This is a genomic window from Bacillus sp. cl95 (assembly GCF_900115925.1).
Lineage (GTDB): Bacteria > Bacillota > Bacilli > Bacillales > Cytobacillaceae > Neobacillus_A.
The window spans coordinates 114862-172532 of sequence record NZ_FOYF01000007.1 but is presented as its reverse complement, the minus strand read 5'-3'; the positions used below and the strand labels follow the sequence as shown (position 1 = coordinate 172532).

Sequence of the window (57671 nt, the reverse complement as noted above, 5' to 3'; positions counted from 1 at the left end):
AAGGATTGAAATTCCACAACTTTACATTAACAAAGTCTTTAATACAATAAAGTTCAAATAGTATAGGGACTATTTATTCAATAACAAATTAACGGCTTTTTCTGTGGATTTTCCATCGAAGCCTGCGTTGTATTCTTTTGCAAATGCGATTACTTGATCGTGATGTTGGGCGTAAAGTTGGTCGTAATTTTGCAATTGTGCGGTCAGTTGCTCTTGAGTATAAACGATTGGGCCTGGTACAAAGCCTTTATACTCAAAATAGAAACCTCTTTCATATTCTTCTAAGTCATAAGAATAGAAAAGCATCGGTTTTCCTGTAAGAGCATAATCGAAAATGACAGAAGAATAGTCTGTGATTAAGACATCTGCGATCAACAAAAGATCTTGAATGTCATCGATAGCTGATAAGTTAAAGACAAACTTTTCGCCATCCTCTTTTGTTTCAAACTGATACTTTGCCAAAAACGGGTGAAGCTTCAGTACAAATACATATTCTTCGCCTAAATCCTTCTGTAAACGCGAGAAATCAAGATTCAAAGGATTATCGTTATTCATATCCCTGTAAGTTGGAGCATAAAGGATGATTTTCTTATTGGGATTGATGTTATAGGTTTTATAAAACTCTTCTTTTCTTTTCAGAGTATCCTTTGTTTGGAAGAATACATCATTTCTAGGCAGACCAGTAGGATGAATGATGGTTTTATCAATCCCACATGCACTAGAATAGATATCAATGATACTTTCTGAACTTGAAAGCATTTTTGTCCAATGTGAAGTATCTTTTTTCCAGCTTTGCTTTTCTTTTTCACGACTGTCTGGTAGATCCAGACCAAACTTCTTGAAAGCACCAGCGCCGTGCCAAGTCTGCAGGTATTCTGTTCCCTTTTTTGGCTTAAGATATGGATTCAGGTTTGTATTAACAACCCAGTACTTAGATGTAGCAAGTTCAATTAGAAATGCAACGGAATAATAGCTTACATACTTTACGTTTTCTTCTGCATGATTGTGTCCTTGTTGGTTTAGCACAACGATATTTTTGTACTCTGGATAGTTCTCCACCACATACTCAAACATACTTTTAGGGTTACAACCGAAACGGTTCCCATAATGCGAAATGTAGATGATTTTCTTTTGATCGGTCGGAAAAAGCTTAAATATCGAGAACAACACCTTATAAAAAAGGAACTGATACAAGCTCACAATTGTTTTTCTCATAAAATCCTGCCTTCTTTGATTAAGTCTTTGCTTTTAAGAAAAATTTCTGTCCAACGTAAAAAGCAAAAGCGATATTGAATAGTGGTCATATCGCTTTTAATTGTTTGTATAAGTTCGTTGTCAGGTTAAGCATTTATTAAGTTTCTTTTCCCTTTATTAAAAGGGAAAAAACAGACGTATCTTAATAATGATATACAATAAAATTACAAATTTCAACAAGAAAGCGCCTATTTGTCAAAGCGTTCCTCAATGATATAACAGAAAAAGAGTCTGACATAAAGAATGAGTTTCTTTATGTCAGACTCTTCATTTTAATTATGGACTACTGAGTGACGAAGCAATGTCAATTTTATAGCATAGCTCCATCTTTACCAAGTCTGTAACCATTGATCGTTGTACTCTTAGCCATTTTTCCATCGCTATAGAAGTAATACCATTTATTACTGATCTTCTTCCAACCGATCGCCATAGTACCGTCCGTGTTCAGATAATACCACTGTCCACCATCTGATAACCAACCAGTTTTCATGGCACCATTAGATTTCAAGTAATACCATTTACCGCTCACTTTTACCCAGCCAGTTTTCATGACGCCTGATGCATCAAGATAGTACCAGTCCTTGCCTGATTTTAACCAGCCAGTTTTTGCTACCCCATAATTATCAAAGAAGTACCACTTACCAGAAATTTGTTTCCAACCTTTAACAAGTGCACCATTGTCACCAAAGTAGTATTTCTTACCGGAAATAGTCAAGAACCCCTTAACCATCGCTCCGTTTTTAAGATCAAAGTAATATTTATTTGAGCCAATTGTTTGCCAGCCTGTCAGCATGACACCCTTTGAATCAAATAAATAGGATTTCTTATTGATAACAGCCAAACCTGTTTTAAAGGCGCCTTTTTCAAGGTAATACCATTTATTTTGGTCTTGAATCCAACCTGTTTTTAGCTTTTTAGCAGCTGCATCATAATAATACTTATAGCCATCTAAAGCAAAGAAACCTTTTAAGTCTGCTTTTTCAGTCGTGTTTGCGGAAGCATACTCACTTGCGATAATTTCATCATCTTTAACAGCTTCAACCCAGATAGCATATTCTTTATTAGGCTCTAATCCTGTGAATACATAATGTGTTTGATTTTTCGAAACAACGATAGGTTCATAACCATAATCCTCATCGTCATATTCTTCTTCTGTATACTCTTCTTCAGTGTATTCTTCTTCATCATAATATTGTTCTTCGATGAAAACATGGAACTCATCCGCATTCACGGCAGCGGAATCCCAGTCTATTGCCACAACACGATCACCAGCCATGATTTTCTTAATTTCTAAAAGCGTAATCGTATATGTGAAATTTTCGTTGTGTTCTTCCAAGTAAGAAAGAACTTGGCGAGCAACCGAACCTTCACTTAAATCAAGTGGATTCTTATCCAAGCTTACATAAACTAGTTTACTTAAATACTTTAAAGGTAAAATATTCTTCACTTGGTTCTCTGATAACCAAACTGTTTCTAATTCACTCAAAGAAGCAAGTGACGTAATGTCCACGACTGAGTTAAAATCCAAATCGAGATACATTAGTTTCGTCAAGTACTTTAAAGGAGTAATATCTTCAAGTCCATTGTTCATTAAGGAAAGTGCAGTTAAGTTCTTTAAATCTTTTAGAGGTGTCAAATCCTCAATCATGTTTCCATTTAGATAAAGACTTGTAAGGTTCACTAATTTGCTAAGTGGTTCAAGATCAGTGATTCCATTCTCGGACACATCTAGATCAACTAATTTTGTTAGTCCTGCAAGTGGTGAGAAATCGCTAATCGCGTTAACTGGAGCGCTGAGATATTGTAAATTTGTCGCAGCTTCCAAACCTTTTAGGGAAGTAATTCCTTTTTCTGCTAATTCTAAATGTACCAATTTGACCATGTCACTTTCTCTGATATCACGGTTTTCAACAAGCAAACTTTCTTTTATTGCTTCTTCTAACATGACATCATCGAAATTCACAACTTCTCCAGAAGGAGCTAAGTCTGTTTTGATTACTTTAGTTGTCGGTTTCTCATCAACGAGAACACCATTTTCAAAAGCTTTTAATTCAAACGTATATTCCGTATCAGGCTGAAGATCTCTAATAACAAATCGTGGTTCCTCTTCATAAAGGTTTACAAATTGCTTTACTTCTCCATCTACAGAGATTTGCACCTTTATGTTCTCAGACCTAGCCTTGCCTAAGTACACATAATTAATCGAAATGGCACTTTCAGATGAAATGACTTCATAGAATGCGAAAGGTAAATAGTATACAGTAATCCCTTTTTCGGCGAGCGTTTTGACAACCGCTATCGCTGACGCATCATGATCCCAGTCAATATCCAAACCAACACATACTGCTTCCGTTAAAAGCGGTAGGTTCAGTAGGGTTGAAAGATCACTTACCTTTGTATAGCTGAATCCAATTGACACAAGAGATGTTAAGTTTGCAACACCATCTAGGCTGTCAACATGATTGTAGGAAAAATCCACGTACTGAAGATTCTTCAATTGTGAAATTGGAGTTAAATCTTGGATGTTATTTGATGTAACAATCAAGAACTGAAGGTTGATTGCATACTCCAAACCTGTAAGATCACTAATATTTGCTTCGTATGCCCATATTTCAGTCAGGCTTTCCATATTAGCCACAGTAATAGGAGTGCCTTCCTCGAACCCCAATTGCGAAGTAATTGCATTTTCCAGGTTAACATCATCAAATTGAACGATTGTATCTGCGGCAGTAGCCGATACGCTCTTATCCGCTGTTAATCTAGGAACTTTTTTCTCTTCTAAATAACCCTTTGGTGCCAAAGCCATGATCGCTGATTTCGTGCGCTCATTTTTCACTCCTGCTAGTTTAGCTGCAAATGCTTTTTTAGCAGCTTTCACACTTGCTTCACTTTCATTCGAAAGCTCATTGCTTTTGATAGTAGTGACTGCCGCTTGTGGTGCCAATGGTTGTAAAACAGATAATACAAGAGCAACCAACATTAAGATTTTGAGACTTTTTCTCATGTGAAACTTCGAACTCCCTCCGCAGATGATTGAATCATCCAAATAATCAATACTAGCCAATTATACTAGAATAAAAATCTATTTCATACATATTTTGTAAATGTTTTGAACGAAATTTACTAGCAAAATTCGACTTCTACCAATCTAATAAAATTCAAAAAAGAGGCAGAAAAATCTGCCTCTTACGTTTGATTTATTTAAAAACGGGTACATCATAAAATAATGTGTAGGATGTCAATGATTGATACAACTTGCTGATTGTGTTGCACTGTTTGACAGCCCAACCAACATCCGTTGCATATTGATGATTTCCAGTTGCACCTGGATTCCATCTCATTTTATAAAGTGTATTTTGGTTATACGTTCCATTATTAATATATTGGGTGTAGATCCACTCGGCTCCACCAATAATCGCTTTTTCTGGTGTCGTCCAACCCATGTCATACGCATACTGTGCGCCACACTCTAACGGACAATCGTCAAAAGCATGGATGCCGTACATATTGTATACTTTCACTCCATTTACAAGTACACCTGCTGCAAGTGGTGAAGTACCATGTCCTGTTTCCAAGAAAGCGTGTGAAATCAGGTAGATTTCATTCACATTGTACTTCAAGCTTGCTTCGATAAAAGCTGCGCCCATTCCAGAAAGCGTTCCTTTACCTACCAATACTTTTTCATTCAACTCTTTTGCATCAGAGCCGCTATTCTGTGATAGATTTAAGAATTGAAAATATTCGTTGCTGCTTGGCGCGAAATTAGTTGGATTTACATAATACTGCACATCTTCTGTTTTTGCATTTCTCCAAACACCATACTTAATTTGATACCAGCCATTGCTCACACTCACAATTTCAACCTTTGCGTCGAGTTTCAATGTTCCAAAAACATGCGTTGAAGCGTCTGAATTTGGCAAAGCACGAACATTCAGAGTCGTTGCCGTAACCACACCCGCCTTTGGATTTGTTGGATCGACTTTGATGAATTCAGCACTTACATAAGCTGGATCGTTACGATATTTATCAGTTTGCGGTTTATCTCGTAAACTCATTTGCTTCGTTACTAGATCCGTAAACGAATAGGTATAGGAAGTATAAGTAACCGCAGGTCCTGTGTTTAATTCACCACTACTAAAGAAGAAATACGTTTTATTATCGATTACTTTTGTACCGGTAACCATTTTTCCGTTACTTTCAAGATAATACGTTTTTCCATTGAGAGAGAGCCAACCCGTGTGCATGGCTCCACTTTCCTTAAGGTAATACCATGCATCTGATTCGTATAACCAGCCAACCTTCATCTTGCCGTCTTCTTGCAAGTAATACCATTCGTTCTTGTATTGAATCCAGCCGGTCGCCATGCTTCCGTCTGCGGAGAAATAATACCAAATTGAATCTAACTTAAGCCAACCGCTTACTCTCTTGCCCTCTGCATTCAAGTAATACTTAGTGCTGCCATCGGTCAGCCAACCCGTAACCATTGTGCCATCTGCACCTAAGTAATACCAACTATTTTGATAGGACACCCAACCTGTTACAGACAGACCGTTTGTATCAAAGTAATATTTCTTACCTGAAATGGTTTGCCAGCCAACAGCCATTGAACCATCACTGATAAAATAATACTTTTGCCCAGAAATCGTCTGCCAGCCAATCACCATTTTGCCCGTTGTTTCGTTCAGAAAGAATTTACGTCCATCTTCCGTGATCCAACCGGTTCGCATGACTCCATCAGCATCCAGATAATATCGGCTACCTGCATCAGTAATCCAACCCGTTGCCATTGCCCCATCTACGCCAAAATAGTAACGCTTGTCTGAATCATTGAACCAACCCTTTGTTGCGGATCCATCCTGATTCAAATAATACTTCTTGCCGTTTTCTGTTAACCAGCCACTTTGAGCAACACCATCTGTTCCAAGGTAGTACAACTTACCATCAGCCGTTACCCAACCAGTCGCAAGTGTTCCATCCGCATTGAAATAATAGCGTAAGTCTCCTTCTTGCAGCCAGCCTATCTTCATCGTTCCATCACTATTAAAATAGTACTTCTTATCCCCAATCATCTGCCAACCGAAAGTCATGTTACCATCTTGTCCAAAAAGATAAGAGCTGGTTCCCACCTTCACTAAGCCTGTTGCCATTGATCCATCTTTATTCAAATAATATTTGGTTCCTAATTCTTCAAACCATCCTGTCTGCAACTTTCCATCAGCATCAAAATGATATTTTTTCCCCTCATACTCAAGCCAGCCCTTCGTCATTATTTCTCCAGGTTGGAAAAAATAACGATTGGTGCCGTCTTGAAACCAGCCCGTAATCGGAGCAGTATTTCTCAACCCGTTGCTTGCAAAGATATACGGTTTGCCATCAATGAGTTTCGAACCTGTTACCATACTGCCGTTTGGATTCAAGTAGTACTGTTTATTAAGCACCCAGCCCGTTAACATGATTCCATCTTTATTCATGTAATACCATTGGTTTTTATAGAGTACCCATCCGGTCGCCATTACTCCATCTGATTTAAGGAAGTACCATTGGTTTTTATAAAGGATCCAGCCTGTTTGCATCACTCCGGATTTATCCATGTAGTACCACTTATTTTTATAAAGAACCCACCCAGTCTTCATGACACCGATACTTCCAAGGTAATACCATTCATTTTTGTACAGTACCCAGCCTGTTACCGCTTTGCCTGAAGAATTAATGTAATACCATTGGCTATTGCTGTATTTCCAATAAGGTGAAGTAGCAGCTTCTGCTTGCTCATTCGAATGCCCGGCAAAAAAGACGAGCGCTAAGGCCAAAAACAACGGATAAATAATTAATTTTTTCAATCCATATCCCCCTTGTTTCGATCTCTCTTAATCTCCTAAAAACCAATAAAAATACCATAAATCTACAAATATTTCATTATATTCTATGATTATACTAAAAGTTTCAAAGTACGAAAATGGTAATTTGTGAGTATTTTCACTGAAAAGACACATATTTAGGAAAATAACGACAGATTAAATAGGTATTTTCATGTTGTATTTTCCGTAATTAGACAAATCCCAACATTACTTTACTAATATAATGACATATTTTTAAAAAACTGTAATTACACATAGGCATAAAGTATGTACTTGCAGGAAAACCAAGGGGTTTTTAACCCCTGGCTCCTATATTTTTCTCGAACCCTTCCAAACTCCATTACTATCAAAATAATGAATCACTCGACCAATCGTTACGGATTGATTGGCAAACATATTTCCATTTGCATCGAAATAGTACCAACTTTTGCCTTCTTTAAGCCAACCGTATTGTTCCTGACCATTGCTCTTATAATAATGCCATGTAGACTTACCGGTTGTACGGTTTTCTATTTTCACCCATCCGGTCTTCATGGCACCACTTTTATCAAAGAAATAATAGACATTATTAATCTTGTTTCTGCCAGTAACTGAATTTCCATATTGGTCAAAGTAGTACCATTTCCCACCGTATAGTAACCATGCCTTGGCATACAGAGCACCATCTTTTTTAGCATAATGCCAATAGGTACCATCAAAGTACCAACCATTCGCTTTCATGACTCCGTTACGATCAAAGAAATAAGGAATTCCCTTTATGATCAAAACGCCTGTTGCCATCGCTCCGTTGTTTGCCGGATCTAGGTAATACCATTTCCCACCATAAGGTAGCCAGCCAATTGCTATTTTTCCTGTGGTAGCAAGATAGAACCTTTCTCCATCGACTTGTATCCAAAGGTTTTTCTGCATGGCACCCGTTTTATCAAAATAGTAGGAAGCACCATTGATTTCCCAAAGACCAACAGCCATTTCACCCACTTCATCAAGGTAATACCATTTTCCACTACTGCTAACCCAACTGTTTAAAGCCATGTTGCCGTCAGGGTAAAAGTAGTGCCAATAGCCGTCCAGATTGACCCAACCTGTTTGCATACGGCCACCTTCATCAAAATAGTAGGTATCATCCCCAACCTGATAAAGTCCTTTAGCCATTGCCCCGTAATTGCCATATTCATCTGCTTCAAAATAGAACCATCTTGTCCCAATCTTGTACCAACCGATAACCATATTTCCTTCGCTATCGTAAAAATACATGTCACCATATTCGTCTTTATACCAGCCCACCCGTGTTTCATCAGCATCGTAGTCAACCGTCACATTGCGATCAAGTAGACCCTTAATGATACCTATTGCTTGTGAACCTTCACTTAAATCGAGTGGCAAGTCCTTAAGACTTACGTATTGCAAATGAACAAGATTTTCAATTGGCGAGATATCCTCAACCGGATTTGAGCTCAAATACAACGACTGTAATTGAGTTAATGGATGTAGAGGTGTCAAATCGCTGACTTGATTTTCATCTAAATCAAGCGTTGTCAGATTGGTTAAATGCTGAACCGGTGTAATTTCGCTGATTTGATTGTTCCACAGCGATAAGTCTGTCAGAGAAGTTAGACCTTGTATGGCAGAAAGATTGGTAATTTTGTTATACGCCAAATGAAGTCGCGTCAGGTTTGTGAGGCCACTAATCGGCGTCAAATCACTGATTTCGTTCTCTCCTAAGTAAAGGGTTGTCAGATTTACGGCAAACTCCAATCCAGTTAAGTTGGTAATCCCTAATCCAGAACCATCAAACTCGTTAAGACTAGCCATTTCTTCTTCGGTAATACTTTCGTCGTTTTGAAGCCCCAGCACCAACCGCACTTTTTGTTCTAGCACAGCGTCGGTGAAGACTACCTCATTTTCAAAGTTTTCAGCAGAAACAACCGCTGATAACTGCTCTTCCGCTTGTACATTCAAAGGTGCCATAGAAGAGAAAAGCAACGCACAACTCAATAGCCATTGACTTCCTTTTTTCATTCTTGTCGCCTCCTTTTGGTAATGAGTTCTTTACGAAAGGCTCTTTTCTAAAAGATTGTTGTTTTTTTAATAAGTTTTGTGAAAGAAAACCATATTTAAAGAAGTTGATTGGAGCGGAAGGTGCGAGACTCCTCGAAAATGCTATCGCATTTCCTTCGTGCGTGGGTCCATTCATGGGAGCCATTCAATGTCCTGCGGGAGCAGTGGGACAGGTGAGACCCCGCAGGCGCAATTGCGCCGAGGAGGCTCACCGCCCACCCCGCGGAAAGCGAGCATCCTGGAGTGGAAATCAACCACTACTTTTTATTTCTTAAATAGCAACAACGTTTACGAAAACAGCCAATAAAAATTACGTAGACTGAAATAATATATTTTCTTTTCTATTAATATATCGGTAAGAATAGTGAGACTTGAAGTTTCAAATGTATAAAAAAACAATTACCGACAAGGTTTTTCCTCTTTCAACAGCAAATGAGTAACATGAGTAGAATGAGAAATTTGGACTAGTTGGTTTGCTATGAATGCATAGAAAAACGGAGTCTATGATTGCTCATAAACTCCGTTTAGATGGGATGTTTCCTTGAATTACCTTACTGCTTTTTCCGAATAGAATGATGGCCAGAACGATTCCGATTGCATCAAAACCAATATCGAAGAGGCGCCCGTCTCGATAGAAAAAGAGCTGCAGAATCTCGGTGGCCCCTGCATATATAAGACTGATTCCGAATGCGTGCACAGATGGATATTTCGTCAGCAATAGGATGGCCAAAATAAAAAAGCAAAACGCATGACCGATTTTGCGCGTCCAAAAACTAATTTCTGCATTTGGTGGCAAACTTTGAAGTAATTCGGACAAGTCAGGCTGGGCGTCAAAACGGAACTGCAGAACACCAGATGTAACAAGCTCTTCGATACGAAGGGAGCAGGTAAACAAGAAAAGGATTCCCATCCAACAGGAAATTAGTAGGATTCTAATCATCCGATTCTCCCTCCTTCCCTCACAGTGTGGTCAGTTTTTAAAGATATATTCAAAAGGGTTAGCAAAGTTTTTGTTAGATGATGGCGATAAATACCTTTTTCACGTTGTTCTTTTTCAACAAATATCCTCGACTTTCTCCCTTAAAATGGTTTTTAAGATAGAAAAAGGGGGATGGTTTACGAATATGCAAAGATTTCATTTGAAAAAGATAGCATCTCTATTAACTCTTACCGGAACTCTACTATTTCCAACAGGGGTACTCGGTGCAGAAAAAACAGACAATAGGGTGGCTGAAGTTCCTGCCATGAAACCACTAGAAGGTTCACCTGCCAAATGGCATCTTACTCAAGGGGATGCGGTATCAAATTGTCTTAGTCTAACCACCAATTGTGGTGAAGATCCTGAGACTTTCAATTTCTATGGCAGTGACGTCTTTGAAAACGAGATAGAAGTTTATTGGGGTTATCCTTATTCAAGCGAATATGAGAACGTAGCATTCAAAATTTTCCTGAACGGGAAAGAAGTCGATGAGGTCCAACACCAGTACTTCTATTCTTTTACCAACCTTCAGCCCGATACCGAATATGAAATTGTCGTTAAGGCCTATTTAAATGGAAAGCCGCCAAACGAAGAAATCTCAACTACATTGCGAACATACGGAGCGCCTACTGGAAATATAGTCAAGCTTGAAGATTCTAAACTAGAGAAGGCCATTCGGACCCAACTTCGAATTAAAACAAATCGCGCCCTGGTAGAAAGCGATTTGTCCCATTTGCAAGCACTTGAATTATATGATTTGAACATTAGCTCCCTTAAAGGCCTAGAGAACGCCATTAACCTAAAAAGCCTTTACCTGATTTCGCACAAAGTTTCAGACCTTCAACCAATCAGTAAACTTGAGAACCTTGAACAATTATATATTTCTTACGGCCCAGTCAGTAATCTATCCCCATTATCTTCATTAAATAATCTAAAATACCTTAATATCGATCACAACAAGGTGTCCGACATTTCACCATTAGCAACTTTAGAAAATTTAAGTGACCTGTCAATGGACAACAATCAAATTGTAAGTCTTGCTCCCATTTCAGGATTAGCAAACTTACGATATTTAGGAGTGAACAGCAACAAGGTCACTTTCCTTCCTTCTTTAGAAAAATTAGCGAATTTAGAAATCCTATATTTAGACAATAATCTCATTACAGATTTATCACCATTACAAGGACTCAGCAAGCTTACCGACCTTTATGTCATGAATAATCGGATCAAGGATTGGACTCCGCTTATTCAAGTTCCTTCTATTATATATTTAAGTCTTGATGGAAATCCCGCAAAGGATATCGCACCACTGGTCAAACTAGCTAATCTAGAAGTATTAACGTATAACGATATTTATTACGTAACAAAATCGCCGAATAAGGATTACCTGGAAAAATTAAGAGCGGCAAACGTACACGTCTGGGTACAGCCGCGGGGTTGGTATAAGTATCAGCATTATTGGTTTTACAATGAACTTGAAAGAGGTCGGCAAACGACTGGCTGGATAAAGGATGCTGGCAAATGGTATTATCTCAGCCCAACTTTCGGCTACATGTTAGATGAATGGCAAGAGATTGATGGAAAGTCCTATTATTTAGGGCTTGATGGAGCGATGCGTACAGACTGGCAAAAAATCCAGGGATACTGGTACTATTTTAATTCGAACGGAGCCATGCAGCTCGGATGGCTAAAAAGCAACAACAACTGGTATTACTTAAGTGCCAAAGGGCCGATGCAGATAGGCTGGAAATCAATCCAAAACAAGTGGTATTACTTTAAGGCTAACGGCGTGATGCACACAGGCTGGTACAAAGAAGGACAAACCTGGTATTACTTGAAAAATTCAGGTGACATGCAGACGAGCTGGCTCAATAAGAACGGTAAGTGGTACTACTTCGATTCTTCTGGAGCGATGAAAACAGGTTGGCAGAAGATTGGACAAAAATGGTACTACTTCTATTCAAACGGCGCCATGGCATCTAATACTACGATTGATGGCTACCCAATATCCAAAGACGGCTATTGGGTGCGTTAACTTTTAATCGACACCATCCATTTATGTGGATGGTGTCGCTCTTTTTGGAAAGCCTGAGGGGCTTAGTGTCTGCATTTTTACTGTTCACAAATAAAAACCGGAATCTCACCAATAGAATCACGATTTACACAAATAAACCGTACAGTCACACCAATAAACCATACAGTTACACAAATAAAACTTATTGACGAACGAACGATGATAGAGAAAAAGAGAATAATTACACTTTTCGGATATTAACACACATCAGATAATCAAATCCGTATTATTTTATGAAAAATAACAATCAGAAACATCTCAAAATTCATAGAAAAACGGACAGAGCTAACCGCCCTGTCCGCTTTCACTTAATATTACTTGATCCAAGCTCCGTCCTTGCCAAGCTTGTAGCCATCAACTGTAGTGTTGTAAGCCATTTTGCCTGATTTAGGGTAGAAGTAGTACCATTTTTTGTTGATGTACTTCCAGCCTGTATCCATAGCACCGCTGGTGTTTAAGTGATACCACTCGTTTTTCCACTTCACCCAGCCAGTTTGCATAACAGCTGAAGCATTGAAGTAGTACCATTTGCCCTTAATTTCAACCCAGCCATTTTCAGCTGCACCTGATACAGATAGGTAATACCATTTGCCTTTTTCTTGGTACCAGCCAGTTACTTCTGCACCCGATGAAGCTAAGAAATGCCATTTACCTTCAACCTTAACCCAACCAGTTTTCATTGCACCATTTTGGTCAAGGAAGTAACGCTTGCCTTTATCAGTGATCCATCCAGTAGACTTTTCACCATTTACATAGAAGAACCAAACATTATTTTCTTTAACCCATCCTGATTTTACAACAGGAGCTGGTGTTTCTGGCTTTTCAGCACGGAAAATACTGATTTCTTTCTTTGTTTCATTGCCGCCAAGGTCAACAAGGCGAACCGTTACTTTGTTCTCACCATGCTTCACAGGTACTGTGAACTCGTATGGAGCCGCAGCAGGATTCACAATTGTGAATGGATCTTTAAATGGCTGAACGAAATCATTGTTGTCTTCAACATATAGTGATAGGTAGTTGAAGTTATCTTTAAGTGTTAACTTCACATTTGCTTCTGTCACATTGTAGCCAACCTTTTCAGGTGCAACTACTTCAATGACAGGAGCAGTTGTATCGATAAACACTTCACGAGCGATAGAGAATTCTTTTCCTGACACGTCATAAACAGATACAGGAATTTTGTATTTCCCATCTTTCTCGAACTTTACAGTAGTAGAGAAGTTGTAACGCTTCTTTTCTGCGTCATAAGTAAACTCTACTTTTTTACCGTCAACCGTAACTGTTTCTACACCATAGTCATCTGTTACATAACCAGCAACAGGAACTTCTAATGAATCATAAACACCGAATGGTTCTGGTGTTGCGTCACCTAAGAAGATAAGTGGAAGCTCAGTGTCTCCCGCAACAGTCTTAGATTCACCGACGTTGGATGCGTAGTCGATTGCCGCAACTTTCACAACTGCATATTCAGGCAGGTCTGATAACTGGTAGCTTGTCGTTTTCGCATCTGTCGTTCCTACTAATTTTCCGTCAACGAATACACCGTATAAAGCAATTCCTGATCCATCTTCTACTGATGACCAGTTTAAAGTAGAAGTAGCTTCATCAAAGCTTGCATTCACTTCTGGAGCTTTTGTATCTACGTAAACAGGGATTTTCTTAGATTGCCATTGTGCACCTTCATAGCCTACGATTGACTTGATTTCGTAGTAGTACAAGCCATCTTCAACTTTTTGAGACTTGACTGTTCCATCCCATGCACGATCTGGGTTAAAGGAATAAGTAGATCCGTTTCCAGCGTCGTAGAAGTTTTTGCTAACGTCTTTTTCCATTTTGACACGACGTAGGAAATTGCCATCCTTATCAAGGATGTTGTATTGAACTTCAGCTGCATTTCTTAAGAATGCTGGTAATGGATAGATGTCATCATTGTATCCGTCAGCATTCGGTGATACAGGATATATGCCTTTTTCAGCATTGAAGCCTGTGAATTCACCTTCTGGACCGTATAACATTTCGTTCCAGCCTTTACCTACAGCATAGAAACGCTTTTCTCCTAACTCTTGGAATCCATCAACGATTTGTGGACGATCCCACTTGCCGTAGAAGCCAAGATATGGAACGTTAAGAGTTGGCTCAAGTGCATTGTTTGCGTCTGTTAAAGAAACGAATCCTTCAACAAAGATGTCTTCTTTTAAATCAAATTTTACTGGTTGACCAGCAGCATCGATTCCAGGAATTTTCCCAGCAGAGAAGTCAACACTTACTGTGAAATCTACTGATTCGCCAGCAGGTACTGTTACTGTTTCAGGAGCATCAACTACCGCACCTTCCAAGTCACCAGCTACTAAAGCATTCGTATCTGGCTTTCCTGTAGCTTGCTTGATTGTGTCAGTTAGAACGCTTGTATCCACTTTATAAGTCATATCTTTATCAGATACGTTTGTTGCTGTGAATTCCATGCTGAAATTCTTTTCTTGGAAATCCTTTAACTCTACCTTACCTTCGTTAAGGGCTTTGTTCACTACATAAACTGGTGTTGATACAGCATTGAATGTTTGCATCATTCCAGCACCTTGTCGGCGAGGAGAGAAAGGTTGACCTGATAAATCATCAATGTTTTTTGCAGTGTTCATTAATAGAACCTTTGCTAAATGAGTGCGTTCGCTTGCTGAAAGACCTGCATAGCGCTCATCTGTTTGAAGATACTGCTGAACTAAAGCTGATCCTCCGGCAACATGTGGAGCCGCCATGGATGTACCGCTCATTTGTCCGTACTTGTTATTGTTAAGCGTAGAATAGATTTTTCCACCTGGTGCAGTAATTTCAGGCTTCAGCTCTAGGCTTGGAGTTGTTCCCCAAGAAGTGAAATCTGTCATGCGGCCCACTTCAGCATCGTAAGCTTTCTTCGTTTGTGATACTTGAAGCTTCGTTTGGCCAGCTGCGATTGCTGCTTCCAAATCAAGACCTTGTTGTCTTGAGATTTTCATGAATGGGATATTCCATCCGCCTTGGTTTTCATAGAATACTGGGCTTGTACTGTTGTACACGATAATCCCAGCTGCGCCGGCTGCTGCAGCATTCTTTGTTTTATCAAAGAAAGTCAGCTCACCACGTGGCATGACAACGACCTTACCTGTTACATCAAGGCCAGCATAATCTTCTGGCTTTCCAAGCTTTCCGCCTAAGCTAACAAGTTCTAACGTTCCAGCTTCAGCTAACTTCGTCCAATCGTCAATACCGTATCCAACGCCTGAGAAACTTGAATTGCCTTCAACAGTAATCGTGTGTTGATATAGGTAAGCAATGTTTCCAGAAGCTGCTACTTGGATTGTGTCAGTGTTCAAACCAGGTGAGCCTACAACACCGATATCCGGGTTGGCTGCCCAAGGGTTGCTGCTATATCCATATGCGATATTACCAGAGTTACCAGCTGAAACAGAACATACAATTCCATTATTTACTGCTCTCGTAATCGCTAAATCTTCTGCACTATTAGGCTCGTAGAATGCTGCAGTCGAACCAAGACTCATATTCAAAACGTCAGCACCCAGTTTAATAGAATCATCGATTGCTGCAAGGTAAATATCTGACCAAGTCGATGGATAGTTAGGGTCATTACTGAATACCTTCATGCCAAGAACCTGCGCTTCAGGAGCAACACCTTTAATGCCGCCGTTTGCTTCATCACCGTTCGCTGCTACAGTACCAGCAACGTGCATACCGTGCATGGATGCATCTGGCCCAAGGTCTAGAATGGTATTGTTTTCATCATAGTAGTTGTAACCATAAGGAACTTTTTCAGTGTAAAATTTACCTTTAAGCCCTTCGTGTTGAACAACTTCACTTACATCATTTGAAGTCAAAGCACCAGTGCTCTTATCTGTTAATACGAAGTCTCTATGTGAAGGATCCACACCAGTATCAATGACAGATACAATCATGCCTTCACCTTTCAGTTTCGCGTCAGCCCAAGTTTGATTGGATTGAATGAACGAATGGCTCGTTTTCATATCTGGAGTTTCCGCCGGACGATTATACTCGTTTGCTAGATAGATATTTTTTACTCCAGAGATATTTTCAACTTTTGCTAGTTCAGCATATTCAATCTCACCGCTGAATCCGTTAAAAGCTGTAGAGTAATTCTTTTTGAACTCCATTTTGATGCCTTTAGCTTTTATGGCAGCTTTAACTGTTTTTTGTTTAGCAACTACTTTTGAAGCTAAAGAAGATTTAGTATCTTCTGACAATTCTTTGTACAATTTGCCTTGTTTTGTCGCATACTCAACTGGCGTTTCGCCTTCTAGTTCAACGATTACGCGAACCTTATCATTTGCTTTTAAATCCGATTTTACTTTTAGATTTTTATCTTCAACTTTGGATTTATTTTTTGCAACCTCATCTTTTAGTTGCTTCGCGATTGAATCATAATAGTTTTGTTGCTTCGTAGTGCTAGTTGTAGTCGCTTGTGCCGTATACCCAAAGTTAGAGAGTACAATGGCAGATGCTAATGCATATGTAGCAACTTTTTTTGTCTTTTTGTATCCCATTTGAATGCTTTCCCCCCATTTGTATAATTACATATCCTTTTTTAACAATTAATTCATCTATAACCAATTGCCTACTTAATTGTTAGAAAAATCTAAATATGTAAGTCTAATATTATATTTCGACAAATTTTTTTTCAATACTATTTTTCGAATATCGAAATTATTTTTTTCGACAATTCTAAAATTTTTGATTTTTATACCATTTTGAATGATAGATTTACTTTTTACTAGATAATCATTCTAAAAAATGTTGGAGTCGGTTATTCCCTTGATATTGAAGTTTTTTCCCGTTCTTGAAAAAATATCGCCCACGATTTCAAATTTATTTCCGTAGATTTCGGATTTATTTCCGTTTACAGAGATTTGTTCCCTTTTGCTAATCTTGCCTGTTGATTTCCGCTCCAGTCGCTTGCTTTCCGGTACGAATTTTTGAAAAAGCCCTAATGCCTGCTTTTTCAAGAGCAAATTCGTCTTGGGGGCGTTCGCCGAGCCTCCTCGTCGCTATCGCTCCTGCGGGGTCAAGCCCCTCCGCTTCAATCAACAAAGTGCAAAAATCAACAATGTACTTTTACATAGCCAAAATTAAAAAAGGCCTTTTCGAGTCGAAAAGGCCTTTTCCAATGTTAACATTATTTAATTCTAGCTCCATTTGCTCCAAGCTTGTAACCTTGGATCGTTGTATTGGCAGCCATTTTACCATTTGCGTAGAAGTAGTACCATTTTCCTCCAATGTAGAACCAGCCAGTTTTCATGACACCTTTACTGTCCATGTAGTACCAGCTGCCTCCGTTGAATAACCATGAAGAAGTCATCATCTCGCCTTTAGCGTTCATGAAGTACCACTTTCCACCGGAGTAAACCCAATTAGAAACGACCATTTCACCTTTGCTTCCAAGGTAGAACCATTTACCTTTGCTTGAAACCCAAGCATTCGTTAGCATTTTACCATCGCTTCCAAGGTAGAACCACTTGCCTTTGCTTAATTGCCAAGCATTGGTTAACATCTTACCGTCGCTTCCGAAGTAATACCATTTACCTTTACTTGAAACCCATGCATCGACTGTCATTTTACCGTCAGTTCCGAAGTAATACCATTTGCCAGAAGATTGTACCCATTCATTGGTAACCATTTCTCCCTTGGCATTTACGTAATACCAAGTTCCCTTACCTTGAATCCAAGTATTCTCTTTCATAGCACCATCTTGATCTAAGTAATACCACTTAGCTCCGTCTTGTAACCAGCCAGTTTTACGCTGACCTTTTTCGTCATAGAAGAACCATTTCCCATCTTCTTTTACCCATCCATGTTTAAGGATGACTTTTGCTGTGACTGTTACTTGCGTTGAGCTACTTACATTTTCAGAAGCATCTTCTGCTGTTACAGAAATCTTCGCGCCTGCTGCTTGCTTCGCAATGTCCATTGTGAACTTGCCTTCTGGATCAGCTGTTACGCTGCCAATTTCTGTGCCATTTACAGTTGCTACTACTGTTGAACCTGCTTCTGCTGTTCCTGTAAGAACTACATCTGCGTCAGTTACTGCATTGACTGTTGGGGCTGCTGGGGCTGTCGCATCAGTTACGACAACTTCCCTCACGCCACTTACATTTTCAGAAGTATCTTCTGCTGTTACAGAAATCTTCGCGCCTGCTACTTGCTTCGCAATGTCCATTGTGAACTTGCCTTCTGCATCAGCTGTTGTACGGCCGATTTCAGTACCATTTACAGATGCTACTACTATTGAACCTGCTTCTGAAGTTCCTGTAAGAACTACATCTGCATCCGTAACTACATTGACTGTTGGTGCTACAGGTGCTGTCGCATCAGTTACGACAACTTCCGTTACGCCACTTACATTTTTAGTCGTATCTTCTGCTGTTACAGAAATCTTTGTGCCTGCTACTTGCTTCGCAATGTCCATTGTGAACTTGCCTTCTGCATCAGCTGTTGCACGGCCGATTTCAGTACCATTTACAGTTGCTACTACAGTTGAACCTGCTTCCGCTGTTCCTGTAAGAACTACATCTGCGTCAGTTACTGCATTGACTGTTGGGGCTGCTGGGGCTGTCGCATCAGTTACGACAACTTCCGTCACGCCACTTACATTTTCAGAAGTATCTTCTGCTGTTACAGAAATCTTCGCGCCTGCTACTTGCTTCGCAATGTCCATTATGAACTTGCCTTCTGCATCAGCTGTTGTACGGCCGATTTCAGTACCATTTACAGATGCTACTACTGTTGAACCTGCTTCTGCTGTTCCTGTAAGAACTACATCTGCGTCCGTAACTGCATTGACTGTTGGTGCTGCTGGTGCTGTCGCATCAGTTACGACAACTTCCGTTACGCCACTTACATTTTTAGTTGTATCTTCTGCTGTTACAGAAATCTTTGTGCCTGCTGCTTGCTTCGCAATGTCCATTGTGAACTTGCCTTCTGCATCAGCTGTTGCACGGCCGATTTCAGTACCATTTACAGTTGCTACTACAGTTGATCCTGCTTCCGCTGTTCCTGTAAGAACTCCATCTGCATCCGTAACTGCATTTACCGATGGTGCTGTTGGTGCTGTCGCATCAGCTACAACTACCTCCGTTGCTTCACCCACATGTTCAAGAGCATCTGTTGCAGTAACAACAATTTTCACTCCTACTGCTTGCTTTGCGATGTCCATTGTGAATTTGCCTTCTGCATCAGCTGTTGTACGGCCGATTTCAGTGCCATTCACAGTTGCTATTACTGTTGAACCTGCTTCCGCTGTTCCCGTAATAACCATATCATTTTCACTTATTGCATTTACCGTTGGTGCATCTGGAGCAGAAGTATCTGTTCCAATTAATTCTTTTGTATCTCTTACACGAATACGTTCACCTTGAGCAAATGAACCGGATAATCCAACTGCTTCTAAAGTGTCGCCTTTTTTCAATACTGGAACTGGTCCGCTTTGATTCACGATGTAACCATCAGTGAACACAAGTGTATCACCAGATCCGTCATTGATGACATAAGAGTTGTCGTCGAATTTAGATACGACCTTACCTTTTACTTTTACAAGCAATCCTTGGTTTTCTGTTGATGTTGCTTGACCTGTTTCAACTAGTTTAGGCTGAATCGGGTCACCATTTTTGCTAAGGATGATGACATCATTTTCAAACTTTCCAAATTCAATCTCTTTGTTGTTGTCGAAAGAAATGATGTGACCATATACACGTACTTTGTCACCTGGTTTGATTGAACCAGCAGGAACTTCTTGGAATGCCATGATTCCGCCAGTTTCATCTTGCAAGTAGAATGCGTCAAAGAAGACGCCTGCTCCAGTTGTAACTGTTCCTTCAATTACCGTTTCAGTTTCTTCTGCAAGTTTACGAGCATCACCGATTGAAGTGATTTTCGTTTCACGATGTGCCAACCAGTTGATGGCATTTAATGAGAACTCGTCATTGCCTTTCGGCTCATATGACTCATCGATTTGCTTATCGTTGAAGATGTTCATTCCAGATACGATGATACGGCCTTTTTCACCAATTTCTTCAGATGCGATCATCGGAATTTGAGATCCGCCTGTTGTATCGGAAACTGCATCATAAGTGTATCCGCCAGTTTTGATATTACCTTGGTAAGTCGTCTCATTACCTTTTGCAAGGATGACAACCTTTCCACTTTCAGTAAGTGGCTGATTGTTTGCTCCAGATAAACTTGTTCCACTGTAATAATCAATGAAAGATACACGGTCTGTAATATAGTTGGAAACTAATCCAGGGTGTAGTCTTACTGCGAAAGGACTTACTTTAGGATCGCTCCAGAAGTTCCCTTCCTTGCTATCATCGAATACGCCGTCATTACCCATTCGAATCGCTGTTCCAATATCACTTAGCATGTCGTTATTTACGGTAGGATCAGTACTGTTATTGCTCTTACCTGCCATTAATAATGAACCGCCATTTTTCACAAACTTAGCAATCGCAGCTTTTTCTTCTGCAGTAAAGACTGCTTTTGGATGTGTGATAACTAAAACTTGAATTGCACTTAAAACGGCATCCGTAATAACTTCTTTGTTTTCAGATACTGTATAGCCTTCTTTTTGAAGAAGAGTAGTGAATGACTTAAGGTTATTAGCGTAAGTTCCGCCATCCGTGCTTGTATTTTCGTTGTTATGCTTAGCATCGATTAATACTTTAATGCCCAGTGGTTCTTTCACTTCTACAGGAAGGGTAAACTTCGTGTCACCCAAGTCCAGATTGTCTAATGAAGTAACAACAGCGATCAACTTATGGTCGCCTTTAATCGGGCTGTTCCATGTAAACGTTGCTGTTCCAACACCTTTTGACACGATAGATGAAAGATTGCTAGTTCCGATTAAACTTGCTTCTTTCACTTCATCGTAGTAAAGGTCCACTTTAAGATTCTTTACTTCTTGAGTTCCATTGTTGCTTACGTTGGCCTTAATTGTTGCAGGGTTGCCTTCGATGATCACGTCACCGACAACGTCGATTCCGTTCACTTTTACATCAACCGCTTCTTCTTTAGACCAGATTGGTGCAGAGTACATTTGCTCGCCGTCAGCTTGAGTTACTTTTACAACGAACCATTGTTGTCCGCCAGTAACTTTGTAGCTTGGCTCCCAAGTGAAATCTGTTGTGTTCGGAGTGATTGAATCAACGACAGTACCGCCGTTTGAAATCAATTCAACTTTCGCAATCTTGTCATCCGACTTATATGAACTTGGAAGATAGTTGTAATCTTCCATGCTAGGTGATTCTGCTACTAAGTCGCTTCCAGAGATTTTGAACTTTAGATCCTTGCTGTCTACAGTTGATCCCATATAATAGCCGTTCGCTAAAACATCTAATGTGAAGTTTGGATCTTCAACCATGTAAACACGCATGTTGCGCATAGAGTGAAGAAGTGATTCCTGAGATAAATCGTCAGCAACGATTACTGTACGAGCTCTTGTTTGTCCCCAAGTACCTTCATGGTTATCTTCACCGTATGTTGGTGCTACGTGCCATCCTAAATCAAGCACAGAGAAGAATTTCTTTTCAGCATTCGCATAGCCATAGTGACCTGAACCATTACCTACTTCAAGCATCGTGAACAATTTGTCCACACCTTGGTTGTAAGGTTTAAAGTTATTGAATGCATCTTTTGACATATCAGGGTGGTTAAATTGTCCGACGATATCGTCGTATGTCATAACCCAAGCATAATAATTATTCAAATCTTGATATTGCTTACCATTAATATTTCGGTCGATAAAGTTCTCTGAACCAAAAATATTTGAGTGTCCCCACGTTGTTGAAGTCATTTCAAATGCTGGGAATACTACGTAATCACCATTCTTTGTATATTGTGTAGCTAAATCCTTTGTTGTTTGCCAATCTGCTCCACCCTTACGTTCCTGCATTCCTTTATGGTCAACTGTATCTTGACCTAATAATGTTGGATCGATATCGTGTGAGTGGTCAGAGAAAGCAAACCAATCGTAATTGTACTTTTTACCAGCTTTTAATGCATCTTCTGGTGTACCAGCACCATCATGTGAGATGTTTGTGTGGTTATGAGTTGTACCACGGTAATGGTTTCCGCCTGTAAAACGCGGAACAGATTCAAATGCCCACTCATATACCGTTTCGTTATTCTTTACATCTTTTGCCGTTACTTTAATTGTGTGAACTTTAAGTTCAAGGTCATTTTCTGGTGTGAATTTGATTTGGCTCTTACTGATCGAAGCTTTAGTATAGTCGATCTCAGAACCATCAAATTCAACTTTGATTGATGTTTCATCAACTCCGCTTGGATCTTCTACTAAAATAGAAATCTCCGGACGCGGACTTTCACTCTTAGAACCACCAACAGGCGTTTCTCCGAAAAATCTTGGTCCTTCTTTATCAGCAATAACGCTGACAGCATGTGGAGCTTCTTTTGAACCAGAGTTTACTAGTTTTTCTCCAGCCTTCGCTTCGATATAATACTCGAACCCGCCTGGAACAGCACTTGCGTTAAGGACCGATGTATAGCGACCTTCGCTGCTTGCAGTCATTGTTACTGCTGTGTAATCTGTCGTTCCAAGAGCGCGATAGTAAAGAGTAACAGACTCTGCTCCGCTTGCTGTTGCAACAAACTCAATGTTTGCATCTTCATACGCTTGTGTAATAGCAGTATGCTCTAAGCTAAGTTGAGCAGAAATATCCTTCACATCACGTGGGAAAACTTGATATCCATTAACATGTGTTGCATTTGTTGTATACTGACCAACAATTCCTGTTACAGCATAACTTTTTCCAATAACAAGATCTGTATCAGGTTTAATACCTGTTTTCTCCATGACCCTAAGAGTAGTAGTTTTATTATTTTCATCAACAATAGTAACGTTGTAGTTTGTACCTGTTACGGCTACTGCCGATATTTTCCCACTTACTTTCACCAAGCTGCCTTCAAGAGGTTCAGCAACAGTGAATGTGTTCAAATCAAGAATTGAAATATCCTTAGCAATAGGAAGGGCGTTGCCTTCATCGATTTTAGTAATAATGGAAGGTTCAAATTCTGTCATCCCGTTGTAAACGATGACCTTACCTGTAACTTTCAACTTGTCGCCACGTTGAACAGTCAAACCTGAATCGTAACTTCCGAAAACGTTGATTCCGCCAGTTGCGTCTTGGATGTAGAAATTGTTTTTCTGAGTACCAAGAATTCCGTTTTGAATTGTCACGATACCTTCGATTGTGAAGAATCCATTAAGGTTTTTCAGGATTCCCCTGTCATCCGTTGCTTTTACTTCATTTAAAGGCGTGACAGTATCTGTATCTGCTTTTGTTACAGAAACAGGAACACTTTCTAACATGATTCCCTTGCTAGTATTACTTTGTTGTGTCACATAAACAGTATTAGGAGCGTTGTCAAAAGTAATCGCCGAAAAAGCACCCGTTCCTAAAACTTCTTCTTGTGTAGTGTTTAATCTTTCTGTTTGAACAGCAGATTCATTTGGGTAGACATTAATAATGGACTTAGCCACCCCTGCACCAGGGCTTCCAATCAATGTACCTTTACCATCTTTATCAACGCTATAGCTCAATTTATCTTGTACGATAGAATTGCTTGGTTTTGCCAATGCAATCTCAATCGCATCACTTTCTTCTTTACCTTCTTGTGTTGCCGAAACATAAAGAGATGTTAATGCTGTTTGAGAAGTGAATTCCAATGAAAAAGATCCATCTTCAGCAACTGTTTTCGTTGCCAGCGTAGTTCCTTTAGCAGCGCTTTCATAGACTTTAATAACAGACGTAGTTGGAGCTGCACCAACCGTTCCAGTTAATTTCACAGTAGTATCTTGCTGTGTAAATTGCATTTTGTTACCAATTGCCTGCAAACTTACATTTGACTCCATTGGAGCTTCAGCAGGACTTGCAGTATTTCTTGGTTTAGTTACATTACCTACAAAGAAATCTGAAACGTTATCATCTGTATCCCATGCGTTCCCATTTCCTGGAGAAGGATTGACGTTAGCGTATGGTCTACGTTGAGCACTTGTAGTATTTGATAATGCTTTTGTTGGACCGGAGCCTTCAAAAGTGGTTGCTGAACCAAAACCTACAAAGTCTATTACATTTGGAGTTTCAGCATTATCAATAATCCTTACTTTCCCATTCGTTCCAGACATAGTAATAGTACCTGATGCATCCGCTGTCGGAAGTTCCACCCCGACGGAGCCACCTGCTTGTGTAATCAGGTAGAAACCATGTGCAGGAATTGTACCTGCTAATTTAGTAGACCCGCTCCATGCTCCAGTATTTGATGCATACTGAAAAGTCCACCCTTCCACTGAGACTGGCTGATCAGTAGGATTGTATAACTCAACGAAATCCTTATTATAAGGAGCTCCACTATTTCCCCCACCACCAAATACCTGACTGATCACAATATGATCAGCTTTGGCAGCGCTTACTTTCCCGACCATACTAGACGGCAGGACTGTGCCTACTAAAAGTAGCGCGGTTAAGAACATACTAGTTAAGCGCTTGTAGTTCTTTTTTATTGCTTTCCTCATTCATTAAAACCTCCTTTTATGTATGTAAAACTTGAGAACAAATAATTTCTCAGCGTCCCTTCCTTCATTATTCAAATTATTTATCCTCTATAATTCTACAAAATTATCACACTGAAAGATATGAAAATTTTAAATAAAATAGTAAATTCAGCCTACATTTCCGAATGGTAATTTCGACCATATAAAAACTAGTTTTCTTTTTTCGACAAACTTGTTACAGTAAGTAAGGGTTTCCAAATTTATCATAAAAAGTTATTCTAAAAAAGTTTGTACAGCATGTACTTTTTATAGGAGGAAAAATTTTAATGACGGCAAAAAAATCTATCAAAATCCTCTTTCAAAAAAAATTGGTTTTTAAACTACTTTGTTTCATGGTCACTCTAGCCTTCTTTATTCCGCAAACAGCAAGTGCCCATGCATATAGTGCTAGTTTTACAGACATTCAATTTTCTGATGATCAAACAAAAGTAGTTTTTTCAATAGATACTTTATCTCTTATTGAATTGCTGCCTGAGGTAGATATAAATGAAAACGGTATCTTAGAAAAGAAGGAATTAAAAAAAGAAAAAGCCCATATCGAAGAATTATTGACGGAGTCTGTGGCAATTGATAAGGCAAACGAAGAACAAGAAGCAACGATCGAAAAACTTCAGATAGTGAAGAAAGAAGACAAAGAATTTGTTTCGCTTACTGTGACTTTCCCAGCTTTCTTACCTGGAGATACGTTTAGTCTGACCGATGGTTTTTATGTAAACGACAATGACACAAATTATATAAATTTAATCACTTCTTCTAATAGAGGTGAAAAGAGTGAAGCCGTTTTGCAAGGAGATAATCGAACTTGGACTCTTCTTTTAACGGAAATTCAACAAGAACAACAGGAAGGCGCAACGGGAACAACCACTGAAGAAGTGGCTCCTGTAAAAGAAACCAAATATGTCTCTAGCTGGACTTCCTTCTTAAAATTAGGCATGTTGCATATTTTAACAGGTTATGATCATTTACTATTCTTATTGGCTCTACTCGTTTGGAAACAGTCTTTCAAACAGTACGCAGCCATCGTTACTTCCTTTACCATTGCACATAGTATTACCATCAGCCTTGCTGTTTTAGGAATCGTAGATCTTCCATCTCGATTCGTCGAAGCGGTAATCGCGTTTAGTATTTGTTATGTGGCAGCTGAAAACCTGTTCAGAAAAGAAATCCGTCATCGTTGGGGATTAACTTTCCTTTTCGGTTTAATTCACGGTCTTGGCTTTGCCAACATCTTGAAAGAAATGAATATCCCTAAATCACACCTAGCCTCAGCGCTATTCAGCTTTAACATTGGAATCGAGCTTGTCCAACTAGCGATCGTCATTTTGATTCTGCCAGTTCTTTCATATATACATCGCCAGGATTACTCGAATAAATTTAAAAAATATATTTCGATTTTGATCATCCTTTTTGGAGCATTCTGGCTGTTTGAACGACTTTTCTTAACTTAAAGCCTCAAATACCTTCGTGAAATCACGGAGGTATTTTTTAATGCAAAAATAAAAATTCGAGCGGACAGTTATTGCAGTATAAAAACACTGTCATATTTTGTCTAATTACCGTTAACATTTTCTTTACAATCCATTTGGAAGCTGATATGATAAACCCGTTCAAATATTGAACGGTAGAAAGGTAGGTTATTTATCTATGAATATATTTCCTATATTAGATGCCCTTTCCAAGCAACCTGAAATCAGTCAAAAAATGCTGGCAAAGCTGTGCCAGATTTCAATCGGAAAAGTGAATTATACATTAAATCAACTTGCCAAAGATGATTTCATCAATATAGAAAAAGCAGGAAAAATCTTTCATTATACTATCACTGAAAAAGGCAGAGAATTTCTTAAAAAGGAACTAGACAACATGCATGAGACAAAAATGACACTCCACAATAAAGAAAAAAAGATCATCAAGCAGGCTGTTATTCTTGCTGCTGGTGAAAAGTCAGATTTCGACAGACCCGCTGGACTTTTAGAAATTGACGAGACAACAGCCATTGAAAGAAACATGAATATTCTTGAAGCGAATGGAATCGAGAAGTTCATCATTGTTACAGGCTACAAAAAGGAAGCGTTTGAACAACTTGAGAGCTTAAAAGAGAAAAATGTAGTACTAGTGGAGAATCCTAAGTTTCTTTGGACAGGCAGTATGTCTTCCCTAGCATCCGTTGCGGAGCATATTTCTGACGACTTCATTTTAATAGAAGATGATATTTTAATAGAAGAGAATGCGATCGAGCAACTTCTGAACCACGAAGAAAGAGACTGCGTCCTTCTTACAAAGGAAAGCGGATCAGGCGATGAAGCATTTGTTGAAATTCGCAATCATTACCTTTATAACATCACAAAAGATATTCATCAATTAAACCGAATTGATGGTGAAATGATCGGTGTTACGAAGATTTCTCACGATGTATACAAAGAAATGATCGCTATCTTCGAAGACAATAAAAATCCATATTTGAATTACGAATACATGTTATTAGATGTTTCACGCAAGTTCGATGTTGGTTATTTACGTATTGCTGACTTGATCTGGTCGGAAATCGATAACAAAGAGCACTACCTTAAAGTGAAGGATAAGTTTTACCCGATGTTAAAGAGAAAAGAAGCAGATTTCAGGGAGCGCGAACTAAAGTCAATGATTGGGGACGTTCTTGATATCAGCATCGATAAAATCTCTAACATTTCTGCGCTTGGCGGTTTAACAAACCGTAATTTTAAAATGACCATTGATGGTGAAGAATATGCAGTTCGCGTACCCGGTAAAGGTACTGAAGCATATATCCGTCGAAACTACGAAAAATACAATTCGGAGTTAACGAGTCAGATTGGCATTAATCCTGAGACCCTTTATTTTAACGAAGATACAGGTTTGAAAATTGTGAAGTACATTCCAAATGCTGAAACTCTAAATGGTAAAACGGGAAAACGCGAAGATAATCTGATCCTTGTTGCGTCGACCTTCAGAAAGCTGCACCATTCTGATGCCATCATGAAAGATCGCTTTGACGTTTTCGAGAAGATCACAGAGTATGAAACAATTCTCGCCGACCTCAACGGTAAACTGTTCGATGGACATGAAGAAGTAAAGCAACAAGTCCTTGCTCTTGAGGATTACTATAAGTCTTTAAATGTAAAGCTTACTCCATGTCATAATGACCCGCTTGCTGAAAACTTTGTAAAAAGCGGCGAAGACAAGATGTACCTTATTGACTGGGAGTTCTCAGGCATGAATGATCCATTATGGGACATTGCTGCTTATATCATTGAAGCGGAATTATCGACAGCAGAAGAAACGCTGTTCTTAATCCACTACTTCGATGGTAAGGTTACGGTTGAAAATCGACGTCACGTACTGATGAACAAGATTTTCCTCGATTTCCTTTGGACAATTTGGGCTTTAATGAAAGAAGCTGGCGGCGAAGAATTCGGTCTTTATGCTTTCAACCGTTTCACTCGTGCGCAAGCGAATCTGAAAGAATACAATAAATACTTTAAGGAGATTGAGCAAAGTGCAAAAATTTAACGTAAAAGGTGTGTCCATCGGATTAGCGTCTGGTCTGACATGGGCGATTGACACAATCTTAATTGGAATTGTTTTAGCTTCAACAACATTTATGGATTTCGCAGAAATCGCTCTTGCAGCTCCACTATTGAGCACATTCCTGCACGATGCATTCTCTGCCCTTTGGATGATGATACTAATGGGTGTAAGAGGAGAATTAGGAACGGCTTTCAGTAAGTTCAAAACGAAAAGCGGTTGGTGGGTTGTTTTAGCAGCTACGCTTGGCGGACCAGTCGGCATGACGTTCTACGTATTATCGGTTCAAGAAATCGGAGCATCTTTCACAGCTTCTATTTCTTCTGTATTCCCTGCAGTAGGTGCATTCTTTGCATTCTTGATTCTTAAAGACAGATTATCATTAAAAAACTGGGCAGGTTTGCTCACAAGTATTATTTTTATCACAGCATTAAGCTATTCAGGTGACTTATTCTCAAGTACGACAGTATCAATCGGTCTTATCTACATCTTGCTTTGTATCTTTGGGTGGGGTATGGAATCCGTTATTTCTGCTTACGGAATGAAGGACGACGTAGTTAGTCCATTAGAAGCGCTTATGATTCGTCAGCTTACTTCAGCTGCTATCTTTGGTGCGTTGATCATTCCAATTTTTGTTGGACATGACTTAACAGCTAAAGTTGCATCATCTTCAACATTCTGGTTCATCGGTCTAATTGCATTGGCAGGTACGCTTTCTTACGTATTCTACTACCAGGCAATCAAACTTCTTGGACCTGTTAGAGCAATGGGATTAAATATTTCTTATGCCGCATGGGCGATCTTAATTGATATAATCATTTTGGGAGGAGATTTCACTCTCAAAAACTTCTTATTCGCGGTTATGATTATGGCAGGTTCAATCTTAACAGTAATGGAAGATAAGAAAAAGCCATCAGAGAAAGGTTCGAAGATAAACGATGAAAGCAATCATTCTAGCAGCAGGAATGGGGACCCGCTTACGTCCCTTAACAAATAACACACCTAAAGCCTTAGTAAAAGTACTTGGTGTACCAATGATTGAAAGACAAATTGAGTTCCTTTTAGATAAAGGAATCATGGACATTCACATTGTCACTGGATATTTACACGAGGAGTTTAACTATCTCAAAGAAAAGTACGGTGTTCATCTCGTTCATAACGATAAATACGCTGAATACAACAATATTTACACCATGTACTTGGTAAGAGACCTTTTACCGGATGCTTATACTTTAGAAGGCGATGTATTCATGAATAACAATGTTCTGGATGCTTCGCCAAAAGCCTCCACCTACTTCTCTAAATTGAGTGAGGACTTTAAAGGAGAATGGATTGTCAACGCCAACAGTGAAGGCCTAGTGACTTCGGTTGAAGTGGCTGACGGTCAAAATAAGCATATTCTATCTGGAATTTCTTACTGGAATGAAGAAGATGGAAAGTTCATCGTTGAGAAACTAACCGAAGTGATAGAATCCGGAGATTTTAAGGACTTATATTGGGACGAGATCGTAAAACAAAATATTTCTGATATGAAAATCTATCTGAAAAAACTAGCGACAACAGACACGTTTGAAATTGATAGCGTCGCTGATTTGGAGCAAGTCGAAGATATTTTGAAACAGAAAATCTAAAAAAAGAGGCTGCCCACTGGGACAGCCTCTTTTTCATTTATAATTTTCCACTAAGATCAAATGCTTTATATTGATGGTAATGCACTTTTTCATGTAACTTGGACCTAATTTCCTGACAAAGACAGTCTTCGATCAGTACCTCGTTATACCTTTTCAGTGCAACATGCCAAACATATTTACCTTTAAGAATGAAATTTAACACGCTATTACCTCCTTTAATTTTCCATAAACCGCAGGAGTCCGTATTCGGAAACTGGCTGGCTTAGTTTCTTGAAACCTTAGCCCCTATAGTTTTGCGTCATCATCTTTCAATGATTTTGCCATTTCGTACGATTTATGTGTTACATATCTCTATATCAAATATATGTAAACACGCCTGCCAATAAAAGGGTATTAAGACCTATAAGTTGGAAAATAAATGAATTTTTTTACGTGTACCTCTTGGTAATATCTATGTTCATAAAATACCCCTCATACACTAGTTCGAATTTTCCCCATTTTTTAAGGTGGTAAACTCGGTGTTTTTTCCTATTTTTACTTTACAAAAACGATCCAGTTTCCGATATGATATTAGTGAAATACACATCAAGGAGAATCAGCATGAAAAAAATAATAGGTGTTGTGATAGGTTTATTTCTATTGTTTGGATTTTCTGCCTGTATGGGAAATATGACGGAAGAACCATCTGAAGATCAAGAAACAACAGAAAACGAAGAAGTGGCAACAGAGGAAGTAGTTGAAGAAACTGCTGAAAGCACGGAAGAAGAGGCTGCTACAATACCGGTCGAGGAAACTGTTGTAGAGGAGACCGTCTCTGAGGAAGCACCTGTTGAAGAGACTTACGTTGAGGAAGAAGAAAGCGAACCGATGGAAGACTACTCTGATTTTGAGTCAGATACAGATGATTTGGAACTATATTATCAAGTCATGAATGATTACGTAGATGCAAGTGGCGGATATATTTTCAATATCGAGCGTCCCGAAAATGATTTCCACGAATTTCTTGTCACAGCTGAAATTGATAGCAGTTCGGCTGCATCTCTACTCTCTCAAATGGAAAATGACATTCCAAACATATTGATGGAATCAGGAGTATTTGAAGGGGAACCAATCTACATAACAATCCAAAATACTTACGGTGAACCATTGATTGATAATTACTAGAGAAGTGCAAGGTGCGCCTTAAAATCAATCAAATCATAATTAATTTCCCAATCTTGTCTAGAAAATAGACGAGGTTGGGATTTTTTTATTTTGTGTCCTATTTTGTTAGATTACGTCGTTTTCTATCGAGAACATTTTCTTTAAATAGGTTCTTTATTAAGGTAACATGGACATAACCATATAAGAGCGATCGTTAGGCACAAACGGAAGCTAAATATTAAAACTTAGGAGGATGGAAAATGCCACTTTTGCACATGAAAGAAGTTTTCACCCCTCTCAAGCTGTTCGGTATCAAGATTTTTAGGTGTAAAGAAGGCTATACATACATTAAAGTATGGAAGAAACCAAGAAAACGGATTTTCACTTAATTCAGCAGTTGCAAAACCCGGTACGGCTGCCACCTGCCTGGTAGCCTTGCCGCTTGCACGCGGTCACAGCTTGACGGGAATAGTTAATTTCCCTCTATTTGAAATATTTTCCCTCGTTCTAGTGATTTTTTCCCTCTTCAAAAATTTTATTCCTTTAATCTCCACTTTTTTCCCTTTCTCAGAGATTTATTCCCTTTTTAACCAAAACAAAAAACCTGCCCTAATAATAGGACAGGCTTCTTCATCTACTTATCGAATCCAGGCACCATTGGCTCCTAGTCTATAACCACCGATTGTCGTATTAGCTGCCATGATACCGCTGTTGTAGAAGAAATACCATTTCCCACCGATATACTTCCATCCTTTATCCATTGCGCCACTTGAGCTCAAGTGATACCATTTGCCGCCATAAGATAACCAGCCCGTTTTCATGGAACCATTAGAGTTCATATAATACCACTTGTTTTTATCAAGCAACCAGCCTGTATGCATAATTCCTGAACTTGGTGTCAAGTAGTACCACTTGCCGCCAGAGTAAAACCAGCCTGTTCTCATGTCTCCTTTAGGATTAAGGAAATACCATTTGCCTTTTACGAGTTGCCAGCCTGTTTTCATGATTCCTGTTTCAGGCGTGAAGTAGTACCATTTCCCTTGATCCAGCAGCCATCCTCTTTTCATAGAACCGCTTAATTCAAAGAAATAACGTTTTCCCGCTTCGCTGTACCAGCCCGTTTTCATTCTACCAGTCTGATCAAACAAGTACTTAGTTCCACCATCTTGATACCAGCCAACTTTAAGAGTTTCCCCATTCTTAAAAGTATATTGGTAGAAATCCTGAGCAATCGTAGCAACTTTAACTGCCCATGCCTCATCAGTCGCATACTGATGGAAGTTGCTGTTGTATCTCATATTATCCAACGTCGGTTGAATGATGTTATAACTTACATTTGTTTGCTCATCACGATTGATATAGCCATTATTAATCCAAATTGCCCCCGAAATGATTCCATTCTTAGGGGTACTAAAATCATAGGCCATGCCGTAAGGATCGCTATCAAAAGCTCCGATACCGTAAAAATTGTATTTATCATTAACGATTTTTGATTTACCCCAGCCTGTTTCTAGTGCTGAATGGGCAAGTAGATAAATGGCGTTCAAGCCGCTCACCTTTTGAGCTTCAAGGTAAGCTTCGCCCATCCCAGCAATAAGGCGGGTCTTGTCGGCGCCAGTCTTGTATGCAATGTATCTATTAATCTCTCCAGCTGTAATATTCGCAACTGAATTTAAAGGGGTGAAAATGGTAATTTTATTCGTTACAGCATTTTCTTTTTCAAATTCGTATTGAATCAAGTTATTCCCAAAGTTCATGGCTTCATCTGTTTTTGAATCGATATACAAACCATAAACCCAACCTTGAACGCCCTCTTCTGTTTGCACAAAGTAGTAGTTAGATTCTGCTTGGTAATCCAAGACAAGTACTTTTGAGTTGTCCGGAATTTTCACATCGACGCCATTAACATTGACCATTGGATACGACGTACCTGGTCCTTGTCTTAGGTTGCGCCATTCCTTCAAAAGCCATGTACGGTCGATGATATTTTCACTTAAATAATCTTTATGAATCCAACCTGTTTTACTGCCATCTTCTGTTTTAACTTCCACTGCATAATCTTGCTCGTTTAAGATGACGACAACATCTTTATACTTTAAGAATTCCCCGCTTCTTCCATACACAGGATCCTGATGGAAATTCGAATCGCTCAAGCCTTTAAAGGTTTTATACAATGGCAATTCCACTGCTGTAACATATTTTGTATTCGTACTGCTAGCTGGAACAACAATATTTTGGACCTCTACCTTTACGTCCGTAAGGCTACCGGAATTTTCTTCAGCAGCCTCTTCAATGCTTTGAACAGGAGCTTCTTCTTGTAAAATAACCTCTGATGTTTCAGTTTTAGCCGTAGTGCTTGTTTCTGAATTCTGTTCAGAAGTGATGTCAGCTGTTGCCGTTTCGCTTTTTTGAGTATCTGTTTTCGCACTTTCTAACAATGCAGAATCAACAAATGCAGTTGAATCACTTGTTGCAGTTTCATTTCCATTCAGTTCACTCGCCCATACTTGACTGATTGGATTCAATAATGACAAACCTAAAAAGCTTATTGCCAATCTTTTTGTCCATTTCCCCTTCAAACATGTCACTCTCCTAAACTATCAATCATTGATTCTATATTATCACATTTCGACAAGTCGTCTTCCATTTTTCTGTAAATACATAGATTTGGAAATGAAATGTTAAAAATAGATAAATAAACCTGTCAATTTACGACAAAAAACGTTAAAATATTTATTTATAAGACCGATATATAACTTACTAGGGCAAAATCGCTGAAAAGTGATGACGCAAAGCTATAGGGGCTTCTGTCTATGTACAAAGCCAGCCAGCTACCATCAAAATGTAAAGGGGAAAGATTTGATGTCAAGAAGTTATTACGTTACACCTGAAGAAATGCTAAGAAAGAAACAAAGAAACAAGAGCCTTCTTTATGCTTCATTTATTGCATTATCAATGGTAATTAGTGCATTAGTTAGCATCCTTGCTAACCAAATATAAGGTTCTTACCGCACGTTGTGTGGTCTCTATATTTAAAACCCTGGCTGAGTAGCCAGGGCTTTTTTACGTTTTATGGTAATTGCTTTCTTAGCCTTAGCGTGATTTAATGGCGGTTTTTTGGAATCTAACGACGGTTGTTTTGAGTTTAACGGCGGTTATTAGGCTTCTTACGGCGGCTACACAAACATCAGTCACCTACAGCGATTATTTTCATTTTTTCCTCGATTGCTTCTTTGCACAGTTCGTTTAGCTTTTCAGCGAAATATTCCATACTATAGTCACCCTTATACGATCTATGATTTACGGAACGAAAGTCCCTTTTCCGTTAAACTAAGGCGGATTCTTTCCATTGCCTTAGGACCCATCCCGTGCAATTGCATGATATCCGCCTCGGCATGGTCAGTAAATTGTTCAAGGGTAAAAATCCCTGCGCCATGAAGTGCGCGAAGTGCCGGTTTCGCTAAACCCGTCGGCAAATCAATGCCCTTCACACGTTCGTTGTGAGACATAAGACACTCTCCTTACTTAATTATTGTTTTTTATCATCTTAAAACTAAATTTTGTATCAATACGAAAATCGTAAAGGCCGATGTTAAAAATAATAAGATGGCCATCCGCTTTCTTGCTTTTTTAAATTCAGATAAACCCGCCACGAACGCCATGGCCGAAAGTGAGAAAAGGATGATAGGAATGATTGCGTTATCACTCGTCATAAGTCCGTATATAGATAATACGAATGCAACTGATGCAAATACTACCCTATGTATATTTAAAATTACAATCACCTCATTTCTTACTACTCTTGTAATACATTCTCCCCATGCCTCGTTCCTCCCTTCCAAAGTAGCCTTTAAATAGAAAAAAACCCTCTCCAAAAAAGAAGGAATATAAGCATCTTTGCGGAATACCTTTTTCAAAGGAGTGATGCCATATGATTAAATATCCAATCTTAAAAGCGGGTTCAACGATAGGAGTTACCGCCCCTTCCTCTGGAGTGCAACCGGAGCTCCACGATTTACTTCATCTTGCAAGCGATCGTTTGAAGGAGAAAGGATTTAACGTCGTCTTTGGTGACACCGTTTGGACGCAAGAAAAAGCAAAATCTTCTTCTGCAGCTCAACGGGCAGAAGAGTTTAATGAAATGATGGGCAATGATTCAATTGACCTCATTACCCCTCCTTGGGGCGGAGAGCTACTCATAGAAATGCTAGAAGGTATTGATTTTAATTCAATTACAGATAAATGGGTTTTAGGATATTCAGATGTAAGCGCATTGTTATTGGCTATGACGTTAAAAACAGGTGTAGCTACTGCTCACGGAACTAACTTTGTAGATTTAAGAGGCGAGTCGTGGGATGAAACGACTGCTTTTTGGCTTTCCGTCTTAACGACGAATGAGGGGGCCACTGTTCTCCAGCGTTCATCAACGAACTACCAAAAGGAATGGCAGCATGCAAATCCAACTCCATGGGTATTTCACCTAACGGAAGAAACAGAATGGAAGACGGTCTCGAATAAGAAAGTAAAGTTGCAAGGACGCCTACTTGGTGGTTGTATAGATATCATCAGGCATTTGATAGGAACCCCTTTTGGCGATGTACGAAGATTCCAGAAGCATATGATTCTAGGTGAACCGGTTTTATGGTACTTTGAAAATTGCGAATTGAACACAACCGATTTAAAAAGATCGTTGGTACAAATGAAATACGCGGGATGGTTTGATCATTGTTCTGGCATCATGTTTGGCCGCAGCAGTGCCAATCACCCGGTCGAAGACTATACCGTGCTTGATGTTTACAAAGATCTTTCTGATGAATTTGGAATTCCAATTGTTTACGATATTGATTGTGGCCACCAACCACCACAAATCACTTTGATCAATGGAGCATATGCCGAAGTTGAAGTAGACGACGGTAAAGGCATCGTTGCACAATACTTCAGACCTTAAGATTCTTATATACAAAAATAAGAGCCGAAATGGCTCTTATTTTTTGTCCTCAATCGTCCTTAATGTTTCTTCAAGCTCAATGACAATTCCTTCGTGTGTTTGCTTGAGGTCTTGAAAATCTATTCCTTCCCCAATGCTTTGAGGGAATTGTTTTTCTGCTTCCGTCAACCTCTGTTGGGTACGTGCCGCATTCTTTTGACGAAGCAGCGAAAGGGCAATGGCTAACTGGTTTTTCCAAACAGGAATCGCCGTAAAAATGGAAGACTGAATTTTTTCGATCAAGTCCCTATTTGTCCTTTGTATCAGCCTGATTTGAAGCGCATTTTGCAACGTGACTTCCCGACTTATTTTCAAATCATAAATGCGTTTTTCCAGAAGTTCGGTGAAATGGGCCAAATCTTCCTCTTCCCTTTGATCGAATTCTCCACGGTCCCGTTCTCCCAAGTACTCTTGATTTGCCAACGCTTTTCGCAGTTCGGTTAACTTCGCTTCTCCTGCCGCAATATACACATTAAGATCATGAAAGTATTCTTTGTTGTTGTGATAAAGCTTATCAAGCATCAAGGTGTCTGAAAAAAGTACGTTCTTGTTACGTTCAAGCTTTACGACTACTCGATCAATCTGGACGGCTGTTTTCTGAAACTTGGAGACCGTTTCATGAACGGATGATGCCGTCTTTCCAAAAATCCGCGCAAAAAAGGAAGGCTTCTCAGCCCTCAAGTCATCGGGATGAATCGTATGAAACATCTTCACCAACTCAGCGATGGTCCCGCCTGTTTCTCCGGCATTTCGGCGCTGTGCTTGTTCAAGCATCAAATTAGAAAAAGCTACAAGCTTTTCTTGAGCTTGAATACCATACGATGCGATGAGTTGTGAATCAGCAGGGTTAATGGCCTCCATGAGTCGGGAAGCTTTTTGCTTGCTCTCTATAGGCAACTTCTCCAATAAAATATCTTCTTCCTTTTTACTAATAGCTCCATCGGAGAGGATTTCCATCATATCCTCGCTTCGCTCCTGCATGTCTCTGTTCATCTCAATCTCCTGGTATCATCAATGGTTTTCACGGAATGTTTGGCAACATCCAGCTCATAGTTTAATGTATCAACATCATTAGAAAGAACGTCATACAAATCCTGCTCAAGTGTGCGTGATAAATCATTTAACGTTCTGCGCGTTTCCGTAAGGGCTTCATTGATCTCCGTATTTTTCTGGGATTGGGAAGAAAGTAAAACGTATTTCTCCGTTAGTTCAACGACCGAATCCAAATGCGAATAGAAAAATTGCTCACCTTGATAAAATCTTTTCGGCTCACTTTTGATCAATTTAAGAATTTTTTTTGAAGTACGCAGAAGATCAAGGCTTTGCCTAAAGAATGAGATCTTTCTGATGGAAAAAAGAGCTTTGTTCAAACGTCCGATTTTCTTCCTTGCTTCGGAAAGATTTCTATTTATATAACGATATTCCCTCCGAGTAAGTCCATGCTTTTTCAGGAAACTTTTCGTAGTGAAGAACGACGTAATTTTATAGGCTAAAAAACCGCCCACAATCGAAAAGACAGTGGAAAGCAGCATCGTTTGATCAAACCCAAAATAACTAATAAGCCAAACTGTGGCTGAAGTAGGTAGTGCTATAAATATTCGCAAAAAATAAGCGAAAAAGGAATTCATTCTTATCGACTCCTGACTGTTCGATTTTTTAAAATATGCATGTGTAAAATTAAGACTCTTTTCTAAAAGATTGTTGTTTTTCAGATAGGTTATGAATAGCAACTCGTTGAAAAAGTGTTTGATTGGAACGGAAGGTGCGAGACTCCTGCGGGAGCAGCGGGACAGGTGAGACCCCGCAGGCGCGATTAGCGCTGAGGAGGCTCACCGCCCGCCCCGCGGAAAGCGAGCATCCTGGAGTGGAAATCAACTCACCCTTAAATTGCAACCAAGTCTGGGAAAGGAGTCAAACATAAATATCTAGTGGTCTTTCTCCAGTAAAAGGCAGGACTTTAACGCTTTCTATTCATACGGATGACTCTAATAAATGTTTCATTCTATATGTTATTTAAACATACACGAAAACACGATGACTTTCTACCGCCGTGGTACTGACAAGCCTCTAAGACTTGCGACTTAGATGGGCAAAATATCTCACCCTCGAAATCCGTCGAGTGAAAAATCTATAAAATTAATAGTCTATAAGGTACGATGGATTCATACTATTAAATGGTTATATTTTACTAGAGGGGGATTTATTTGAAAATGAAGCGGTTGTTTCTCACATTATGCATGGTTTTCCTTGTAAGTTCAATCTTCTCATCCTTTGCGTTTGCGGATGAGACATCAGATGAAAAGCTCAACGTAGTCGCACTAGGTGATTCTATTACATACGGCTGGAAGCTAGATGACCGATCAAAGGCTTTTCCGTATTTGATTGGTATAGGCGACAACAATGTAACAAATGTCAGTTTTCCTGGCTGGACATCTACACAGTTACTGCAAACAGTGGCAATGACGCCAGAAGTTGATTTTGCTCTACAGCAAGCCGATGTCGTGACATTGAATATCGGCGGCAATGATTTGCTCCAAGCAACAGGAATCGGAGAGCTTATTAAAAATGGTCAACCTGCGACTCCAACAGCGGAAATGCAGCAAAAAGTCCAAGATGCGGCTCTCACTTTAGCCCAAAATATCAATGCGATTATCGCAGAAGTCCACGAACAAACGGATGCACCTGTTGTTCTTTACAATATGTACAATCCATTTGGACCAAGTGAAAATCCAACTATCAATTCATATCATGTCGTAGGTCAACAAATCATGGGAATGGTTAACAACATGGTTTACGCACCTATCAGCGTTGATACGGGCTCAGTATTAGCAGATGCATTTACTGCTTTTGATGGCAAACAGGCAGAATACATCCTGCCGATGGATGTTCATCCAAACGTTTTAGGTCATCAAGTGTTGGCTGATGTTGCCAATGAAGCATTAGATGGTTATAATCCTGTACCAGAAACAGGTTGGGTAACATGGGATGGTCATACGTATTACTTAGATGAAAATGGTGATCCTGTAACAGGCTGGTATCAAGTGGAAGGCAAGTGGTATCTATTCAGTACAGAAGGCATCATGCAAACAGGCTGGAAAAAGTGGAATAACAAATGGTACTTCTTAGAGAAGTCTGGTGTCATGAAGACTGGTTGGGTACTCGATAAAGGCAAGTGGTACTTCCTCGAGAAGGCTGGTGCCATGAAAACTGGCTGGATACTCGATAAAGGCAAATGGTACTTCCTCGATGTGAAATCTGGCGCGATGAAAACGGGTTGGGTACTTGATAAAGGCAAATGGTACTTCCTTGATTTAAAGTCTGGTGCCATGAAGACGGGCTGGTTATTAGATAAAGGCAAATGGTACCTTCTTGGGAAAGACGGAGCCATGAAAACTGGCTGGCAGCTTGTGAACGGTAAATGGTATTACTTATACAAGGATGGCAGCATGGCCTATAGCACAACGATTCAAGGCTACAAACTAGGTAAAGACGGAGCTTGGATTAAATAATCAAATTAAGAGGAGCCGAACATTCTATTTCAGGATGCTCGGCACCTCTTTTCTTAATTTCGGCTATACTTCAAAAAAAACAATCCTCATCTTGACACTCCCCTGCTCATCCGCATAAGTCCTTCGTCTTCAACATACTATGGCATATAGGACATCATTGGGCGGTGTGATACATGCGCAAAAGAAGGACCATTCCTGCGGTCGTACCTTTATTATTATTATTCCTTATCGTTTGTCTGATAATTGTTTCTTGCAGGCATATGTTTTCACCTGAAAGAGAAGCAAAGCTGGTAGTTGATAAGTTCTATTCTTATGAAAAGAATGGGAAATTCTCTGATTCTTGGGAACTCCTGCATCCGTTTATGCAGACGAGATTTCCTAAGACAAGTTTCATTCAAGACCGTGTTCATGTATTTATGGGGCATTTTGGTACAGAAACTTTTACTTATACGATTAGTGACGTCGAGACATATGAAGATTGGATAGCAGAAGAAGGCGGAAAACCTTTTAAAATAGCTTACAAAATGAATGTGCTTCAAACGTATCGAGGTAAATACGGTAAATTCAGCTTCCAACAGGAAGTATATGTAGTAAAGTATAAAGACGAAATGAGGATTCTATGGGATTACAAGTAACGTATGCTAAAACAAAAATGAACCCGTCCTTGACGAGTTCATTTTTGTTTTAAATAGCGGATTCTTGAGCCTCGTCCTTCATCTCGCTTTCAATGGTGGAGGGTGGTTTCATTTGTGAGCCGACTATTGCTAAACCCACATAAGTAAGAATCATGAGACCATCAAACAGGATCGAGGTATTCTCATAATAGTAGTTACTGAGCGTGGCGGTGATATCATAAACAGAATGAACAATGACGAGCAGCCAAAGATTCCTTGTCCAAAGTAACAAAACTCCAAATAAGAATCCAAGATTCGTATACGTGACCGCCGATCCAATTGTGTAACCCCACTCATATTCAAAATCAAATGTATGGCTAAATCCGAAAAGAATCGAACTTAGGAACAACGCAAACATAAGGAAAATGTCAGTTGATCCTCTGTCAGTTTCCCCTTCAAATCGCTTTGGAAAAACCTTCTTGAATATCAACAAGAATAAGATCATGTAACCTAATCGATAAACTTCTTCCAAACCAGCCAATGTGTTCGAATAAAAGTCATATCCAATATAATCGATCCATTGAAAAAAAGCTGGCACTTCATCCCCGTATTCCCCTGCTGATAACTCTTCTCCAAAAACAGAAATCGAATCCGCATATTCTTCGACGGTTTCATCATATTCCGTACTAAAATCATCAAATGCAATGACGGAAAAAACATTGAAAACGGAGCTTCCAATAGAAAAAATCAAATAAACCTTTGCAAACTGTTGAATAAGTTGCAGTTTCGTCAATGGTGGCTTCCTGTCATCTCTTAGCATACGATGCAATTTCAATCCTACGAAAAACGAAGCAATGAGCACTCCCTCATAGACCGTCGTCATAAAACTGCTAAATCGGCTCATATATAAAATGGCTTCCGTTCCAATCGTAATGATAAGGAGAGCGAACAAAAGCTTTTTCGTAAGATGCTGAGTTAATTTGGATACGATCAAGATCATTCTCCGTTCAATAGGAAATTGGTTTTTCACCGATATCACGACTCTTTAAAAATCCAATTAGACTTCGCGACGTTTCTTGTTTATGGACTGACAAGCCAGGAGGCATATAGACCGACACCATTGATAATCAGAAGAAACAATCCACACGCCAAAATCCACTTCTGTTTTCTAGTCAATACGTCAGCCCCTTTCATTTCCTTTTATTCTATCATTTTCGCGTGTAGAATTTTGTTACTTTTTGTTAGTATTTTATAATTTTTGACAGGAAAATAGGCCCTCTTAACTTATAAAATAAAGTATAATAGACCTTTCAACATTTCATGAAAACGCCGTCTATATAGTATTATCAGCACTTCTCACTCTTACAGTTACCGTTTATGATCGATATAGTAATAATTGGGTGGTGAGGTCATTTTTAGACAAACTTATTTCTTTTCGACATAACGGTAAAGGTCACGGCCATTTTTCATAGTGTTACGTCTAGCAAATCTCTCATTATTCCTGGGAAAAATCATTTTTTTTACAGAAAGGACAGCTTAAGTTGAAACATAAGTTAATATTTCTCTCATTAATAGCCTTTCTTCTGATAGGCTTGGGGGCTAACGCCTCACACTCCTCCGCTGCTGATATTAGCGGATGGAAACAGGTCAATGGAACCTGGTATTACTATCAAAACAATACAATCGTTACAGGCTGGGTTAAGTACAACAACGAATGGTATTACATGGACTCCAAAGGTGCCATGGTAACAGGTTGGGTCCAAGCTGATAATAAGTGGTATTACATGGATTCAAGCGGTGCCATGACGACAGGCTGGATCAAGGTCGACAATAAGTGGTACTACATGAAAGCCAGTGGTGAAAGACAGACCGGTTGGCTTTACTATCAATATAAATGGTACTTCCTGAATTCTTCTGGAATCATGCTGACTGGTTGGATAGCCGATGGTGGAAAATATTATTATATGGACACAAGCGGTTCCATGAAAACAGGTTGGCTGCAACTCGGAACTTCTTGGTACTACTTGAAAAGTTCCGGTGAAAGAACGATAGGCATGTATGCTGTCGGCACCAAACTCTATCTTTTTAACAATGCGGGAGTTAAGCAAACAAACTTATGGCATGCTCAAAATGATAAAAAGTACTATTTTCAGAGCAGCGGTGAAGCAGCAAAAGGGATCACAGATATCTCTGGCACAAAGTATGTCTTCACGACTGATGGAACATTGGCAGTCGGTTGGGCGAAAGTTGACGGCTATTGGTATTATGCCAATGGACAAGGTATCGTTCAAACAGGCTGGTTCACCCAACAAGACAAGAAATATTATTTAAATACAAATGGTAAAATGCAAACTGGTTGGTTAACTCTTCTAGACAAAACCTATTATTTTGGCACAGATGGGAGTTTGAAAACTGGCCTAATCAGCATTGCTGATAAAAAATACTATTTTAATAGTGAAGGTATTGTATATAAGGGTGGCTGGTTCACCATCAACAACCAAAAGTATTATGCCAATGACAAAGGCGAACTAAAACTCGACTGGTTCGAGCTCAATGGCAAATGGTATTACATGGGCACAGATGGCGTCATGAAAACAGGCTGGGTGTATGTAAACTATAAATGGTACTATTTGAACGCTGACGGCGAAAGACAGCAAGGTTGGCTCCTTGAAGGCGGCCATTGGTATTATTTAAACTCAGGTGGAGCTATGCAAACTGGCTGGATAAGTCTAAACAGCAAGTGGTACTACCTTAACAAATCAGGAATCATGTTTACGGGCTGGTACCAGGTCGATGGCAAGTGGTACTACTCCGATGGCAATGGTGTCATGAAAACAGGCTGGGTAACAGTCGATGGCAAAGAATACTACATAGAACCCAACGGTGTTTGGATTCCCGTTTCAAGAGAACTTGAAGGCAAAGTAGTAGTAATTGATGCTGGACATGGCGGTACTGACAGTGGAGCATATGTGAATGGCTTTATGGAGAAGAACATCAATTTGAGCGTCGCGCTTAAATTGAAGGACCAGCTTAGAAAACATGGTGCAAAGATTCATATGACAAGAAGCACTGACGTGTTTGTTACCTTAACGAATCGCGTAACATTCTCAAACAGCATCAATCCGGATGCATTTATCGCCATCCATGTGAACAGTGCCGGCGATACAAGCGTAAAGGGAATTGAAACATACTATAATCCCTTCACAGGTATCCTGCCTGCTGAAAGCAAGACTTTTGCAACAGACGTTCAAAATTCAATCATCAAAACAACAGGCGCTTACAGCCGCGGTGTCAAAACAGCTGATTTCGCTGTCCTTAGAGGAAATGTGGCACCTGCACTCCTAGTTGAAATTGGTTTCCTCACCAACTCAACTGAACAGACAAACCTCTTAAGCAGCAGCTATCAAACGAAATTAGTAAACGGCTTGCGCGATGGTCTGATGTTATTTATTGACTAAAATAAAAGGAGACAATCAAAATCCACTAAACGGATGCCGATTGTCTCCCTTTTTATTATTTTCTATAAACTCGAATCAGTTCCAACCTTCAAGTCTGTAATCAAAAACTCATCATTGATTCTTTTAACTGTGTAAGTGTTGTGGAAGCTTTTTTCATTTTCTTCACCATCAACATAGATACTAAAAGTCTCGCTCACCTTTACAGTGTATGAATCTTTATCAACGCTTTCGATGCTATCAATATTGTAATCAACTAGATTTTCAATAATATTCTTTTCATAAGCACTTGCGATGAAATCTTCTTGTTGTTTAAATAAAGGCGCATTTCCATCAATATAATCTTCGATATAATACATTTCCCCATAATAAACCGCATCTTCAAAATCATTCAAATAACGGTCTAATAATGTACTGATTTCTTCTTTATCTGCTTCTAACTGAACTTTTTTATAATACTCTTCCGCTTCCTGCTTGGAAGACTTCGTGAAACTGAGATCAAAGCCTTCATCAGAGTAATTCAATGTATCACCATCTAATTCAAAACGGTAACTAGATTCATCATATGACGCACTCAAATAGCCATAACCTGCATAATCGACATTAAAGTTTCGAACGTCATCAGAAAATAGATATTTCATCGCACCTTCTTTATCGATTTCGACGAACATAGGCCCATCTTCACCATCAGCCTTCCAAATTCCCGAAATATCTTCAAAGCTTAATTCATTTGAAAAGATCACGCTATTTTGATAATAAGCGCTTGAAATATCATTTAGGTCCTCTTTTATAGCCTGCTTTTCATCCATTTCCTTCATTAGGAATAATTGGTCATCCTTCGTGGAAAACGCAACATTTCCGAAATAGTGCACATAGTCTTGCACATCACTAGCAACCTTCTTCTCATTTACAAACAACTCTTCGTCTTCCGTTTCGTAAACAACATCAGAATCTGGAGTAATATAGAAACTTAGTACCTCTTCGGAAATCTTTTTGGGTTCTTTGTTGCCTTCAATCTTGTACAAAGTATTTTCTGTATCCTGATAGTACAAGGTATCATTCTTTTGCTTAAAGTTGCTCACATCACTAGCTAGTTTCTTAGAATCTTGGTCATCCGCTTTTTTCATATAAAGATTATCGTCATTATTTACATAATAGAAATAATCATCATGATATTTATAATCGACAATGTCACTGGCAATCTTGACTGGGCTTGTCCCTTCTTCAATCTTAGCCGTGAAGAGCTCACCTGATTCTTCATTTTCTGTGCTGAAATAGACAAGCTGGTCGCCTATCTTCTTAATGGAGTCACCATAAACTTCTTCACTCGAAATTTTGATGCTTTCCTCATCTTCTATATTTCTAAAATAAAGAGCATAATCGTCGTTTAAATAAGCTACTTCATCTTTTCCATTCAAATTTTTGAAAAAGACAATATCGTTCGCCAGTTCGACTTCACTCTTATCCTTGATGTGGTACTTAGAAAAATCACCGTCGTCATCTACATAAAGAATGGATCCATCCATGATGTCGTATTGTGTGACGCTTGAAGCGATTTTTTCTTTTTCACCATTCTTTTGTGTTATGTACAGATCTCCTTCTTCATCTTGGAAAGTAATCATGTCCAGTTCAGGGTAGCCTCGGAAGCTTGCAACATCCTTTGCTACTTTAGACTTTTCCTTACCTTTTTCGTATACATATAATTCGCTTTCCTCATTGATAAAAAGAACCTTTTCAGAGCTGTTCATATATTCAAACTGGCCATCAACGACCCGACTTGAAATTTTTTCTTTTTGCTTATTATCGCTCTTAATATACAGGTCACCAATACTTCTTTCATCTTCATCCACATATTCTTGCTTATAAAGAAGAAAATCGTGATGAACTTCTTCAGGTTCTGGCTTTTCTTCACCCATTGCCTCTTTCGTGCTGCAACCAGCCAATAATAGGGCAATCATCGCAAATAAAACATTCAACATCTTCATCTTGCTGCTCATTTCTGACACCTCTTTATTTTCTTTAGGTTCTTTTTAGGTACTAGGGGCATATACTTCCTGGTCAAAAAGCACACAAAAAATGCCATGACAAAATGCCATAGCTTTCTTTTCCTATGGCAACCAGACAATCATAGCAAGTATTTCCCGCCTTAGATTCACGGCTTTGCGTCCTTCCTTTTCAAGAAGTTTGCCCTTTACACCCTATAAAACTCTCAAAATAAGCCATAAATACCTAACCAATTCCAGATACAACTATATAGGACTAAGAAACTATTGTAAAGAGGGTTTATGTAAGTGAAATGATCCAAAAAAATAGATTTAAATGGGCACTATCGGTTGCGTTCTTTAAAAAAATATTGTAATGTTCTATATAACGAATATCGTTCGTTAAATAGAACATATTTAGGTGGTGCGAGAGAGAATGAATAGATTTTATCTACGAAAGCTTCCATCATGGGAGAAGCTATTTCTGACTATTGTCCTAGTGTTATGTTATACCCTCGACTTGAAAGTATACGCTAACGCTGAAACTATCCAAAGTACAACAGAAAACCAGCCGGCTCTAATCGTCTACTCTTCAGAGGATGGACAAGTAAGCGAAAGCCAAAAACTCCTTGACATGCTACTCGGCCACTTCACCACCGCTATGACCTTCAAAAGTGCAAAGGAAGTTGAAGAGAAAGATTTAAAAGGTATAAAAACGCTTATCTATTATGGAGAAGTGGAAGATTTCCTCCCTGAAACAGTCGCTAAAATATTCGATTCATTCCAAGGAACGAAGTTGGCGATTGGACAGAACAGTGAACAGCTCGGTAATTCTTACAGTCACCTTGCCTATACAGGCATGGCCGCGGTAAACGAACTGACGCTCACAAAAGCAAACAAAACATTGGAGATCGAAAGCCGACTTATTCTCGGTGTAAAACCATCATCCAAATCGGAAGTACTTGTAACGGGCAGGCAAGGAAATGTCACTCACCCAATCTTTATTAAGAACAATTCAACCTATTTCTTTGCTTCTGATAAAATTGATTCTACGTTTTCCGCTGTACTCGGTGAGGTGTTACACGACGTATTCCAGGCAAATCATTCCGCAGGCCATCCAGCCTATATCCGCCTAGAAGACATCCATCCGCTGACCGACTCTGCAAACCTACGAAAGATCGCTGAAATTTTAAAAGAAAAAAAGATTCCCTACATTGTTTCAGTTATTCCCATCTACCGAAATCCTGAGACAGGAACAGAATCGCGCTTCAGTGATTTTCCTAAACTACTCAATGTACTTCGATATATGCAGGAAAACGGCGGCAGTATCATCGTCCATGGATACACCCATCAATATAAAAACGATGAAACAGGTGAAGGCTTCGAGTTCTGGGACGTGGATGCCAATATGCCCGTAACCGTTCCAGCTACTGAAAAACCTGAAAAGAAAACAAGAACTGATTTTAAAAGCGACCAGGAATATCTTGAGTTTTTAGCAAAGCAAAAAGCGTTCGAAACGAACTATATTAAAACAAAAGTTACCAAAGCGACAGAGGAAATCGTCAGTTACGGCTTATATCCACTCGCTTTTGAAGCACCCCACTACACCATGTCACAAAGCGGTTATCAAATCGTTTCGGAGCATTTCTCAACCTATGTTGGTCAGCTACAGCTTGGAGACAGGGACTGGAGAATCATGGCCCCCGCTCCATACGAAACGAAGCCCACCTTCCTCCACGGAATGAAGCTTCTACCTGAAACGATTGGATTTGTTGAACCCGATCATCCTGGAGCCATTGATGACATGATGAAAGCGGCAAAACAACAGGAACTCGTTAGGGACGGTTATATCGCTGGCTTCTACCATCCTTACTTAGGAGTAAATCGATTCGTGGAATTGATTGAAAGAATGGAAAAACTTCCAAATATCCAATGGATTGATTTGAAAAAAGTCAGTACATCCGTGAAAGTCGCTAATATCTCCGTTAAATCGGCTGACGTAGATGGCGTTTCTGTGGCAGTTGACTATTTTGGATTACTCAAGTCATCACCTGGTTTTTACGCACCGAAAGTGAAAACAGCAACCAATAACACCATGTGGACAATTGCCGTCGCAGCCGGTTGTATGGTTTTCCTTTTCACCATATACGCCATTTGGTTGAGACGTCAAAGATCCCGTATGGAAGGGGGAAATTACTATGGCTAACCTGTTGTTTTACTCATCTCTATTTCTGATATGGTTTATGCTTATCTACCATATGTTTTTGATGCAAGGCGGCTATCTTCACTTTTTCAATTTCCAGAAGACCGAAAAACTCTGGAGTAAAACCAAAATGATTTTTCCAAAAGTGAGCGTGCTTATCCCTGCTCATAATGAGGAAGTCGTCATAGAAGACACCATCAAAGCCATGATCAATTTAAAGTACCCTCTCGATAAACTCGAAGTGATTATCATCAATGATAACTCGAGCGACCTTACTGGCGAGATTGCAGCATCATATGCCGCTCAATATCCGTTCCTGAAAGTCGTCAATACCACTCCTGAGTATGCAGGCAAAGGGAAATCCTCGGCTTTAAACTATGGGCTGCAGAAATCAAAGGGTGATATTATTGTCGTGTATGATGCAGACAATACCCCTGAACCGGAAGCAGTCTACTATCTCGTCCTTGGCTTGCAAAATGATCCAAAGGCAGGCGCGATGGTCGGAAAATTCCGTGTCAGCAATGCTGCGAAAAATATTTTAACGAGATTCATCAATGTTGAAACCATCACTTTCCAGTGGCTGGCTCAAGCTGGCCGCTGGCACTGGTTCAATTTAGCAACTATCCCTGGCACCAATTTTGCCATCCGCAGATCCATCCTTGAAGAATTGGGTGGTTGGGACGACAAAGCCTTATCAGAAGACACCGAACTTAGCATAAGAGTTTACAACCTTGGTTATTACATACGATTTTTCCCTGCAGCCATCACTTGGGAACAGGAACCAGAAACATGGGGCGTCTGGTGGAAGCAGCGCACAAGATGGGCGCGAGGCAATCAATACGTTATCACTAAATATCTTTTTAACTTCTTCTCTTTAAAAAATAAAAAGGTCATTCTGGACCTATTTTACTTCCTATTTACATACATGCTATTTTTATGGGGAGTGATGGTCTCGAACATCCTTTTCATCATGAATCTCTTCACAGACTTAAATCTATCAGGCGGCACGGTCTCTATCGTTCTTTTCGTCCTAGCTTTCCTACTCTTTCTATCAGAAATCTCCCTTGCACTCAGTATCGAAAGAAACCAACTTAATATCAAAACGTTTCTTGTCGTCATCCTAATGTACTTCACTTACTCACAAATTTGGCTGGTACTCGTTCTTTATTCACTTTTCCTAGAAGTGAAGCGTACTCTATTTAAACAAGAAATTAAATGGTATAAAACTCAGCGTTACAAACAATCAGCTTAGCAAATTTAGCATATTTTGTAATGATAGAAAGAATACGAGGTACCAATGTGATGAAAAAAACATCTTCCATGCTATTACTTTCCTTTCTATCCATGATCATCATCATAGGGAGTGTTCAAATGTATCAAACAAATTCTGCTAAATTTCCAACCGAAAGTTTTATCAAAAAACATTTAATGAACAACAACGGCACACTAGCAACTTATATGAAAGAAAGCGACGATTTGGACAGCGATCTCGTCAAAGGCAGAGAGGCGTTGTCCGAATCATTAGGATTGTGGCTACAATACGCCCTTGAAAAAGGCGACCCGACCATGTTCCAGAGTAATTACAGTATCCTTACCACCTACTTTTTGAAGTCGGATGGATTGGTATACTGGAAGTTAGATCCCGACGGAACTTCACGCGTCACGACCAATGCCTCCATTGACGACTTCCGCATTGCCAGTACGCTCATTCAAGCTGCTGACAAGTGGGGGCGTGAGGATTACCGGAAAACCGCCAACAAAATCAGTCAGTATCTGAACAAGAATAATCGCCGAGGTCAATTGCTGGTCGATTACTACGATTCGGCTTATCAATCCAAAAGCGCATTCGTCACCTTGTCCTATATCGATCCCGCATCGCTCACGAACATGTTCAAAAACGGTGGCATCGATCAAACGGTGCATCGCTCCATGACTCAATTGCTGACAAATATCCCTGGCAAAGGTCCTTTCTACGCTAAAAAATATCATGTCACCAAAAAGGAATTCCGCTTCGATCAACGCGTCAATATTATTGATCAGATGCTGATTGCCCTCCATCGCAGCTATATTGGCCTACCATCTGATGAGCTACTTGCTTTTATCAAAAAAGAATTCCAGCAGCACGGAGTCATTTATGGACGCTACTATTTAGATACAAAAAAGGCCGCGGTCAATTACGAATCCCCAGCCCTCTATGCCATTGCGATTTTATATTGCAAGGAGATCGGCGAAACAGAATTTGCCCAAGCCCTGTTCAATCGAATGATTCAATTCCGCGAGGACAACCCACTTAACACCTACTACGGCGGCTACTCAGTTTATAATGGAGACACCCATATATTCGACAACCTCTATCCTTTGGTCGCTGAAATGAAATAACCACTTTGTCCCTCATTCCGAGAAATCTATCAGAATGAGGGGCTTTTTTATTATGTTTTTTCAGAAGACACGCTAATGTCACAAACAACACCAGAAACTCACCAACCCCATAAAATATTCCTTATCTGAGATGAGTTTCAATGGAAAATCATTTACCTTTTCACCTGCATTTCTTTTGAGGTATTCCCTCTCAATAAAGTTGTATTTTTAGGATGCTCTTTTGGAAGTCTTCTTAAAAGGGGTTCTACTAAAAGTAGTCTTATTGGCTTTTTTCTTTCTTTAATGATCAAGTTTTCTCCTCCCTTATAGTTGTCGAAGTAAACTTCTTCAAACAAGAGGATCATTTCTGCCATATTTGTAAGACTAAATGGCCGTTTTGTGTCTATAGCTGAAATAAAAAAAGTTACTTTTTTCAATCCCGCGCAAAATAGGAAAAATCCCGCACACTTTGTTAAAAGTCCCGCGGGATTCATTAAAAGTCCCGCGGATTTTAGCTTATATTACGCCAGATTGAATTTTCCGAAAACAAACTTACATAAAAACAGCACCAAGTACTATGGTTTGTTCAAATTTTATAAATTCTTATCTTGTAAAAAGCACCAGGCACCATCCATTTCATGGATAGTGCCTGGTACCTTTTAGTCGTCTCCACCGCCGCCATCAGAGTCAGAATCATTGTCATTGTCATCTTCATAATCATCGTCGTCATGATGGTGATGTGAATGGCCGTGGCTACTTTTACTTTTCCCCGTCTTCTTTGCACTTGGCAGCAACAAAATCCCCACAACGACCGCTATAAAACCAAACAATTCCTGGGCACTAATAAACAAGAAAATGCCAAGCAATACGAATAGTATTCCGACTACCCTTAAAAGCACCTTTCCTCTGTTCAGAGCCCTTCCCCCCTAATGAGAAGCATGAAGTATCAATAAAATAAATATTCACTTGTAAATGTTTTTATACTTTTTCATTTTTTTAAATCATCAATTTTATTTTTTAGGTACAAATTACCAGTTGGGCACCCTTCGAATATATTAATGTACGTTTGGTTTCAAAAATAAAATTCACGAGGTGATGTCCATGAAAAAGAGAGCATTGTTTACGATTCCTCTTAGCCTAATTCTAGTTGCCCTGATTATTACGTCTTTCTTTCTATTAAACATTAAACCAAATCCTTCGGGAGTATCCAAGGCACAAAAGTTGGCTGAGTATACTAAGCCTGCAGTGGTGCGAATTGTAAACTACGCGATTGTAGAGTGGCAATTTAATGATTCCCACCCTGATGTTGAGGCATTTTTACAAGCAACGAATTACCAATCCGTTTATGGCGGATCAGGCTCTGGTGCGATCATTAGCTCTGACGGCTATATTGTTACAAATGCACATGTAGTCGATATTTCCGAAACCGAAGACGCGGATATCGCCAATACGGCATTCGAACAGTTTGTCACAGATTTCGCCAACTATTACGGCTACGACATTAACGCTTCTTACGATTATTTGGTAGCTTACATGCAATACACAAAAGTTACGAAAGAACTAAAGGTCATTTTACCTGGTGGCGACACCCTGGACGGAGAGATTAAGAGTTTTGGAGCTCCCATCAATGAAGGGAAAGACGTCGCCGTTGTAAAAATTGAAGGCAAAAACCTCCCTACTCTCAAACTCGGAAACTCAGATGATATCCAAAACCAAGATAACATCTGGGTAATTGGCTACCCAGCAGCAGCCGATTCCGATTTACTATCACCTGATTCCTCCCTCGTCTCTTCTATGAACGCCGGACAAATCTCGGCCACTTCTAAGAAAACAGAACAAGGAAGTCCGGTCATCCAATTAAATGCCGCCTCCACCCACGGCAACAGCGGTGGACCCGTCATCAATGAAAAAGGCGAAATCGTTGGTCTCCTAACCTTTAGGGGTGACACTGTAAACGGTCAAGAGGTGCAAGGCTTCAACTTCGCCGTTCCTGTCAATACAGTAAAAGAATTCGTGAACCAAGCAGGAGCCAAAAATAAGACCAGCGAAACCGATGAACTCTATAGGGAAGGCTTAACTCTGTATTGGGCTGGTTACTATAAAAACGCCCTCGAAAAATTCGAAGCGGTTGAAAGAATCTTCCCGAACCACTCTGAGATTAATCGTTACATCTCAAACGCAGAGAAAAAGGTAGATGAAAGCAAAACACTCTGGACGGATTATCAAACCCTCTTCTACGTTGGGGACGGAATAGCTGCTCTCGTCATCCTTCTGCTCATGCTATTCACATTTGTCATGAAGCCGAAACAACCTCAATTAGCCGTAGCGGCCGCTTCACCAGCACCAGCTCCGCCAGCTGCAGCACCGACTCCACCTCCTGCACCAGCACCTGAGGCAAAACCTGAAAATACCATACCTGATTTAAACAACGACGGTAAAATAGACATTCAAGACATCCTACTTGCCCTCCAAAAACAACAAGAGCAACAAAACAAAGATAAAAAGGACGAATAGATCTGAAAGATTAGCAAAAGAAAAGAACCTAACTGGTTCTCAGCTTGTGGAGAAAGTGTATTATCTTTTACTTCATGAGCTGAGTTCCCTTCTTTGAAAGCTAAAATTGCAATTTGTAGCGGTAAATGAAGATCGCCAGACCCCTAAGCCAGCTTGGCTAGGTGTGTGGCGATCTTTTTCATGTTCTGACACGCTGCGGTAAGCAATACTTGCTCACTCGCATTGTGTTCCCGTATCCGGCAATAGCGAAGCCCATGCGGTTCTTTTGAATCTGCGAAGCTTCGCTCAATTCTCTCTTTTCTATATTTATAAAGCATATTGCCTGAATGGGAGAGTCGATTAAATCGAACTTTTTCCTTGAATTCTTCCCAGACATGACAGGTGACAACTTATAACAACCTAACGCGGTTAATTGATGAAGAGTTATTAAAAAAATTGAAGGCTGTCGAGAGCTTCTCAACAGCCTTTGTAACTAACTGGTTCTTTTTTTCATTTTATTAAACTTACCCTCTATAGTAGATGCCCTATTCTAAACAATCTCTTTCATAATCTGATTCTGTTCCGCTTCGATTTCACGAATAAAATTCGTTACTACAGAAAAGTCTTCATACAAGAAAACAAGTGCATCACCTATTTCAGATTGTTTCCAAGCTACCGTATAGGCTTCATGTTCATCTGGTATGATAGATATATTTAAGAACTTTTCCTCTAAGGCTGCTTCCTGTAAAAGCTTGGCAGTTTCAAGTGGTTTTCTCCCTCGCAAATCCTTGTCTTCCTTGATGATCATAGAATCAGAATGAGTGGCCGTGATGGCACCCATCTCCTTGATTTCAGGATTACGTCTGTCTCCTGGAGCAGAAATAACGGTAATCATCCTTTTGGGAATAAATTGCTTGGCGGTATCGAAAAAAGCCTTTAAACCTGCAGGATTATGAGCATAGTCCACAATAATATCGCGACCTTTTACACTCACTTTGTTAAACCTTCCCTTAGATTGTTCAAAATCCGGCTTAAATGAAAGAGCTTTGTCCTTCAAAACTTCGAAAGAAACCCCTAGAGCATGTGCTGCTGCCAAGGCTTGAAGTAAATTCGAGATATTATACCTCGCCGCTCCTTCTATAGTTACGGGGATATCCTTTTCAGGAAGAAATCTCGTCTTACCACAATAAATCCATTGATCCTCCCCTAGAAACCATACTATTTTACCCTCGGCGACTGATTGAAGAATATGTTCATTGTCATGATAAAGTGAAGTGAAGATGACGGTTCCATCTGTATATTCGGCCATACGTACGACCTCGGGATCATCCGCATTCAAGACACAATATCCGTTCTCTTTCACCACTTCTGGGACAAGTCTCTTTAACTTAACCAGTTGATCGAAAGTTTCGATTCCATCTAAACCAAGATGGTCTTCGCTCACATTCGTCACAATACCGACGTCACAAAAACGGAAAGCTAATCCTTCTCGAAGAATTCCACCTCTTGCTGTTTCCAGAACGGCTGCATCGACTTTCGGATTGCTTAACACTTTTCTGGCACTGATAGGACCGCTGCAGTCCCCTTCATCAATACATTGAGAGCCAATCCAAACACCGTCAGAATTAGTCATGCCTACTGTAAAATCATCTTTTTCTAAAAAGTGTTTAACAAGACGTGTGGTTGTTGTTTTTCCATTCGTACCCGTTATGGAAACGATTGGTATCTGAGCATCATCGGGATTTGGAAATAAATAATCGACGATAGCCTTACCTACGTCCCTTTTTTTGCCTTTGCTAGGATAATGGTGCATTCTGATACCTGGTGCTGCATTGACTTCAACAATGGCTATTTCATTGCAATTTGCCGGTTTTGATATATCCTTACAGATTAGATCAACGCCTGCAACATCAAGTCCAATTGCTTCTGCAGCCGTGATTGCCATATTTTTCAAAGAAGGATGAACTTGATCCGTAACATCAATGGCTTGTCCACCCGTTGAAAGATTCGCATTACCGACAACTTGAACAACCTTCCCTTTCTCTGGAACAGAACTCATGGACAAATCCCATTTTTCGAGATAACAGGAAACCGCATAGTTTTGCAAAGGGATTTTTGTCATCGGTTTTTCATGTCCTTCACCACGCAAAGGATTCTCATTTTCCCTTTCGATCAACTTCCGTATCGTGTCTTCACCATTACCGATTACGAATGGCGGAAGTCTAAGGCTTGCACCAACAAGTTCTCCGTTAACCACAATCAGACGATAGTCATCACCTTCGTAAAATCTCTCAATTATAAATTCATCGACTTTTGAATCCATGCAGTTTACAACATTGAATAATTCTTCCTTGTTTCTAATATTGGTAATGACGCCCTGACCTTGTCTGCCATTTAAAGGTTTAATGACAAGAGGGAAACCAAGTCTATCCGCTGCGTCAAAAATTCCCGGAAAAGTAGAAGCAACTTCTCCTTTAGGTACTGGTACACCGGCCGAAGCTAAAATGGTCTTTGTCATTTGTTTATCACAAGCATTTTCAACGGCAAGATAGGAAGTCTGGCTCGTAATGGTTGCTTGAACAAATTTTTGCTTTGAGCCTGTCCCTAGGCGAAGAAAACTGTCTCTCCCTACCCTTTCAACAGGAATTTCCGCTTCAAATGCCGCATCATAAATGGCTTCTGTACTAGGACCAAGCTTGTTTTCATAAAATAATTCTGCTATTTCATTGATATAGCTCTGAATCCCTGAGGGCACGTCCCCCTTGAGGATTCTTTCGACGATTTCGATTGCGGAATGGAAAGCTTTTAGACCGGATTTGGGTTCTTTATAATCAAAGGTTACAAAATATATGCCCTTCTTTTCGCTCGTTAATGTTTTTCCACGTCTAACTTCGATACCCGCCAAACTCTGAAGTTCTAATGTCACATGCTCGAGAATATGTCCCATCCACGTTCCTTCATAAAGACGTTCTACAAAACCACCTTCGTAGCCTAGAGAGCAAGTATGTTTTGATAACGTTGGGATTAATTTTAATAAAACTTCATTAAAGCCTTTTAAGTGGTCAGAAGGCTGAAATTCAAGTTCCTCAATGTCTAGTTCCACCCACATGGTGGGTTTGAAGCTAAAGTAATTAGGCCCCTTTAAATATCTGATACGGTTGATCTTCATTGTTAATGATTCTCCTTTTTGATCAATTTTCGCTCAGTTAAATCAAAACCGAAGCCACTCGTCAGTGTGTGAAGCTTAAAATTTGTCAAAGTCAACTCATCACTGCCATCCTCTGTTGTGGATACTTTAACAAAATCACTTTCTTTTCCATCTATTATTAAAACCTGGTGTTCACCCAGCACTTCAAACCTATCTTCTTTTACAAGGATTGCGGTATTTTCATCTATTCCAATTCCCATTAAATCTGGCTGATCTGCAATTGCTCCAAGCAGGCGATCGAATCGGGCACGTTGTGAAAAGTGCTGATCGATTAACAAATTAGGTAATAAACCAAAGCCTTTATCAATTTCAACTTGAAGGATTTCATCTTCATCTTTTGTGACGGAAGAGACAATCATATGTTTACCCATAATGGAAGCTCCAGCACTTGTTCCGGCAATCAGCATTCCTTTTTCCCATTTATCAAGGAGTAACTGATGGAGTTTCGTTCCGCCTATGTAATCAGCCAAGCGGCTTTGATCTCCCCCTGTAATGAAAAGAGCTCCCAGTTTTTCTCCAAGTTTTAGAATATCGGGACATTCTGATTTTTCCTTGGAATCAACATCCAAAACAACCATGTTTTCAAGTCCAAGGTCATGAAAAACCTTCATGTAATCTTCACTTACTTCTTTCGGATAACTGGTAGCCGTTGTTAAAATCCCAACCTTCCCGCCTTTTATCTTGGCGAGTGTCACAAACTTTTCCAGAATGGTAACATGATCATACTTGTCCTCATTACCACCAATGATTAATAGTTCTCCTTTATGCATCATCCATCACCCTAAAAAGTAGTTTCTATTTTAACATCTCATCTTTACCCTGCTTATCTGACAAACTAAACCAGAATTTTACTATTAATCTCTTTAAAAAAAGCGATACCTCCGTTATAGAAGTACCGCTTCGAATAGACACTTTTAATAAATAACGATTTCCACTCCTTAACCCTTTGAACCTGAGGCAAGATTCGATCCCTCGATAAAGTACCTTTGAAAAAAGAAGAAAATCAGTACAACTGGGAGCAGTACAGTTACAGACATTGACATTAAATAGTGCCACTGTGTCTGAACAGTCCCTTTAAAGGTCTGAAGGCCAATTTGCAATGTATAATTCTTCTCATCGTTGATGTATAACAATGGACCCAACAGGTCGTTCCAAGCTCCGGTAAACGAAAAAATGGCGACCGTAATCAAGGCTGGTTTTGTTAATGGCAGCATAATATGCCACCAAATTTGCAAATGGCTGGCTCCATCAAGAACAGCTGCTTCTGAAAGTTCATTTGGTATCCCCAACATAAACTGCCTCAAGAGGAAGATGAAAAATGCACTTCCTAGGAAAGCAGGAACGATCAGGGGGAGATAAGTATTGACCCAGCCTAGTTTAGCAAACAAAATGTATTGTGGTACCATCGTGACAAATCCAGGGATAAGCATAGTCGATAATACCAATACGAACAATGCATCCTTTCCCTTGAACCTAATTTTTGCAAAGGAATAGGCCACAAGTGAATTAACGAGTACGCTCCCAATCGTTCCACACACTGCAATAAATATGGTATTCAATGTCCATCGACCGAAAGGTGCTGTTTGCCAGGCTTCCACATAATTAGAGAATTTAAATTCCTTTGGAAAAAATGTTGGTGGATATGCCGCAATTTCCTCGGGCGTTTTTAATGAGGTCGAAATCATCCACCATAGCGGAAT

Annotated in this window: 36 protein-coding genes, 1 pseudogene and 3 riboswitches (1 of these 40 running past the window's edge); of the genes and pseudogenes, 15 read left to right on the top strand and 22 right to left on the bottom strand. The window is 39.6% G+C overall.

All coding sequences use genetic code 11. From position 1 onward, the window contains the following. Nucleotides 1-69: 69 nt before the first annotated feature. The 5 genes from BMZ31_RS17930 to BMZ31_RS17905 form a co-directional block, all read right to left on the bottom strand. Nucleotides 70-1215 carry a CDP-glycerol glycerophosphotransferase family protein gene (locus BMZ31_RS17930; protein ID WP_090833312.1) on the bottom strand — a complete coding sequence of 382 codons (1146 nt, stop codon included), beginning with the start codon at nt 1213-1215 and terminating at the stop codon, nt 70-72. A 349-nt stretch (nt 1216-1564) separates the two neighbouring features. Then, nucleotides 1565-4258 (bottom strand): leucine-rich repeat domain-containing protein, encoded by a 2694-nt coding sequence (locus BMZ31_RS17925; RefSeq protein ID WP_090833311.1) that lies wholly within the window; start codon nt 4256-4258, stop codon nt 1565-1567. Nucleotides 4259-4451: 193 nt separating this feature from the next. Then, complete coding sequence (locus BMZ31_RS17920) at nt 4452-7094, bottom strand: glucosaminidase domain-containing protein (protein WP_090833310.1); 2643 nt, start codon at nt 7092-7094, stop codon at nt 4452-4454. A 327-nt stretch (nt 7095-7421) separates the two neighbouring features. Beyond that, on the bottom strand, nt 7422-9131 hold the full coding sequence (locus BMZ31_RS17915) for a leucine-rich repeat domain-containing protein (protein WP_090833309.1): 1710 nt from the start codon (nt 9129-9131) through the stop codon (nt 7422-7424). Nucleotides 9132-9681: 550 nt separating this feature from the next. Then, a complete protein-coding gene (locus BMZ31_RS17905) occupies nt 9682-10110 on the bottom strand; it encodes a VanZ family protein (RefSeq protein WP_090833307.1) in 429 nt (142 codons plus the stop codon). 199 nt (nt 10111-10309) lie between these two features. On the opposite strand from BMZ31_RS17905, the gene BMZ31_RS21000 reads away from it, so the two are divergent. After that, nucleotides 10310-12184: a leucine-rich repeat domain-containing protein gene (locus BMZ31_RS21000; protein ID WP_175478174.1), complete on the top strand. Its 1875-nt coding sequence runs from the start codon at nt 10310-10312 to the stop codon at nt 12182-12184. A gap of 353 nt (nt 12185-12537) precedes the next feature. Here BMZ31_RS21000 and BMZ31_RS17895 read toward each other — a convergent pair whose 3' ends face one another. From BMZ31_RS17895 to BMZ31_RS17885, 3 genes are all read right to left on the bottom strand, one after another. Continuing rightward, nucleotides 12538-16773: a S8 family serine peptidase gene (locus BMZ31_RS17895; RefSeq protein WP_090833305.1), complete on the bottom strand. Its 4236-nt coding sequence runs from the start codon at nt 16771-16773 to the stop codon at nt 12538-12540. A 240-nt stretch (nt 16774-17013) separates the two neighbouring features. Next, nucleotides 17014-17232, bottom strand: a complete 219-nt coding sequence (locus BMZ31_RS20505; RefSeq protein ID WP_139206628.1) for a hypothetical protein — start codon at nt 17230-17232, stop codon at nt 17014-17016. A gap of 170 nt (nt 17233-17402) precedes the next feature. Further along, on the bottom strand, nt 17403-24809 hold the full coding sequence (locus BMZ31_RS17885; RefSeq protein ID WP_090833303.1) for a DUF4350 domain-containing protein: 7407 nt from the start codon (nt 24807-24809) through the stop codon (nt 17403-17405). A gap of 305 nt (nt 24810-25114) precedes the next feature. On the opposite strand from BMZ31_RS17885, the gene BMZ31_RS17880 reads away from it, so the two are divergent. The 4 genes from BMZ31_RS17880 to BMZ31_RS17865 all read left to right on the top strand — a co-directional run bounded on the left by BMZ31_RS17880 (nt 25115) and on the right by BMZ31_RS17865 (nt 30019). Continuing rightward, nucleotides 25115-26296, top strand: a complete 1182-nt coding sequence (locus tag BMZ31_RS17880; RefSeq protein WP_090833302.1) for a HupE/UreJ family protein — start codon at nt 25115-25117, stop codon at nt 26294-26296. A gap of 196 nt (nt 26297-26492) precedes the next feature. Beyond that, a complete protein-coding gene (locus BMZ31_RS17875) occupies nt 26493-28373 on the top strand; it encodes an NTP transferase domain-containing protein (RefSeq protein WP_090833301.1) in 1881 nt (626 codons plus the stop codon). Further along, nucleotides 28360-29385, top strand: coding sequence for a DMT family transporter (locus BMZ31_RS17870; protein ID WP_090833300.1), 1026 nt, complete (start codon nt 28360-28362; stop codon nt 29383-29385). The genes BMZ31_RS17875 and BMZ31_RS17870 overlap by 14 nt, the downstream gene beginning before the upstream one ends. Continuing rightward, nucleotides 29327-30019 (top strand): sugar phosphate nucleotidyltransferase, encoded by a 693-nt coding sequence (locus BMZ31_RS17865; RefSeq protein WP_090833299.1) that lies wholly within the window; start codon nt 29327-29329, stop codon nt 30017-30019. The genes BMZ31_RS17870 and BMZ31_RS17865 overlap by 59 nt, the downstream gene beginning before the upstream one ends. 37 nt (nt 30020-30056) lie before the next feature. Here BMZ31_RS17865 and BMZ31_RS20500 read toward each other — a convergent pair whose 3' ends face one another. After that, complete coding sequence (locus BMZ31_RS20500; RefSeq protein WP_175478173.1) at nt 30057-30221, bottom strand: hypothetical protein; 165 nt, start codon at nt 30219-30221, stop codon at nt 30057-30059. A gap of 43 nt (nt 30222-30264) precedes the next feature. After that, nucleotides 30265-30351: riboswitch (cyclic di-GMP riboswitch) on the bottom strand. A gap of 268 nt (nt 30352-30619) precedes the next feature. Between BMZ31_RS20500 and BMZ31_RS17860 the strand changes: the two genes are divergently transcribed. Beyond that, nucleotides 30620-31183: a hypothetical protein gene (locus tag BMZ31_RS17860; protein WP_090833298.1), complete on the top strand. Its 564-nt coding sequence runs from the start codon at nt 30620-30622 to the stop codon at nt 31181-31183. Between the two features lie 617 nt (nt 31184-31800). Here BMZ31_RS17860 and BMZ31_RS17855 read toward each other — a convergent pair. After that, nucleotides 31801-33741: a glucosaminidase domain-containing protein gene (locus tag BMZ31_RS17855; protein WP_090833297.1), complete on the bottom strand. Its 1941-nt coding sequence runs from the start codon at nt 33739-33741 to the stop codon at nt 31801-31803. A 175-nt stretch (nt 33742-33916) separates the two neighbouring features. After that, nucleotides 33917-34001: riboswitch (cyclic di-GMP riboswitch) on the top strand. Nucleotides 34002-34024: 23 nt separating this feature from the next. Here BMZ31_RS17855 and BMZ31_RS20490 point away from each other — a divergent pair. Continuing rightward, the gene (locus tag BMZ31_RS20490; protein ID WP_175478171.1) at nt 34025-34162 is read left to right on the top strand and encodes a hypothetical protein; all 138 of its coding nucleotides are present in this window, start codon (nt 34025-34027) and stop codon (nt 34160-34162) included. 293 nt (nt 34163-34455) lie between these two features. Here the strand turns inward: BMZ31_RS20490 and BMZ31_RS17850 are convergent, their stop codons facing one another. Next, nucleotides 34456-34671, bottom strand: coding sequence for a helix-hairpin-helix domain-containing protein (locus BMZ31_RS17850; RefSeq protein ID WP_090833296.1), 216 nt, complete (start codon nt 34669-34671; stop codon nt 34456-34458). A 33-nt stretch (nt 34672-34704) separates the two neighbouring features. Next, nucleotides 34705-34947, bottom strand: coding sequence for a DUF3953 domain-containing protein (locus tag BMZ31_RS20140; RefSeq protein ID WP_139205976.1), 243 nt, complete (start codon nt 34945-34947; stop codon nt 34705-34707). 146 nt (nt 34948-35093) lie between these two features. On the opposite strand from BMZ31_RS20140, the gene BMZ31_RS17840 reads away from it, so the two are divergent. Further along, complete coding sequence (locus tag BMZ31_RS17840; RefSeq protein WP_090833294.1) at nt 35094-36110, top strand: S66 family peptidase; 1017 nt, start codon at nt 35094-35096, stop codon at nt 36108-36110. A 36-nt stretch (nt 36111-36146) separates the two neighbouring features. Here the strand turns inward: BMZ31_RS17840 and BMZ31_RS17835 are convergent, their stop codons facing one another. Then, nucleotides 36147-37142 (bottom strand): toxic anion resistance protein, encoded by a 996-nt coding sequence (locus tag BMZ31_RS17835; protein WP_090833293.1) that lies wholly within the window; start codon nt 37140-37142, stop codon nt 36147-36149. Then, nucleotides 37139-37777, bottom strand: a complete 639-nt coding sequence (locus BMZ31_RS17830) for a 5-bromo-4-chloroindolyl phosphate hydrolysis family protein (protein WP_090833292.1) — start codon at nt 37775-37777, stop codon at nt 37139-37141. The genes BMZ31_RS17835 and BMZ31_RS17830 overlap by 4 nt, the downstream gene beginning before the upstream one ends. Nucleotides 37778-38359: 582 nt before the next feature. Between BMZ31_RS17830 and BMZ31_RS17820 the strand changes: the two genes are divergently transcribed. Together BMZ31_RS17820 and BMZ31_RS17815 are read left to right on the top strand one after the other, a co-directional pair. Further along, nucleotides 38360-39658: an SGNH/GDSL hydrolase family protein gene (locus BMZ31_RS17820; protein ID WP_139205975.1), complete on the top strand. Its 1299-nt coding sequence runs from the start codon at nt 38360-38362 to the stop codon at nt 39656-39658. A gap of 173 nt (nt 39659-39831) precedes the next feature. After that, nucleotides 39832-40293 (top strand): hypothetical protein, encoded by a 462-nt coding sequence (locus BMZ31_RS17815; RefSeq protein WP_090833290.1) that lies wholly within the window; start codon nt 39832-39834, stop codon nt 40291-40293. A 49-nt stretch (nt 40294-40342) separates the two neighbouring features. Here the strand turns inward: BMZ31_RS17815 and BMZ31_RS17810 are convergent, their stop codons facing one another. Further along, the gene (locus tag BMZ31_RS17810) at nt 40343-41302 is read right to left on the bottom strand and encodes a CPBP family glutamic-type intramembrane protease (RefSeq protein WP_090833289.1); all 960 of its coding nucleotides are present in this window, start codon (nt 41300-41302) and stop codon (nt 40343-40345) included. Between the two features lie 511 nt (nt 41303-41813). Here BMZ31_RS17810 and BMZ31_RS17805 point away from each other — a divergent pair. After that, the gene (locus BMZ31_RS17805) at nt 41814-43730 is read left to right on the top strand and encodes an N-acetylmuramoyl-L-alanine amidase (protein WP_090833288.1); all 1917 of its coding nucleotides are present in this window, start codon (nt 41814-41816) and stop codon (nt 43728-43730) included. A gap of 62 nt (nt 43731-43792) precedes the next feature. Here the strand turns inward: BMZ31_RS17805 and BMZ31_RS17800 are convergent, their stop codons facing one another. Next, nucleotides 43793-45724, bottom strand: a complete 1932-nt coding sequence (locus tag BMZ31_RS17800; RefSeq protein ID WP_090833287.1) for a TcaA NTF2-like domain-containing protein — start codon at nt 45722-45724, stop codon at nt 43793-43795. A 112-nt stretch (nt 45725-45836) separates the two neighbouring features. Continuing rightward, nucleotides 45837-45926: riboswitch (cyclic di-GMP riboswitch) on the bottom strand. Nucleotides 45927-46145: 219 nt separating this feature from the next. Here BMZ31_RS17800 and BMZ31_RS17795 point away from each other — a divergent pair. Genes BMZ31_RS17795 through BMZ31_RS17785 form a run of 3 tightly spaced genes read left to right on the top strand, consistent with a single transcriptional unit; the run spans nt 46146 to nt 50291 of the window. Beyond that, on the top strand, nt 46146-47915 hold the full coding sequence (locus tag BMZ31_RS17795; RefSeq protein ID WP_090833286.1) for a polysaccharide deacetylase family protein: 1770 nt from the start codon (nt 46146-46148) through the stop codon (nt 47913-47915). Next, a complete protein-coding gene (locus BMZ31_RS17790; protein WP_090833285.1) occupies nt 47908-49164 on the top strand; it encodes a glycosyltransferase family 2 protein in 1257 nt (418 codons plus the stop codon). The genes BMZ31_RS17795 and BMZ31_RS17790 overlap by 8 nt, the downstream gene beginning before the upstream one ends. Before the next feature lie 50 nt (nt 49165-49214). After that, the gene (locus BMZ31_RS17785) at nt 49215-50291 is read left to right on the top strand and encodes a glycosyl hydrolase family 8 (protein ID WP_175478170.1); all 1077 of its coding nucleotides are present in this window, start codon (nt 49215-49217) and stop codon (nt 50289-50291) included. 152 nt (nt 50292-50443) lie between these two features. Here the strand turns inward: BMZ31_RS17785 and BMZ31_RS20485 are convergent, their stop codons facing one another. Next, nucleotides 50444-50581 carry a hypothetical protein gene (locus tag BMZ31_RS20485; RefSeq protein WP_175478169.1) on the bottom strand — a complete coding sequence of 46 codons (138 nt, stop codon included), beginning with the start codon at nt 50579-50581 and terminating at the stop codon, nt 50444-50446. Between the two features lie 348 nt (nt 50582-50929). Further along, nucleotides 50930-51169 (bottom strand): hypothetical protein, encoded by a 240-nt coding sequence (locus BMZ31_RS17775; protein ID WP_090833282.1) that lies wholly within the window; start codon nt 51167-51169, stop codon nt 50930-50932. Nucleotides 51170-51371: 202 nt separating this feature from the next. Between BMZ31_RS17775 and BMZ31_RS17770 the strand changes: the two genes are divergently transcribed. Next, complete coding sequence (locus tag BMZ31_RS17770) at nt 51372-52784, top strand: S1C family serine protease (protein WP_090833281.1); 1413 nt, start codon at nt 51372-51374, stop codon at nt 52782-52784. A 143-nt stretch (nt 52785-52927) separates the two neighbouring features. Here BMZ31_RS17770 and BMZ31_RS17765 read toward each other — a convergent pair. The 4 genes and pseudogenes from BMZ31_RS17765 to BMZ31_RS17750 form a co-directional block, all read right to left on the bottom strand. Then, nucleotides 52928-53173: pseudogene (locus BMZ31_RS17765) on the bottom strand (transposase); the annotation flags it as partial. 140 nt (nt 53174-53313) lie between these two features. Continuing rightward, nucleotides 53314-55932, bottom strand: coding sequence for a cyanophycin synthetase (gene cphA / locus BMZ31_RS17760; RefSeq protein WP_090833280.1), 2619 nt, complete (start codon nt 55930-55932; stop codon nt 53314-53316). A 2-nt stretch (nt 55933-55934) separates the two neighbouring features. Then, entirely contained in the window at nt 55935-56744 is an 810-nt protein-coding gene (locus BMZ31_RS17755) for a cyanophycinase (RefSeq protein ID WP_254778908.1), read from the bottom strand. Nucleotides 56745-56909: 165 nt separating this feature from the next. Beyond that, nucleotides 56910-57671, bottom strand: partial view of a carbohydrate ABC transporter permease gene (locus BMZ31_RS17750; RefSeq protein WP_090833278.1) — the 3' portion only. The gene runs 102 nt beyond the window's last position; only the last 762 of its 864 coding nucleotides appear in the window; its start codon lies beyond the right edge, outside the window; its stop codon occupies nt 56910-56912.

What these genes read in the sequence shown, in the direction of transcription:
- BMZ31_RS17930 (WP_090833312.1), bottom strand. Translation starts at nt 1,215, where the DNA reads ATGAGAAAAACAATTGTGAGCTTGTATCAGTTCCTTTTTTATAAGGTG.
- BMZ31_RS17925 (WP_090833311.1), bottom strand. Translation starts at nt 4,258, where the DNA reads ATGAGAAAAAGTCTCAAAATCTTAATGTTGGTTGCTCTTGTATTATCT.
- BMZ31_RS17915 (WP_090833309.1), bottom strand. Translation starts at nt 9,131, where the DNA reads ATGAAAAAAGGAAGTCAATGGCTATTGAGTTGTGCGTTGCTTTTCTCT.
- BMZ31_RS17905 (WP_090833307.1), bottom strand. Translation starts at nt 10,110, where the DNA reads ATGATTAGAATCCTACTAATTTCCTGTTGGATGGGAATCCTTTTCTTG.
- BMZ31_RS17895 (WP_090833305.1), bottom strand. Translation starts at nt 16,773, where the DNA reads ATGGGATACAAAAAGACAAAAAAAGTTGCTACATATGCATTAGCATCT.
- BMZ31_RS17885 (WP_090833303.1), bottom strand. Translation starts at nt 24,809, where the DNA reads ATGAGGAAAGCAATAAAAAAGAACTACAAGCGCTTAACTAGTATGTTC.
- BMZ31_RS17880 (WP_090833302.1), top strand. Translation starts at nt 25,115, where the DNA reads ATGACGGCAAAAAAATCTATCAAAATCCTCTTTCAAAAAAAATTGGTT.
- BMZ31_RS17875 (WP_090833301.1), top strand. Translation starts at nt 26,493, where the DNA reads ATGAATATATTTCCTATATTAGATGCCCTTTCCAAGCAACCTGAAATC.
- BMZ31_RS17865 (WP_090833299.1), top strand. Translation starts at nt 29,327, where the DNA reads ATGAAAGCAATCATTCTAGCAGCAGGAATGGGGACCCGCTTACGTCCC.
- BMZ31_RS17860 (WP_090833298.1), top strand. Translation starts at nt 30,620, where the DNA reads ATGAAAAAAATAATAGGTGTTGTGATAGGTTTATTTCTATTGTTTGGA.
- BMZ31_RS20490 (WP_175478171.1), top strand. Translation starts at nt 34,025, where the DNA reads ATGTCAAGAAGTTATTACGTTACACCTGAAGAAATGCTAAGAAAGAAA.
- BMZ31_RS17850 (WP_090833296.1), bottom strand. Translation starts at nt 34,671, where the DNA reads ATGTCTCACAACGAACGTGTGAAGGGCATTGATTTGCCGACGGGTTTA.
- BMZ31_RS17840 (WP_090833294.1), top strand. Translation starts at nt 35,094, where the DNA reads ATGATTAAATATCCAATCTTAAAAGCGGGTTCAACGATAGGAGTTACC.
- BMZ31_RS17835 (WP_090833293.1), bottom strand. Translation starts at nt 37,142, where the DNA reads ATGAACAGAGACATGCAGGAGCGAAGCGAGGATATGATGGAAATCCTC.
- BMZ31_RS17830 (WP_090833292.1), bottom strand. Translation starts at nt 37,777, where the DNA reads ATGAATTCCTTTTTCGCTTATTTTTTGCGAATATTTATAGCACTACCT.
- BMZ31_RS17820 (WP_139205975.1), top strand. Translation starts at nt 38,360, where the DNA reads ATGAAGCGGTTGTTTCTCACATTATGCATGGTTTTCCTTGTAAGTTCA.
- BMZ31_RS17815 (WP_090833290.1), top strand. Translation starts at nt 39,832, where the DNA reads ATGCGCAAAAGAAGGACCATTCCTGCGGTCGTACCTTTATTATTATTA.
- BMZ31_RS17800 (WP_090833287.1), bottom strand. Translation starts at nt 45,724, where the DNA reads ATGAGCAGCAAGATGAAGATGTTGAATGTTTTATTTGCGATGATTGCC.
- BMZ31_RS17795 (WP_090833286.1), top strand. Translation starts at nt 46,146, where the DNA reads ATGAATAGATTTTATCTACGAAAGCTTCCATCATGGGAGAAGCTATTT.
- BMZ31_RS17790 (WP_090833285.1), top strand. Translation starts at nt 47,908, where the DNA reads ATGGCTAACCTGTTGTTTTACTCATCTCTATTTCTGATATGGTTTATG.
- BMZ31_RS17785 (WP_175478170.1), top strand. Translation starts at nt 49,215, where the DNA reads ATGAAAAAAACATCTTCCATGCTATTACTTTCCTTTCTATCCATGATC.
- BMZ31_RS17770 (WP_090833281.1), top strand. Translation starts at nt 51,372, where the DNA reads ATGAAAAAGAGAGCATTGTTTACGATTCCTCTTAGCCTAATTCTAGTT.
- cphA (WP_090833280.1), bottom strand. Translation starts at nt 55,932, where the DNA reads ATGAAGATCAACCGTATCAGATATTTAAAGGGGCCTAATTACTTTAGC.
- BMZ31_RS17755 (WP_254778908.1), bottom strand. Translation starts at nt 56,744, where the DNA reads ATGATGCATAAAGGAGAACTATTAATCATTGGTGGTAATGAGGACAAG.